This is a genomic window from Bacteroides sp. 1001136B_160425_E2 (assembly GCF_015559655.1).
In the GTDB taxonomy this organism is placed as follows: Bacteria; Bacteroidota; Bacteroidia; order Bacteroidales; family Bacteroidaceae; genus Bacteroides; species Bacteroides luhongzhouii.
This window is the reverse complement of sequence record NZ_JADMQH010000006.1, coordinates 124,071-181,741: the sequence shown is the minus strand read 5'-3', so window position 1 is coordinate 181,741 and position 57,671 is coordinate 124,071. Positions and strand designations below refer to the sequence as shown.

General features: G+C 40.6%; 34 protein-coding genes and 3 pseudogenes (1 of these 37 only partly in view). 8 read left to right on the top strand and 29 right to left on the bottom strand.

All coding sequences use genetic code 11. The features are described from left to right. Both I2I04_RS07835 and I2I04_RS07830 read right to left on the bottom strand, forming a co-directional pair. A protein-coding gene (locus I2I04_RS07835; RefSeq protein ID WP_195654736.1) for a sialate O-acetylesterase crosses the window boundary here: on the bottom strand, positions 1 to 167 show its 5' end (the start). Its footprint begins 1,267 nt before the window's first position; the window shows 167 of its 1,434 coding nt (coding positions 1-167); its start codon is at positions 165 to 167; its stop codon lies beyond the left edge, outside the window. Positions 168 to 274: 107 nt separating this feature from the next. Next, the gene (locus tag I2I04_RS07830) at positions 275 to 3,574 is read right to left on the bottom strand and encodes a glycosyl hydrolase (RefSeq protein ID WP_195654735.1); all 3,300 of its coding nucleotides are present in this window, start codon (positions 3,572 to 3,574) and stop codon (positions 275 to 277) included. A 462-nt stretch (positions 3,575 to 4,036) separates the two neighbouring features. Between I2I04_RS07830 and I2I04_RS07825 the strand changes: the two genes are divergently transcribed. From I2I04_RS07825 to I2I04_RS07800, 6 genes are all read left to right on the top strand, one after another. Next, on the top strand, positions 4,037 to 4,507 hold the full coding sequence (locus I2I04_RS07825) for an HU family DNA-binding protein (protein ID WP_195654734.1): 471 nt from the start codon (positions 4,037 to 4,039) through the stop codon (positions 4,505 to 4,507). Between the two features lie 707 nt (positions 4,508 to 5,214). Then, complete coding sequence (locus I2I04_RS07820) at positions 5,215 to 5,541, top strand: hypothetical protein (protein ID WP_195471388.1); 327 nt, start codon at positions 5,215 to 5,217, stop codon at positions 5,539 to 5,541. A gap of 29 nt (positions 5,542 to 5,570) precedes the next feature. Beyond that, positions 5,571 to 5,837, top strand: a complete 267-nt coding sequence (locus I2I04_RS07815; protein WP_195654733.1) for a hypothetical protein — start codon at positions 5,571 to 5,573, stop codon at positions 5,835 to 5,837. Then, positions 5,827 to 6,174 (top strand): hypothetical protein, encoded by a 348-nt coding sequence (locus tag I2I04_RS07810; RefSeq protein WP_157446487.1) that lies wholly within the window; start codon positions 5,827 to 5,829, stop codon positions 6,172 to 6,174. The genes I2I04_RS07815 and I2I04_RS07810 overlap by 11 nt, the downstream gene beginning before the upstream one ends. A gap of 194 nt (positions 6,175 to 6,368) precedes the next feature. Further along, a complete protein-coding gene (locus I2I04_RS07805; protein ID WP_143260279.1) occupies positions 6,369 to 7,589 on the top strand; it encodes an AAA family ATPase in 1,221 nt (406 codons plus the stop codon). A gap of 3 nt (positions 7,590 to 7,592) precedes the next feature. Then, on the top strand, positions 7,593 to 8,228 hold the full coding sequence (locus I2I04_RS07800; protein WP_055235022.1) for an RloB family protein: 636 nt from the start codon (positions 7,593 to 7,595) through the stop codon (positions 8,226 to 8,228). Between the two features lie 76 nt (positions 8,229 to 8,304). Here I2I04_RS07800 and I2I04_RS07795 read toward each other — a convergent pair. The 6 genes and pseudogenes from I2I04_RS07795 to I2I04_RS07770 form a co-directional block, all read right to left on the bottom strand. Further along, a pseudogene (locus I2I04_RS07795) lies at positions 8,305 to 8,973 on the bottom strand (TlpA family protein disulfide reductase); the annotation flags it as partial. A gap of 128 nt (positions 8,974 to 9,101) precedes the next feature. Continuing rightward, positions 9,102 to 11,753: a magnesium-translocating P-type ATPase gene (gene mgtA, locus I2I04_RS07790; RefSeq protein ID WP_195654732.1), complete on the bottom strand. Its 2,652-nt coding sequence runs from the start codon at positions 11,751 to 11,753 to the stop codon at positions 9,102 to 9,104. A gap of 119 nt (positions 11,754 to 11,872) precedes the next feature. Continuing rightward, a complete protein-coding gene (locus tag I2I04_RS07785; protein WP_143260163.1) occupies positions 11,873 to 13,240 on the bottom strand; it encodes an ATP-binding protein in 1,368 nt (455 codons plus the stop codon). Then, a complete protein-coding gene (locus I2I04_RS07780) occupies positions 13,237 to 13,923 on the bottom strand; it encodes a response regulator transcription factor (RefSeq protein WP_120079976.1) in 687 nt (228 codons plus the stop codon). Before I2I04_RS07780 ends, I2I04_RS07785 begins: the two co-directional genes overlap by 4 nt. Before the next feature lie 145 nt (positions 13,924 to 14,068). Then, the gene (locus I2I04_RS07775) at positions 14,069 to 16,918 is read right to left on the bottom strand and encodes a glycoside hydrolase family 2 protein (RefSeq protein WP_195654731.1); all 2,850 of its coding nucleotides are present in this window, start codon (positions 16,916 to 16,918) and stop codon (positions 14,069 to 14,071) included. Between the two features lie 36 nt (positions 16,919 to 16,954). Beyond that, a complete protein-coding gene (locus tag I2I04_RS07770; RefSeq protein ID WP_195654730.1) occupies positions 16,955 to 20,254 on the bottom strand; it encodes a glycoside hydrolase family 2 TIM barrel-domain containing protein in 3,300 nt (1,099 codons plus the stop codon). A 200-nt stretch (positions 20,255 to 20,454) separates the two neighbouring features. Here I2I04_RS07770 and I2I04_RS07765 point away from each other — a divergent pair. Beyond that, positions 20,455 to 21,136 (top strand): annotated as a pseudogene (locus I2I04_RS07765) (hypothetical protein); the annotation flags it as partial. A gap of 53 nt (positions 21,137 to 21,189) precedes the next feature. Here I2I04_RS07765 and I2I04_RS07760 read toward each other — a convergent pair. Together I2I04_RS07760 and I2I04_RS07755 are read right to left on the bottom strand one after the other, a co-directional pair. Next, positions 21,190 to 25,389 carry a malectin domain-containing carbohydrate-binding protein gene (locus tag I2I04_RS07760; protein WP_195654729.1) on the bottom strand — a complete coding sequence of 1,400 codons (4,200 nt, stop codon included), beginning with the start codon at positions 25,387 to 25,389 and terminating at the stop codon, positions 21,190 to 21,192. A gap of 98 nt (positions 25,390 to 25,487) precedes the next feature. Next, positions 25,488 to 28,187 (bottom strand): hypothetical protein, encoded by a 2,700-nt coding sequence (locus I2I04_RS07755; protein WP_195654728.1) that lies wholly within the window; start codon positions 28,185 to 28,187, stop codon positions 25,488 to 25,490. A 219-nt stretch (positions 28,188 to 28,406) separates the two neighbouring features. Here I2I04_RS07755 and I2I04_RS07750 point away from each other — a divergent pair, with 219 nt between their 5' ends. Further along, entirely contained in the window at positions 28,407 to 30,839 is a 2,433-nt protein-coding gene (locus I2I04_RS07750; protein WP_195654727.1) for an ATP-binding protein, read from the top strand. A gap of 174 nt (positions 30,840 to 31,013) precedes the next feature. Here the strand turns inward: I2I04_RS07750 and I2I04_RS07745 are convergent, their stop codons facing one another. From I2I04_RS07745 to I2I04_RS07655, 19 genes and pseudogenes are all read right to left on the bottom strand, one after another. Beyond that, positions 31,014 to 31,904 carry an endonuclease/exonuclease/phosphatase family protein gene (locus I2I04_RS07745; protein WP_195471410.1) on the bottom strand — a complete coding sequence of 297 codons (891 nt, stop codon included), beginning with the start codon at positions 31,902 to 31,904 and terminating at the stop codon, positions 31,014 to 31,016. A gap of 11 nt (positions 31,905 to 31,915) precedes the next feature. Then, the gene (locus I2I04_RS07740; RefSeq protein ID WP_195654726.1) at positions 31,916 to 34,078 is read right to left on the bottom strand and encodes a hypothetical protein; all 2,163 of its coding nucleotides are present in this window, start codon (positions 34,076 to 34,078) and stop codon (positions 31,916 to 31,918) included. Positions 34,079 to 34,095: 17 nt separating this feature from the next. Then, positions 34,096 to 34,989, bottom strand: coding sequence for an endonuclease/exonuclease/phosphatase family protein (locus I2I04_RS07735; protein WP_195654725.1), 894 nt, complete (start codon positions 34,987 to 34,989; stop codon positions 34,096 to 34,098). 29 nt (positions 34,990 to 35,018) lie between these two features. Next, positions 35,019 to 36,764 (bottom strand): RagB/SusD family nutrient uptake outer membrane protein, encoded by a 1,746-nt coding sequence (locus I2I04_RS07730; RefSeq protein WP_195654724.1) that lies wholly within the window; start codon positions 36,762 to 36,764, stop codon positions 35,019 to 35,021. A gap of 27 nt (positions 36,765 to 36,791) precedes the next feature. After that, a complete protein-coding gene (locus I2I04_RS07725) occupies positions 36,792 to 40,292 on the bottom strand; it encodes a TonB-dependent receptor (RefSeq protein ID WP_195471420.1) in 3,501 nt (1,166 codons plus the stop codon). Positions 40,293 to 40,494: 202 nt separating this feature from the next. Further along, positions 40,495 to 41,502, bottom strand: coding sequence for a FecR family protein (locus I2I04_RS07720; protein ID WP_195471423.1), 1,008 nt, complete (start codon positions 41,500 to 41,502; stop codon positions 40,495 to 40,497). Between the two features lie 7 nt (positions 41,503 to 41,509). Next, complete coding sequence (locus I2I04_RS07715; RefSeq protein ID WP_195654723.1) at positions 41,510 to 42,130, bottom strand: RNA polymerase sigma factor; 621 nt, start codon at positions 42,128 to 42,130, stop codon at positions 41,510 to 41,512. A gap of 195 nt (positions 42,131 to 42,325) precedes the next feature. After that, positions 42,326 to 44,530 carry an alpha-L-rhamnosidase C-terminal domain-containing protein gene (locus I2I04_RS07710; RefSeq protein WP_185911484.1) on the bottom strand — a complete coding sequence of 735 codons (2,205 nt, stop codon included), beginning with the start codon at positions 44,528 to 44,530 and terminating at the stop codon, positions 42,326 to 42,328. 41 nt (positions 44,531 to 44,571) lie between these two features. Beyond that, positions 44,572 to 46,431: a right-handed parallel beta-helix repeat-containing protein gene (locus tag I2I04_RS07705; RefSeq protein ID WP_229126952.1), complete on the bottom strand. Its 1,860-nt coding sequence runs from the start codon at positions 46,429 to 46,431 to the stop codon at positions 44,572 to 44,574. A 35-nt stretch (positions 46,432 to 46,466) separates the two neighbouring features. After that, on the bottom strand, positions 46,467 to 48,563 hold the full coding sequence (locus I2I04_RS07700) for a glycoside hydrolase family 127 protein (protein WP_195471434.1): 2,097 nt from the start codon (positions 48,561 to 48,563) through the stop codon (positions 46,467 to 46,469). Positions 48,564 to 48,691: 128 nt separating this feature from the next. Continuing rightward, complete coding sequence (locus I2I04_RS07695; protein ID WP_143260143.1) at positions 48,692 to 49,441, bottom strand: DUF5131 family protein; 750 nt, start codon at positions 49,439 to 49,441, stop codon at positions 48,692 to 48,694. A gap of 421 nt (positions 49,442 to 49,862) precedes the next feature. Beyond that, positions 49,863 to 50,327: pseudogene (locus tag I2I04_RS07690) on the bottom strand (AAA family ATPase); the annotation flags it as partial. Positions 50,328 to 50,477: 150 nt separating this feature from the next. Beyond that, positions 50,478 to 51,395, bottom strand: coding sequence for an N-acetylmuramoyl-L-alanine amidase (locus I2I04_RS07685; protein ID WP_195654721.1), 918 nt, complete (start codon positions 51,393 to 51,395; stop codon positions 50,478 to 50,480). Between the two features lie 28 nt (positions 51,396 to 51,423). Continuing rightward, a complete protein-coding gene (locus I2I04_RS07680; RefSeq protein WP_143260142.1) occupies positions 51,424 to 51,774 on the bottom strand; it encodes a hypothetical protein in 351 nt (116 codons plus the stop codon). Positions 51,775 to 51,859: 85 nt separating this feature from the next. After that, positions 51,860 to 52,378, bottom strand: coding sequence for an HU family DNA-binding protein (locus I2I04_RS07675; protein ID WP_143260141.1), 519 nt, complete (start codon positions 52,376 to 52,378; stop codon positions 51,860 to 51,862). Between the two features lie 312 nt (positions 52,379 to 52,690). Further along, positions 52,691 to 54,640 carry a protein-disulfide reductase DsbD family protein gene (locus I2I04_RS07670; RefSeq protein ID WP_195654720.1) on the bottom strand — a complete coding sequence of 650 codons (1,950 nt, stop codon included), beginning with the start codon at positions 54,638 to 54,640 and terminating at the stop codon, positions 52,691 to 52,693. A gap of 44 nt (positions 54,641 to 54,684) precedes the next feature. Further along, positions 54,685 to 56,457: a hypothetical protein gene (locus I2I04_RS07665; RefSeq protein WP_195654719.1), complete on the bottom strand. Its 1,773-nt coding sequence runs from the start codon at positions 56,455 to 56,457 to the stop codon at positions 54,685 to 54,687. A 24-nt stretch (positions 56,458 to 56,481) separates the two neighbouring features. Next, positions 56,482 to 57,015: a hypothetical protein gene (locus tag I2I04_RS07660; RefSeq protein WP_195654718.1), complete on the bottom strand. Its 534-nt coding sequence runs from the start codon at positions 57,013 to 57,015 to the stop codon at positions 56,482 to 56,484. A 107-nt stretch (positions 57,016 to 57,122) separates the two neighbouring features. Then, complete coding sequence (locus I2I04_RS07655; protein WP_195654717.1) at positions 57,123 to 57,656, bottom strand: hypothetical protein; 534 nt, start codon at positions 57,654 to 57,656, stop codon at positions 57,123 to 57,125. Positions 57,657 to 57,671: the final 15 nt, after the last annotated feature.

The following is a 57,671-nucleotide window of genomic DNA, read 5'->3' as shown; positions in this document are numbered from 1 at the left end:
TTTTTATGAGGAGTCGCCGTCCCCCAAAGGTTTGCATTGGTCTGTTGCTGCATCACCATGCCATCAGAAAAAATAGCCGGTAACCTTACTTCTGCGTGTGTTGACAGGCAGGCAGCAAGCAGAAAACCTGCCAACATTGTACCTGTTTTAATAATTGAACTTTTCATACTTTAGCTATATTATAATGAATTGGGCACGGATTACATGGATTGCGCTGTTACTTTATGTAATACGATTCTCATAAACCGTGTAATCCGTGCCTTAAAAATCTATTTTATTCTGTGGTAGAAAAACTCAAAGGTCCGAGCAATCCTGCCGGAAGCAACGTTTTCTCTGCCCTGCGATATTTTGCATTAGTCCAAATGCCATCAAACGGCGCTTTTCCTTCATCAGCTCCTGTCAGTGCATTCGCCCAAGTATTTGTAACCTCTATTTCAAGCTCATTAGTTCCTTTTTTCAGGACACCTGTAATATCTGCACGATAAGGAGCTGTCCAGATTGTGCCACAATCTACACCATTCACACGAACAGTTGCCAAATTATAAACTGTTCCCAGATTCAGATAAATCTGTTGGTCTTTATTCGGTTTATTTTTCCAGCGGAAAGTGGTTTTATAGGTCGCTGTCCCCGAATAGTAACGTATCTGTTCATCCGATTCTTGGCTCCAGTCGAAGAGTTCTTTTCGTGTAAGCGTTTTCTTGTTAGCTGCAAAGGTTATAGTATATTCTTTTGCTTCCAAAGCTATGTTTAAAGGCTCTTTGGCTGTATCTTTTTTCTCCTTTTGCAGTTTGGAAGAGTTCGCTCCATAGCCTTCATGTACTCCCTCCGTAGGATATACGATGAATACGGACTCATTAGGAGCCAATGTGAGAGTAACTTCCGTCCGGTTTCCGTTGATACGATAGGAAGGATGAATATTCATCTCACCTGTCACCGGGTTCCAACATTCCGGTTTCTTACCGTAAATACGCATACTTGCAGTAAACGTGCGTGTTTCGTCCTTTTGGTTGGCTACGAAATAGAGTTCGCCAAGTTCGCCACGACGATGCGTCCAGGCAATATCTTCCGGCACGATCATGTCACGTTCCAAGCCATACATGGAAAAATCTTCTTCTGTATAAGGTAAAGAAGGTACCAAAATGCCAGCTTCTTTTAGTTCATTGATTTTCTTCTGCACTTCCGATGACAATACTGGTTCGGGATTCATAGGACGCGAAAGAGGCAGTACCAGCACTTTATAACTTGCTCCACCCGGCAACGTTATTCGTCCGTTTTCTGCTTTCGCCAAACGAAGTAATGCATCTTTATTAAAACTATCGTATGTATATCCACGAAGCGGATTCACCCATTTCTCCGGATCAGCCATGTTAGCTGAATGAGTAACACCTACCGGGCGTACACGTAAAGGCTGTCCCTCATTGGCCAGACGGATGCGTTCACTTTCCACTCGTTCTGCACCGAAGATTCCCGGCAGAGAAGGAACCAATCGTTCCGGTAATATCGAACGCCTCGGCACTTCTTCACCTGTAAAGACTGCGATGTCTGTTACCGGATGCCCATATTGCAACAACGACTGGCAACGGGTAGCATATTCGGAAAAGGCTTTTGCCCCTTTATTCCACCAGGTCTGATCCCGTTGGAAAAATAGTCCGATACCATCCAATGTCATGCCGGGCTTGCGGTCCAGCCAGGGATTATGTACATATACATGGTAGAAAAGGCGGTTGATTCCTAATGCGTAATTACGATCCAACAAGGCTTTCAACATTCCGGGGTATTCATCCCACGTGCCACGCACTTCGGTGAATCCTTCAGCCTGAATTATATTCTTTCCGTAGATATGTGCTCCGCTAATAGCGTCGAGCATATCATTCGGCTTGTCATGTGTAGGACTGTTCAACCAAAATTCACCCATCGGAAGATCTACTTTTTGATAATGTAGTAGACCATCGCTTACCATCGTGGGAGCCACACATTCTGCCGAAAACTGGCAATCATATTTTCTCGCACAGTCCGCCAATACCTGATAAAACACATCTACGACGAGTTCTGATATGGTAGTACGTACGTCTCGCAGAATCTTTTCACTTTGTTCGACACTTTCCATCGGAATACCTGCCAATAGAGGTAGATAAGGCATCAAATCGTAACCACGACGTTTCTGAAATTCAATAGCGAAATGCTTATTCCAGTTTTGGCTGCCACATTCCCAACTGTCGACATGCATATATTTCAGTACGCGACGGGCTACTTCGGGATTGGTCTTTGCAAATGCCTGCGCAAACCAGTTATCGAATTGCTTCCGTACCGTTTTCGGGTTAAACTTATCACATTCCAATCCTTTTCCGCCTCCCGCTGTTGCATTGGTATGTCCGGTAGCCGTATGTCCCATGCGGAGTAATTTCCATTTTCCTTTGGGGAGAGTGGCGGTCAATGTTTTTCCATTCGAATAACCGGTATATTGCTCTGTCAGATTGATGACTTGTGAAAGTGAATAGCAATCCTGTTTCCCAACTTCCTCTTCTTTAGTCGCTTGAGCGACACGCCATACCAGTCCGGCTTTTCCTTCCCATTGGTTCAGACGGGCTTCCCGGTGCAGGCGTAATTTCTTTATTTTCAGATTGGGCTTCCATTTGGCAGCATCCATATCTTCACTTCCCGGTTCGCTTCCTTCAGGAGTCCAGTAGAAACGGAAGAAACGGGCGGTAGTCGGAGGAATACTATGAGTTGAATTCTCATCCGTATTCTGCCATCCCTGACGGGCAGGTACCAATTGCTTAACCAAACGATAATTCACTCCGTCGTCACTGACCATTACTTTCAAGCGGTGTGCCTGATAATTATTACCATTTAAAACGATTTCGATGTTCCGGCAAGTGAAAGGTTGTTCGTATTCATACTGGATATAGCAAGGATATGAAGAACGGATCACTCCTGCCGCGTCCATATTCACTGTTTGAGCAGCTTTTACATTTCCTGTCGTGGCTAGGTTGACACAGGTAATTTTTGCCTGCATCTCGTCCGCTGCGTCTTCTACCGGTAAAGCGAATAATGCAATATCTTCATAATAATTTTCATAGGCTTCCGGTTGTGGCAAGCGAATAGCCATCAACTTTCCTCCGTTTACAATCGTATCACTCCAAACCACTTTTTGCATGGATTCTTCGGGAGCAATCCAGGGACCTCCCGCCAATGCAAAACCATCACAAATGTGCATCCCCAATTTCAGCCCCAAACGATCTGCTTCTTCCATGCTGAAACGCACCATCTCCCACCATTCGGGAGTTAGCTGCTGCGCTTTGCCATCGTATTGGGCACCTTCATGAACACCTTTAATCGGCATCAGATAAGTACCTCCTAATCCGGCATGTTTCATTGCCTCCAAGTCGGCTGTAATCCCTTCTTTAGACACGGCACCATACATCCAATACCAAAAGGTCCAGGGTTTTGCTTCGTCAGAAGGGTTTAAGAATTGATCGCGAAGTGAGCGTGTTTGCTGTGCATCGGCAGGGTATACGGCTGTCCATGCCAATAAAGAAAGTGCAAATATTTGTTGTTTCAGTCGATTTTTCATTCCAATTTATATTTTACAATAAAGAAGACGAAAAAAGGTCTGTTTTGTACTCACTATTAATATAATTTCGTGACTCATTGAAATAGTCCATACACTTCCCTATTGCACACCAAATATTTGAAGAAGATGCAATATGGAAAGAATCAGTGCATTGATAGGCAGTTATTGAACCACCCTAAACGAATTCAACATAGCAGCGTCTTTTAATATATAATATTTTTATTATTATATTTGAAGTATAAAATATCGTACATGCACTTCATTAGAAAATTTTATATATAATGATATAATAATTTATTTATTACTAATTATTGATATTTATATATATAATTAACTGAAATACAGGTTTTTGAAACAATAACACTATTTCTGTTTTTAAATCAAATATAAGACATTATCTTTGCGCCGGAGTCAGATGTGTGGCTTCTTTTCAAGTACTAATATGTAATATTTATTTTTAAAATGAGTCTTAGGTATAAGAAGAAAAAAATTGTATTGTGTTTCGACAAAGAGAACAAAGTCGAAAAGTATGTAGCCGCTAATGTACTTGCGGGAAGTCTTAATTATAAGAAGTTGTGTGATGAAGTCAATCAGCGAACCGGTATTCACCGTTCTATGGTAGATGTGGTGCTAAAAGGATTGCAAGACACTATGGTCTCTTTTTTAGAAGAGGGCTTTTCGGTTAAACTGGATGAATTTGGTTCATTTCGTCCAGCAATCAATGCAGAGAGTCAGGATAAGGAGGATGATGTGAATATACATACCATCATTCGTAGAAAAATCGTATTTACTCCAGGAAGTAAGTTTAAGGCAATGCTTGGTGGAGCAAGTATTGAATTGTTCGGAGATGGAACTACAATTACCGAAAGTGGTAATAATGGTGGGGCATCGGGAGGAGATTCAGGAGGGGAAGCTCCGGACCCTGCTGCTTAATTTTTACTTTAGTCTTTTTGAATAAGGAAAGCTTGATAAGCTTTCCTTATTTTTTTGACATTTTGGACGATAATGAGCAAAATTGTCGTTGCCTGATGGCAAATTCACCGTTGGGCAATGATGAATTCACGGTTGCCCAACGGTGAATTCAACATTTATATTGATGATTAGATAATACTTTTCGACAAATCCAACCGGAGATATGCTATACATTCCCTTTTACTTCTTCCCTACCTTTTTTTACTGTTTTTCTTGGAAAAAGAAAAAATATAGTTTAGAAATAATTCTAATTACATTTTTTTGCATATATTTGTTGCGTTTCTCACGCCGATACCTCAATTCGTGAGGTTAAGGGTGGTGTGGGAAATGGATTATATTAAAGAAAGACGTTTACTTGACGTTTTGTCTTTGGCTCTTTAAAACTTCGCAACTTTTAAATGGTCAGTCAAAGAACAAAGCAACAGTAGGTGTCTACGGGATGTGTCTATACTTTGGATATGCTTTGAGAAAAGTATATGTGATTTATTATACATATCGGCGTGGGCTTCTGCGTTGCTCGTTCAACTGACTGGGCAATGCGAAGGCCTTAAAGAGCGGGACGAGTAACAGGTACAGATTCCCGCGCTTTTTTTATTATAGTCTATTGTCTTTTTTATTATTGAACCGTCTGGTTCGGGATCTGCGGGCATTTATCAGACAATACTATTATGGGAAAAATGTTTTTAGCATTTTTTATTTTATTCATGGCTATAGCCTTGAATAGTGTTAATGCGCAGGAAAAAAATAGCAAAAATATTATTCAAAGCAATCAATTAACACACATTGTACCAGATTTTTTCTTAAGTAAGAATTACAGTTATAATTTAATTGATTCTGAAATAGTAACGGATACTATAAAACAAGAGGCAGGAAAAATATCCTCAAGAAAAGCGCCATCCAAAGATGAAAATATATGGAAAAATATAGGTAGGATTTGTAGTACTATTATTGTGTTTGGATGGTTAATAATTGAAGTAATTCTGAGAAAACATTAAACTTATAACTTTTAAAATAAAAAAATAGTATGGACACTGTTGTAGCATTTTGTATCATTATATTTATTATTTATACATTGTTTTGTATTATACCTGCACAAATGGCAGAAACAAGAGGTAGAAGTGTAATGGGTTGGTTCTTTCTATCAATTCTTATAACTCCAATTTACACTTCTTTTGTCATTTTTTTCCTTGGGGAAACTGATGAAAAACGTAAAGAAAGAATTTTTCAAGAAGAAGAATGGAGAATTCTCTGTCGGAAATTATACTCAAATAAAAACAATCATGAAAACTAAATCTTTATTATTAATTTTATTGGTAGGGTTTGTGTCGTGCAAAGATTTTAAACCTTCTAAAGAAAACACTATTTTGATAGAACCAAAAGAACATGTTCTTGAAGGAACTTATGTTTCTAATGACGGACTTTATAAGTCTTTTACCTTCAAAGGAAGTTCGACGGTTGTAATCAAAGATAATATCTTTGGATTTGACTTTGCTTCAAGTTATGAAAGAGATGGAAATCTGATTCGTGTCAGAACAGATCAATCTGATTTATTGTTAGAAATAGTCACACCTGATTCTTTAGTCGGTGAAGGATTTGCAAAAGGTAGTTTCAAGAAAGTCTATAATTAGAAAAAGAAGAGACTTTTCTACTTCATAGGAATTGTACTTCCTACTGTCGCGGTGATTGGATGGCATATTTTTAAAGATAAAAGCGGGAATGTATGTTATTAGACATAAAATAATATAATTCGCCTAATGCATATCCTTATATCATAAAATAAATAGTATATTTGTGATAAAATCTCGAATAAAACAATTAAAATATGATTATTCAATTTACAATAGGAAATTTTCTATCTTTCAAAGAACAATCTACATTGTCATTAGTAGCATCAGCTTTGAAAGAAATACAGGTTCCGGCCGAAGATATAATCTTTAATGTAGGGACTGCCGGATTATCATTAATGAAGAGCGCGGTAGTCTATGGTGCTAATGCATCAGGCAAATCCAATTTTATAAAGGCATTGGAGTTCTTTAAGTGGTATGTGATAAATTCATCAAAGGATATTCAAGCAGGCGAACGTGTTAATATAGAAAGTTTCCGGTTAAACTCACTTACTGCGAACGAACCAAGTTATTTTGAAGCAATATTCTGTGATGAAGATAACCAATATCGTTATGGATTTGAAGCTGATAATTCATTGGTACATTCGGAATGGCTTTATCAAAAAGCCAATAAAAAGAGAGCTAAGGAAATTGAATTATTCTATCGGGAAAAAGATAATTTTGATATTCATACTAAGTTTGTCGTTGGTAAAGAACTTGCAGGTAAACGAATGGTAAGGGCAAATGCATTATTGCTTTCTGTTGCGGCACAATTCAATGATCCAACAGCAGTAGAGATAATGAAATGGTTGAATGATACCACTATTATTTCAGGTTCTAACGATGAAAAAATATGGAATACAGCAACTATCCAACTGGATGATATCAAAATGAAACAGAGAATTGTAGAGTTTTCCCGTTATGCTGATTTAGGTATTGAAAATATTGAAAAAATTGATAATGCTATTGTGAGTACACATACGCAATATGACGAGGAAGGGCATGAAGTCAAAACTATTACTTTCCCATTCAGGAAAAATGAATCGGAAGGTACAATAAAGTATTTTTCTCTGGCATACCCTATCATTGATGCTTTGGATAATGGAAAGCGTCTTATAATAGATGAATTTGACTCTAAAATGCATCCTCTTCTTACATGTAGAATTATTGCCTTGTTTAATTCAAAAGAAACAAATCCCCAAAATGCTCAATTAATTTTCACTACTCACGATACAAATTTGTTGAGTGCTAATATATTCCGGCGGGATCAGGTTTGGTTTACACAAAAAGACCGCTATGGTGCAACCGAACTTTATTCATTGGCAGAGTATAAAGTACGTAATGATGCTTCGTTTGAAAAAGATTATTTATCAGGAAAGTATGGAGCAATTCCAATTGTTGGAGATTTAACCCGCTTGTTTAATACCCAAGAAAATTAAACCATGACGGCTACAAAAAGGAAAAATATAAATCCGCGTATCGAAAGAAAGATAACCCGTATCAGTAGTGTACGTGAGGTGAAACAAACATTTCTGATTATTTGCGAAGGAGTTAATACTGAACCTGATTATTTCAATGCTTTTCGTTTGACTTCTGCCAATGTGAAGGCACTTGGTCAAGGTATGGGAACATTGGCATTAGTACACAAGGCTATCCATATAAAAGAGCAGGAAAAGCTAAAGGGACGAACATATAATCAGAATTGGGTGGTCTTTGATAAAGATGATTTTCCTGAAAATGATTTTAACTCTGCAATCTTATTGGCGCAACAAAATGGTTTTGAAGTGGCTTATAGTAACCAAGCTTTTGAATTTTGGTTTTTACTGCATTTTAATCTATACCAAGGGGCGTTGCATCGTTCCAGATATGAAAAAATGTTGAGCGCTTTGCTCGGATTTGCTTATACAAAAAAATCGGGTGTAAGTTCTAAAATGTTTAATACTTTGTTTTCTAAACAAGAACAAGCCATTAATCACGCTAAAACTATCATGAGACAATTTAATGGGAATAATCCGGCACAACAAGAATCTTCTACTACTGTTCATTTGTTGGTAAAAGAGTTGAATAAGTTCCTATAATATAAATCGGAAACATTTGATATTTTTTGTGTGGGTTGCTTAACCTTTTCTTGTTTGCCTTATTTCTCGCACAACATTATTTGCTGTCTTTTACAGCCTCTTCAATTCGAGATACAAATTGTGGATTGCTGGGGCGTGCCGTAGTTCCAAAATCTACAATTTGCCCTTTTCTATTAATCAACAAATAATAGGGCATTCTATCTATTTTCCATTGTTTGCGAATTTTCTGTAAGTTATCTTTTCCAAAATAATCAGATGCATAAATACATTCAATTCCCCGGTTTTTCAATGAATACTCATTCAGACATTCTTCCCATTCTTCCTTGGGTTCACTTACACATATGGAATATATGACCAGGTCTTTGGTGGAATACTTACTCCGCAATTGTTTTAAAGGTTCCATTTCTGCCAGGCATGGTGGACACCACCTAGCCCAAAAATCGAAATAGATTACTTTTCCGTGATGCTTCTCAAGTATATTATAGATGGGTTCCATGTAAGGCATAGATGTTTTTAGCTTTGAGTTTTCGTGAAACTCACCATATAATAAATTATTGGAAACTGGTTGCGGATTTTCCAGGTAAGATTTAGTCTGATTATATATCTGCATCACTTGTGCACGCAAATGTGGCATTTTTACGATTGAATCAAACTGTGTATGCCTCGTTGTTAAAGCAAGTGTATCATTTGCATTCAAAGAGCCAACTGCCATTTTGGTATATATATACTCGTTCAGTTCACTTTCTTCTGTCTGTACAGATGATTCGAATTGAGATTTTGCCCGGTCTTTTTGCCCGCATCCGGCTAATAACAAAGAGGTTATTTAAATATTTCACAATATATACATTTAATTTGTGAGATAAACAAGCAAAGCTATAACCAACGCACAAACTTCCTGATATACCAGTTCTTCACGAACTGCGTCAAAATGCAATAAGAGAGCAAAATTCCAACCAGCCAGGGGAAATAGCTCAAAGGAAGAGCTGTCAATCCGATGGAACGCCCGAAAGCGGTGAAAGGAATAAGAATACCTATTGCCATGATTAAGAAGGTCAGTCCCATCACAGGCCATGTGGCACGGCTTTGTATGAACGGTATCTTGCGGGTACGTATCATGTGGACAATCAATGTCTGTGATAACAAACCTTCCACAAACCATCCGGTTTGAAACAATGTCTGATGTTCGGGGCTGTTGCAGCTAAATACGTACCACATGACCAGATATGTTATAATATCAAAGATAGAACTGATGGGACCTACATAAATCATAAAACGACTTAGATCGGACGCATCCCATTTACGGGGTTTCTTCAGGAACTCCGGGTCCATACGGTCAAAAGGAATGGTGGTCTGCGATATGTCATACAATAAGTTCTGAATCAATAGATGTATCGGCATCATGGGCAGAAACGGCAGGAATGCACTGGCAAACATCACACTGAACATATTACCAAAATTGGAACTGGCAGTCATCTTTATGTACTTATTGATATTGCCGAATGTCTTTCTTCCTTCGAGTACTCCGTCTTCCAATACCATCAAATCTTTTTCCAACAAGATAATATCTGCGCTTTCTTTGGCTATATCCACTGCTGAATCGACTGATATACCAATGTCCGACTGACGCAATGCACCTGCATCATTGATTCCATCTCCCAAGAATCCTACCGTATTGCCTTGTTCCTGCAACAGAGAGATGATTTGCGTCTTCTGTAATGGAGTCAGTTTTGAAAATAAAGTGGTATGTTTTACCGCTTCTTTCAATGCTGTTTCGTCCATATTCTCTATTTCTATCCCGGTAAGAAAATGACTGGTATCAATACCTACCTGCCGGGCAATAGCTTTCACTACGACATCATTATCTCCCGATAGAATTTTCACTGCTACTCCATGCGCATATAATTGTTCGATAGCTTCAGCTGCAGAAGGTTTCGGAGGATCAAGAAAAGCAAGATACCCAATCAGTACCATTTCTTTTTCATCTTCGATGGCGAAATTACAATCTTTCTCGATAAAACTTTTTTGGGAGACTGCCAACACTCTCATCCCCTGCTGATTCATTTCTTCACTAATCATCTTTGCCTTGATTTTCAAAGCATCAGTCAAAGGATGAATCTGCCCGTTGAACTCGGCATAGGAACAGACATCGAGAACCTCTTCTACTGCTCCTTTAGTGATGATTTGCCGTTTCCCCTGCCTGTCTTCTATTACAACAGACATTCTTCTGCGTGTAAAGTCGAAAGGTATTTCATCCACTTTGGTGTAGTCATTCTTTAAATGTTCCAGACTCAAATCTCTTACATGAGAAAGAATCGCTTTATCCATCAGGTTCCTTAAACCGGTTTGGAAATAACTGTTAAAGTACGCATGACGAAGAATACGTTTACTGTTATCATCACTGCCATCCGCATTGATATATTTCTCCAATACAATTTTATCGCAGGTCAATGTACCGGTTTTGTCAGTGCAGAGTATGTCCATCGCTCCAAAATTCTGAATGGCATTGAGATTCTTTACGATTGTTTTCTTTTTGGACATGGCTATCGCTCCTTTGGAAAGGTTGGCAGTCACAATCATCGGTAACATTTCCGGGGTAAGACCAACCGCAACGGATATGGCGAATATGAAGGCCTCAAACCAATCCCCTTTCGTAAAGCCATTCACGAAAAATACAAATGGAACCATAACCAGCATGAAGCGAATCAATAAAAAGCTAACCTTACTTATGCCTTTATCAAAAGCTGTAGTAGCACGATGCCCCACCAGACTCCTTGCGATTGTACCCAAATATGTTTTGTTCCCTGTTTCAAAGACAATCCCTTTTGCTGCTCCACTAATCACATTGGAACCCATATAACAAATATTGTCCAACTCGGTAACGCTTCCTTTCCGATACTGTTGCCCCTGTATCTCCGGAAACTTTTCTATCGGTTCGGATTCCCCTGTCAATGAAGCCTGACTGATGAACAAGTCTTTTGAGTCGATGATCCGAATATCAGCGGGAACCATGTCTCCGGCTGCCAAATACACTATATCTCCCGGAACGAGTTCCGTTATATCGATTTCTTCTTCCTGTTCACCGGCACGTTTGGCAAGACAAGTGTTTTTTACCATTTTCATTAAAGAATCCGTAGCTTCACTTGCTCTCCATTCCTGCCAAAAACGCAGGATAGCACTGAACAGTACCATGGATGAGATGATGATGACTCCCGTCCATTCTTGTTCTCCGGGTTCAGCCATCAGTACATCCAGAAACAAGGATATAATGGCAAGTCCGGTCAGGACACCAATGAAAGGATTGATAAAGGTTTTGATAAATAGTATAAACGGATTCTTTTTCTGTTCATGTACCACTTCGTTTCTTCCATAAACGGACTGTCGTTCCTGCACTTCTCCCAGCGTTAATCCCAGCTTTGTTGTCTGCAAGTATGAATAGATTAACTTACCGGGTTGTGTGGCAACCAAAAATATTTTTTCTGAATTGAATGTGTACTGTGATGAACGCAGTTTTTTCTTCCATACCATAATCTCTAATTTTTTAAGTTACTAACTGCATTTGTTAATTCGATGCAAAAGTAAGGAGGACTTCACGAAGAAGCTGTTAGAGAATGATTAGAGTGGTATTAGAAAACGATTAGAATTTCTTAGATATGCGGGAGTCTCACCACAAAGGTAGTGCCTTCATTCTTATGGGAAGATACGGTGAGATCACCTTTGTGAAGGTGAATAATCTTCTGTGTCAAGGTCATGCCTATACCATTCCCGGAAGCTATATTTTTGTTTTCTCCACGATAAAACAGTTTGAACAGGTGTTCTTTATCCGTATCAGACATGCCTACCCCGTTATCAGACAAGCGAATGACGGCCCATTGCTCCCAATAGGCTATCAGGACTGATGAAGTCCGGTTCGAAGAATACTTGCAGTTGTTCTCCACCAAATTTACAAAGGCAGTAGTCAGCAAATAGCTGTTTCCGATAACTGTCAGTACATTATCCTCTTCGGCTTCCTGCTCGAATACTAATTCGATGTGATAATCCGGATGGGCTTTTAAGACTAGTTTTCTGGCATCCAGCAACAGTTCGTCCAGACGGACTTCTTCCATTGTTATTTGTTCCGACTGATAGTCGGCTTTTGCCAGGTTCAATAATCCGTCAATCAGATTAACAATCCGATGGGAATCTTGCAGTGCATTGCCGATAGCTGTCTGATATTGCTCAGAGGTTCGTTCTTTCAATAAAGCTAAATCCAGTTCGGCTATAAGGGCTGCCATGGGGGTACGCAATTCATGAGATACATTACTGACAAACATCTTTTGCGAGTTGAAAGACTTTTCCAGACGTTCCAGCAAAGCATTGAATGTTGTACTCAATTCTCCCAGTTCATCTTGTTTGTTTTTTACGGGTAATCTTTTATCAATATGTGATGCTGTGATTTTCTCCGCTTCTTTCACTATGTTACGTATCGGTTTTAAAGTGCTTCGCGACAGGATATAACCTACAACCACCAATACACTCAATCCTCCGATAAATAATAGAACAAGCATATTTCTTAAGGCATCCCGGTTGGCGTATCCATAACCGTCGTAGGCCGCGGCAGTAACAACATAGTCTTTGCCTTCAAACGGATATATCAGTCCTATTGCCTGATATTCATCCACGTAGAAATTGATGTTTTTCCGCTGCAAAATACGCTTTATCATCTCCGGTGTTTCCTTGATAATATCATTTTGCAGAGCATCGTGATATAATATTTTAAAATCTGTTGTATAGACAGCAACCTCTACTTCATTAATAAACTTCTGATTGTTCAGGTAAATAGACTGCATGGTTTGAGCATCTACTTGATTTTTAAGGAATAAATGTGCTTTGGTTATAGCTTCACTTTGAAGATTACGAAAGAAAGCATTGCTACGCGAATGTTCACTTACATAGTAGACAGCCATTACAAACACGAAAAATACCGCAGCTGTAAGCCCTGCATATTGTAGAGTCAACGTTGTCCTGATCTTCATAATTTATCAGTCAGTATGAAACCCATTCCGGCTTTGGTATGAATAAGTTTCGGTTCAAAATCCCGGTCTATCTTTTTGCGGAGATAGTTGATATATACATCTATAAAATTCGTTCCTGTATCAAAATGGGTATTCCATACTTTCTCCGCTATTTCAACCCTGCTCAATACTCTTTCAGCATTTTCTACCATATATAACAACAGGTTGTATTCTTTAGGAGAAAGTTTAATGGATATACCATTCCGTTCTACGTCTTTCCGTTGAAGATCAATACGTAAATCTGCATAAACAAGTTCCTGTGGTAATTCCTGTGCATTACCTGCCACACGTTTCAACAGCACTTTGATTCTAGCATTTAACTCTCTGAAATCAAAAGGTTTCACCATGTAATCGTCTGCACCGGCGTCGAAACCGTCCAGTTTATCGTTCGTCGATCCTAATGCCGTCAACATCAATATAGGAATATTGGGATTGGTTTTGCGAATTTCTTTCGCCAGTTCAAATCCGTCCATCTTAGGCAGAACGATGTCAGATATAACCAGATCGAATGTATGCGTTTGAAAAAGCCGTAACCCCATCAATCCGTCATAAGCCACCATTGTCTGATAGCCATTTTCCTCCAGTCCGTTCATCAGCAAACTTGCAACCCGGGGTTCATCTTCTATAATTAGTATTGTGTACATAGGAAAGAATTCATTAATCTGAATGTATAAAACGAAACAAAAATAATGATTATTCCCCACTTATAGCCTTTTTCCTTGAAAAATCGGTGAGAAGGCTAAATAAAAAAGGTATCCAACGCAATGTGGATACCTTTATATGATTCATTTACATAAATCGGAAAATGACTCGTCCGGTTTGTGGACCATTTACCCATTTCGGTTGTGAAGAGGGACCACACAAGTCGGTGGAGTTTACTTTATTACGTACCGGAGGAATTACGTTCAGGACAGAGATTCCGCTTTCGGGAAGGGTATAAAGCAAACGGTCGCGGCCATCACGAGGCTGATATACTCCGATATACGCGTCGGGAGTTTCGTTTGTCAGACTGATAGTACCTTCTTTCGTTTGGATATTCATCCAGGAAACATCACCAAAGTATCCTTTGAATTCGGGATATGTGAAAGTCTCGCCTGGAATAGGATCGTTATAGTCGTTCTCCCATACATCGTATTGTGTACCGTGAATACGGTTTTGCCATACACGGTAAGGTCCGGCACCCAGCCAGCGTTTGCTGATTACCTGATCTTCAGGATAGTCGAAACGAATACCCATCAAGTCTACGACACCGGAGAAATTGTAGGTATAATCCAAAGCCAATTTCCCACTCGGGTTAATTGTCCATTGGGCTTTATCCAGATTGCCCAGTTTATAATTGGCGGTAACAACCAGATCACCTCCGTCTTCTTTCACATCCAGTTTCGTAAATACGGCAGCATCAGGGAATTCACTGTATGTACGGTCTTTTTCTTTTGCTTTCTCATCATCATGGTTATAGAACTGATCCAATGAGCGGTCTGCACGACGGGCTCCAATGAAACGGGGACCATTGGCGAAGTTAATCTTACGGTTATCTACAGATACCCCTTTCAGTTGTCCGTCTTTCTTTGAGAAAATGAATGTACGCTTATTCGCTTTCACAGTAAGATCATTTTCTGTCTCTGTATAAGTAGGACGACTGGACAAGGGAGAAAGCTGTTCAGTCTGCTGATTCAGTTTGTTGACCGGGAAAGTCCAGCGCCAAAGTTCATGACCGTATAGATCGATTGCTGTCAGGAAAAGGGCGTCTGCATTGGGGAGAATATTTGTTTTTATATCCAAAATGCCTGCCGAGTGAGCAGCCACGTCACTGCCTTGCACTTCACCCTCTTTCAACACTTGAGCAGCAGCATTGGAAGCATCTGTTGCCAGCGGGAATTTTACTTGCTTCCAAAGGAAACGGCAAGTATTCAGATTCAGATAATCATAACGGTTTTCTACAGAGAATTTGCCATCAAATTGCTTGTCGATAGAAGTATTCATTATCTGTACCGGACTCCATAACTGCTTGATAGTGTAGTAGCTACCCTCCTTTTCATGATGTGGTCCTACAATACCGTCTGCTCCAAAATTTCCTTGGTTATCAATGAATCCGTCCATATCTACACGCTTCACACCTTCGTCTGCCAATACCCAAAGGAAGCCACCGATACAACGGGGATGCTTGCGCATCATTTCCCAATAATCATATAATCCGGCACCATGGCCGCCATCGTACAAACCATGTAAGAATTCTGTAGGCATAAAGATTTCCGGTAAGCGCATGTAGTTCTGGCTTTCTCCGTAAGAGCGGTAATGCATTGTTTCAAAACCGGAGAAATTACCTTGTGGGTGAATAACCGGACGTTTCTGCGGATCGTATTTATGAAACTCTCCATCCAGTTCGGTATTCCATCCTTTTTCATTACCATTACTCCACCAAATAATAGACGGGTGATTCACGTCACGTTCTATCATACCTTCAATCAGACGTACTCCGGTGGGAGTATCATACTTGCCATGCCAGCCTCCCAATTCATCCATCACATAAAGTCCAAGAGAATCACAGGCTTCCAAAAATTCCGGGTCAGCCGGATAGTGGCTCAAACGGACAGAATTCATATTCATGCTTTTCATCAAAAGAACGTCTTCGATATTCTTCTTTTTACTCAACGTACGTCCACTTTCAGGACGGAAACTATGGCGATTGACACCACGTACATTGATACGTACTCCGTTTATATAAAGTCCGTCGCTTTCGCGTACTTCAATCGTACGGAAACCAAAATTTTCTGTTTCACTATGCAAAACCTTACCGGTCTTATCCAATAGAGAGAATTGCGCTTTATAAAGATTCGGAGTTTCCGCTGTCCATAATGCGGGGTTAGATACATTCAGTTGCAGGGAAGTCCAGTCGCCTCCTGCTTTTACGGGTACGGTGGTTTCCGTTATCTTTTTCCCTTTTTTATCTAAAATCTGTGTACGGATGCTCATTCCGTCATTAGAGATATTTGTGTAGCAGTTGGCACGGAAAGTTCCATCCATCTTTGCGTCAATGGCAATGTGCCGCAGGTTTACGGCTGGTTTCACCTCCAGGAATACCGGACGGAAGATACCGCCAAAATTCCAATAATCAGCACGACGTTCGGCAAGGTTCACACTGGCATTTTCACTTTCTTTGGCAACAGTGACTTCCAGTAAATTTTTCTTGCCATATTTCAGGAAATCCGTGACGTTGTATGAAAAACGATAGAAGGCTCCCTGATGTTTGGAACCAACTTTGCGTCCGTTCACTTTTACTTCCGTATCTGTCATTGAAGCTTCGAATACAAGATTGACCTGTTTGCCGCGAAACTTTTCCGGAACTTCAAATTCGTACTTATACATACCTTTTTCATCGGCAACGCCTTCAGGAAATGGCTTTCCATAGAAAGTGATCCCATACTGATAAGTGCCGAAGCCTTGCAATTCCCAACAGGAAGGTACACCGATTTTCATCCATTTGCCGGAATTGCGTCCGTCGGTACAAAAGAAGTCCCATTCAACCATATCGTCGCATCCGTGACCGGAGAGGTATTGCCTTTCCGTTTGTGGAAGGTTTTGAGCAGCTAGGGTAGTTGCCAACGCTAAGGTCGATAATAAAGTGGTTACTTTTTTCATTGTTACTTTTATAATTGTGTTAGTTATTTATTGCTATCATTGTTTACTACTGATGCGGAGATGCAGAGTCTGTTCTTTTTTCTCTATGGCATATTTCTTCAATACACCCGGTCCGCAACTACTGTTTCCTAATCCAAGTACAGCAGCATCCATATTAAGAATGACTTCCGCACGTGGTTTTAAATTACAATCGTGAGTTTCTTCATAGATGTCCTGTACAGTGTAATGCAGGGCAGATGCAGAAAATGCGTTTTCTACTGCGTCAACACGAATACCTTTATTCTGTTTGTCGGTCAGGGTAAGATAATGCACTTCCTCTTTGTTTCCACTGTCCTGCGGACGTGGATAATGTACGTATTGTTCTGCAACGCTTCCTTTCCAAAGCCCCATCATAGCAGATGTTTTGCGGTCAGGATAGTTATCCTGCGGTCCTCTGCCATACCAGGTAAATGTATTATAAGCAGGCGCCAGGCAGAATGCGATTCCTAAACGGGGAATTTCAGGAAGAACTCCTTGTGGCAAGAAAGTAGTTTTCAGATCAATCGTTCCATCTGAAAAGACCGTATAGACAGAAGTCGTCACCACTTTTCCTTCTTTATATAAATTACTTGTTTGAATCCGGACAATGACCGCCCCGTCTGCACGTTCTTCATAGTGGAAAGATTCCAAATTTATCTGCGGATGATCCATTCCATGCAATTTCCAGTCTTTAGCCAACCAGTTTCCGAAGCTCTTGTCATTATCTGTCGGAGCACGGAAAACCTGAGTGACGGGCTGAACCGGAAAATCATCGGAGTGAGCCAATATTTCTTTGTCCTTATATATAAGGGAAGTCATACTTCCGTTCACTTTCTTTTCCCACTGAACAGAAAAACCGCGCCCACTAATCGATAAAGATTTATCATCCTCTTTCACCTGAAGCGCTCCTTTATTAATCAGATCAGCAGAGGCTAAATCTCCCTTCTGCAAGCAGAATTGTTCCCAGGTCACTTCATGTCCTGCCTTTGCCCAAAGAGCATCCGATTTCAAAACAATGCTTACTTTCAGTTGGCAATCGGAAAGAGTTTTTATCCGGTCTTTCTTTGTCTTGTTACTCAAAGAACTGCTACTTTTCAATGAACGGAAAGTAGGCAAATCGATTGTTTTACTTTCTCCTGGAGCTATTTCCGGCAATGTAATTTCTCCCTGTTCCTTCTGTTTTCCATCTATGGATACAGTCCATAGACAACGATAGGAAGACAAGTCGATGTGATGATTCCGGTTCGTCACTTTCAGCTTTCCTTTTTCCATTTTCAGCTCAACCGGTGCATATACTTTTTTTACCTCCCAATATTTAGGCGTAGTTTCACGGTCACTCATCAGTAATCCATTAAAGCAGAAAGCTTTTAAATTCGGCTTATCGCCAAAGTCACCGCCGTAAGCCACCATGGTACGGCCATCGGGTAATGTCTTGTAGATTCCCTGATCTACCCAATCCCATATAAAGCCACCCAGCATACGGGGATTGCTATATATTTCATCCCAATATTCCTTGAAATTTCCTAATGCATTCCCCATGGAATGCGCATATTCACTCGTCATTACCGGCCGGTCGTCATTGGTACGCTCCGCAATCTCCAGCAACCGTTCCCAGCGTGCATTTTCAGCACGTTCCTTGTCTTCTCCCTCTGCAATGCCGGGATTTAAGTATTCCTGTTTCACCCGGGTATAAAAGCGGCTGATAACATCGACCGTCTTCGGGTCAGGATTTGCGTCCACTCCCTGCGCCCCCTCATAGTGTACAGGGCGAGTGGGATCGAAATCATGCAGCCATGCCGAAATAGCAGCGAAGTTCGGTCCATAACCGCTTTCGTTTCCCATACTCCACATTACAATACATGGATAATTCTTATCACGTTCCGCCATACGGACCGCACGGTCCATAAATGCCGCATGCCAGTCGGGGGTACTTGCGAGTGTTCCACGTAATCCGTGTTCTTCTATATCCGCTTCGTCCATCACGTACAATCCCAAGCTGTCACATAGCTCGTACCAACGGCTGACATTGGGGTAATGGCTGGTGCGTACCGCATTTATATTTGCCTGCTTCATTAAAAGAATATCCTGAAGCATTCGTTCTTCACTCATGACACGTGCCGTCCGTGGATCATGCTCGTGGCGGTTCACTCCACGAAAACGAACCGGATTACCATTCACTAACAGTTGTCCTTTTTTGATTTCTACAGAGCGGAAGCCTACGGCCTGTTCTATCTGTTCTACGACTTTTCCTTCTTCATTTTGGAGAGTTAAGTGTAATTTATAAAGATAGGGTGTTTCTGCCGTCCATCTTTCCGGCGATTTTATAATGGCTGACAAACGTCCCATTTTACGCGGACCACGCTGCGGATACCATTCATTCATCCGGCTTGCTTTATGTTCCAAATCAAGAATATCTTCCACATCGCCTTTCAATGTGGCAACTTCTTTGCCTGAAGCATTCTTCAGTATTCCCTGTAAGATATACCCTTTTCCGGTCATCCCTCTATATACACTGAATTGTGGATCAATCTGCAAAATAAAGTCTTTATAATCACTAGCAGATGCAGGAAGAGTGCGTACTGCATAATCACGGACATGAATATCCGGTGTATGTATCAGATGAATACTACGATGAATACCACCAAAACGCCAGAAGTCCTGATCTTCCAGATAAGAACCGTCACTATACCGGTAGACTTCCAGTGAAATCTGATTTTCTCCGGATTTCAGATACTTCGTGACATTAAATTCACTCGGTTCCATACTGCCTTGGCTATACCCTACCCGCTCACCGTTGAGCCAAACATAAAACGCACTCATCACACCTTCAAAGCGTAGAAAAGTCTGTCCGTTTGCTTCCCATCCGGCTGGCAAAACAAAGGTACGACGATATTGCCCTACCGGGTTTCGTTCTTTATACGTGGTATAGTCAGTTTTCGGTTCTCCCATCACTCGTGGGGGATCTATTTTGAACGGATAACCTGCTGAAACATAGATAGGCGTGCCATATCCGTTCACTTCCCAGTTGGCGGGAACAGGAAAATCCGTCCAATCTTTATCATCAAAATTGATCTGATAAAAATTCAATACTCTTTCATTGGGAACGGGAGTCCAACGAAATTTCCAGGTTCCGTCTAAAGAGATTGAGCAGTCTCCTTTCTGTACAGAGAAAGGGGTAAAAGCGGCTCTTGCCGGTTCACGGTTGATCTGAAGGACATGATGATTCTCCCAATCATGCATTGTTTGTGCCGGTATAGGACTTACAAACAATACGCCAAGCAGTAAAGTATATATTTTCATTCGTTCTTTTTTCTTCATATTAAGTAGACGGACGAAGGGGCATTTTGTACCCCTTTCTTTTACATAAATATTAAAGAACAATAGAAGGAATAACACTCTATGAAGAAAAGCTTTACCTTGTGGCATATAATTACTTCTAATATTATTATGATGAAAAAACTACTATTTAGCAGCCTTTTTTTATTAAGTAGCCTTGTTTCACAAGCACAACACGAGTATACAATTCAAGGTTTACCAATAAGGGAGAAATACTGGCTTTGTATGACAGACTAAACGAAGAGCAGAAAGCTTCCATTGAAGGACAAGAAATCAGGGTTAATCTCTTTCCTCCTAAAACGGTGAAGGAAGGAGATGATATGGCAGATGCCGATCTTTTTGATTTAGATGGAAAAATTCATCATTTGGCTGATTTCAAAGGGAAATATATGTTACTTGATTTCTGGAGTAGCAGTTGTGGTCCCTGTATCATGGCTTTGCCCGAAATTAAAGATGCGTAGATATTTGGATGTGCCCAAACGCGAGATGAGTATTACCCAAAACACGAATAGAAAAGTTGTTAATTATCCAAGTTTTGAATCGACCAATACTGATATTCTTGAAGTGAAGCAGATTGAATTGACTGATACAGCCACTATCGTTCACTTCTATGCATATCATATACCCCACTACTGGATACAAGTAAGTGCAAATGCCAAATTAGTAGACGAGCAAGGTGTATCATATACATTACAAAAAGCTGACGGCATTACCCCCGGTGAGCATTTCTTTCTACCTGAAAGTGGAGAAGCCGAATTTTCCCTAACTTTCAAGCCATTACCTCTCAATACAAAATTATTCAATTTCACGGAAGGAACAGCCAAAAACGACTGGCAAATAAATGGGATAAAACTTTTTAAATAAATAAAAACGGGACACTTGGAAGTATGTATAACTCTTCAATGTCCCGTTTTTATTTATTGAATATCCAATGCGTCAAAAGCAATTCCGTCCATATTTTCTGCAGAAAGTAATACTTTATAATGTCCGGCATTGATAAAGGTTCCGGTAGTGGTGCTCATCATCTTCCATTTATCCGGTGTCTCCGGGAAGTTCAATACATCCTCTTTCAATATTACTCCCTTTGAATCAATGAATTTCATCAAAACAGGTATTGGTTTTCCGGTAGTGTTCATATATTTAAAACGAAGCGCGTACACTTGTGCCAATCCGGTAGAAACATTCCATTCAATGCTGTTGCCTTTTCCTTTACCAAAAAACACTCCCATCTGTTTGCGATGTTCTTTCTTTTGGAATTTGCCTTTCAGCACAGCTGTTTCCGCTTCGTATGATATACTGATACGGGCATTCTTGTCTTCCGGAAGCAACTCTTTCGGAGTCTTTTCCATCACTTCTTTATCCGCCTTTTCCCAACTCCAGCCGGACGCAGGGAATATCGTCGGTTTCAGTTTCTGATCTGTGCTGGCAATAGCAATGCCCGAAATCAAGGCTTGTCCTGCTTTCACTTCCGGAAAATGAATTTTCAACATTCCACCCTTCACTGTGGCATATACTATTTTCTTACAAACTCCGTCATGACCGCTTTCAGCCCAAATGTCCAAGTCGTCTAATACAACAGAATCATTCACAGCAACATCGAATATACGCAGCCCTTCACAGTCGGTAGAAGCACTTCCGCCCGTACCATGCCAAGGTTCTGTGAAATACAGTTCAATACGATATGTTCCGTCTGCCACAGGGAAACGATATTCCAACTGATGACGTCCGAAGCGGAAATGTTGGAATACCGTCCAGTCACGGGTGCCACGAATCGGATCATTGGTGGTACGTTGACTGGCAAGATAAGGATTCAGATCCTTAAAATTCTCCGCCCATGAGCGGGAATAATTCGTATTGTCCTGCAACCACAACTGTCCGAAACTATCTGTATAATCATCCCCTCCACAGTTGAGACGATACAGATAATTATATCCTGCCTCTCCTTTCAATATCTTTTTATCATCCTGATAAAGAAGTTCGAAGTTAGGGGCTTGTTCCAAACCATTGAATACTATCAGGTCTTCTGCTACCGGCTTACCTTTGTAATACCCTACAGCACGAAGTATGTTATAACGAATATCCCGGTTTTCCCACATAAAATGAGTGCCTGTTCCGTTGTTCTTTTTACGTCCGAGGAAGGTTGTCTTTTCATTTGTCAGATCGTTGTATAGCAATACAGAATCACAATTGCTGTAAGCCTCGATGGTGGCACGGCGACGTCCTTTTTCAAAACGGTCGGTCCATGTATGTGATACCAGGTAAACCATCGGGTCTTTCGCAGCCGGAACATAGTTGGCACGATACATATAATATACGTCCAACGGTTCTTCCCACGGAGTAACCAATCCTTTATAATTGAACGGACCTACTTTATCTATTTTGCGATACGCTTCATCCGGCTGGCGACGTCCGGGATTATCATGACTGCTGTATATCCACTGGAATTGTCCGCAAACACTATCTTTAGCCTGTTCTGCCAAACGGATTTTAGTTTCCATCAGCTGACACATACGGTCTTCACTCCACACTCCGTTCACCTGGAAATCTCCCGGTTCCGTATGCAGGTCGATACTTCTCCACGCTCCATATTCCCCATTCAATAATTGGTTCGCTTGAGAGAGCTCACGACCATATTTTGTCACATCTCCTCCATACGTACCACTCCAATTTTGAATCACATTCCAGTCTGTACCTTCACCGCCATTACAGGTTGTTATGACACGCATTGTCTTGGCAGTCGGGTCCATCTCCCGGATAAGATCACTGCACTCCTGTGCGAACTCACGAGGCAAAGTGCTTTCATTCTGCAATCCCCACATCACCACTGACGGAGAATTACGACGTTCTTTCACCCATTGACGAAGCAATTTTTTAAAGTTCTCACGAAACTCCGGAGTGTCATACCACACGTGGGCAGAAAACTGTGTCCAAAACAAGATTCCCTCTTCATCCCAATACTTCTGATAATCGAGATGATGGGGCTGATGGGCATCCCGGAATGCATTGAAACCGGCTGCGCGTATCTGTTTTACCCTTGCAGCGACCTGTTCATTGCTGAACGCATGACTTTGTCCGAACTGATGTTCATACTCGCATACTCCATTGATAAATACCGGCTTTCCATTCAGGTAAAAACGTCCGTCTCCATCGTTTCGTTTTACCGGCCAGCTAATGGTACGAATACCGAAGGGTGTCGAAATTTCATCTGTCGTCTTCGTATCACGCTTAATCATGCTGGCTAATTTATAGAGATATGGATTTTCCGTATTCCACAAGACAGGATTCTCAACAGGAGCCTGTTGGCGGATAACTTTCATTTCTCCCGGAGCTAAAGTAACTTTCTCAACCAAACGGAAAACTTGTTTTCCATCAGCATTGCTTAGTTTATTGACCAACTCTACCGTTTCTGTTGTTTTACTATAATTCTTAACCTCTGTTTCAACAAATACGTTAGCGGCCTTTTCATCATTCCAAATATGTACACCAAAAGGTTCTATGCGAATCTCATCTGTTACTTCCAATACCACAGGACGGAAGATACCTAACGGCTGGGACCCCTCACTGAATCCCCATTCCGACGAACATCCTCCACATACCCAAGGCATATCGGCAATCATTTCAGGATGCTCTGCTTTCACTTCCAGGCGATTTACTCCCTGTTTTAATTCATCTGTGACATCCAAAGTCAACGTAGTGCGCCCTATGGGATGACGACCGAAGTCCTTTCCATTCACTGTAATGGTGGCATATGTACCCACTCCATCAAAACGAAGGAAATACCGTTTCCCGGATTTTACATCCGCTGTGAAATCTTTCACATACATAGCCGTTCCATGCATGTTTCCATGTGTCAACTGGCGGTATCCATAATAATCGTCCCAATTATGAGGAATATTCACCGTTTTTGCAGGCATCATAAAATGACCTTTCAAATGAGTTGCCTCTGTAATCCAGGTTTTCCAACCCTCATTCAATGTCGTGATCTGCCGGCGATTCTTACTCTCCGGAGTCGGGAAACGGACAGCCGAACGTCCCATCGGCTTACTGGTAGCTATGGCAATGCCACGTTGCTCTGCGTTGTTTACCGCACAATAGAAATGATAAACCACTCCATCATGTTTTACCACATAGCTCTTATGAGCAAACAGTTCATCGTAGTTCTTGGAAGGGATAATCAAGTCGGCTCCTTTCCAATCGGTCCAGTTCACCAAATCATAACTGGCAGCAAATGTATTGAATGCTTTATATTTGCGCGAAGGTTCAAAAGCCGAGAAGTAGAACATCACATATACATCTCCCATCTTTTGGATATGCGCATCTCCTGTAATGGTTCCATCAGCTTCATGCGCAAAGACCGGATTTCCGGAGTAGCGTTTCCATGTCTTCATATCTTTGGAAAGCGCAATGCCGACACGTTCGCCTTTTAAATCCGTTTCCGGATGACGGCCGCCCGCGTTGTAATACATCACAAACGGAGCTCCCAATGTTTTATCTTTATCCCAATAAACAGTACTCTTATATTGAGTCAGTTTTTCCCACCATTGGGCATCTTTATCATGGATGCTCAAAATCGGTTTGTCCAGAGATTCCCATTCATGTGCCGTAGAAATATCTTCTTTCGTCCATGCCAGTCCGACATAAAGCGGGGCTTTTACAGCTTCGTAGCCCGTTCCTTCACCACCGATATAAGTCATCCAATGGCGACCTTTATAAGTCTGAAGCTCATAGCTTCCACCCCATTCCATATCCGGTAATGCAGGAAATCCGCCACGCTGATTGCAGTCCCATTTTCCGTCCCGATAAGAAAGAACCCGTCCCAAAGTGCGCCATTCGAGTAGATTGTCACTTTCTGCTATCCACGTTTCGTAACCACGACCATCGGTTCCACCTTTACCGTTGTAAACCACATAAGTCATCAGCCACTTGTTCCCCTGGCGAAAAACGGTAGGACAATCAATCTTATGATAATTGTCTGCCGGGACAACTGCAAGCCCGTATTTGTATGGTGTCTTTACTTCCTCGTAAATCTGCTCCATTCGTTGCTGCGGAACTTCCCGTTGCGCATATAGAGAGAAAGTGGTAGTTATACTAAAAACTGCCAACAATAACTTCTTCATGATACTTTTCATCTATAATCATTAAATTAATGATCCGGTGTATCACTGTCTGTCTTAAGAAATGAAACAAACAGTTACACACCGGATTTCTAATGAGATTAGTAAAACAACCAATCCATTGTCTCTTCATCCCCGGCAAGCCCGGCATTACGAACTTTCGTTTCCGCAGCCGTGAATCCTAGCACTTGCAGATAACCTTTGGGTAACATCAACGTATGCTTTCCAGCCGGAAAACTATATGCATGCACATTTGCCAAAGGCATTCCATTGATACGGACAGCATTCGTCAACACGGGTTCCGCCTGACCGTAATCATTGGCTGACGCATCGATTTCCAGTTTCGGAGCTTTTGCATATTTTTTCTGGTCGTCTTTGAAATAAGCGACTAACAATTTCACCGGAGCATCCGTTTCGAAAGTGATGCTTGTACCTTTCTCTCTCTGCTCATTTCCATTAAAGCGGAATGCCTTCATTCCTTTCAATTCCGGAGCTACTGCTTCTATCTTGCCTGGAACATCCACAAATAAAGAAGTCCCCTCATCCACTTTCACTGTCGGATAATTAGAGATCAGTTTCACGTTTGCAGGAGTCCAGGCAGCAATCTCGACAGTTTCAGTCACTGCATTTCCATTCTGTTTTTCTTTCAACAAAGCGAGGTTGGCTTTGAAATTCTCCAATTCCTTTTCATAGTGTACCAACAATTCTTTCCAAGTCTTATTTTTTCCATCATCTCCACCGATAGGAATACGACGTTGGGCAGTCTGCATACTGTTGGCGTACAAGTAATGTTCGTCCGTCAGCTCCACCAATTTGCGATAGTGTTCCAGGCTTTGTTCCATCAAAGGAATAGCTTCTTCAAGATTCTTAATCTCTTTTCCCCATTGATAATCCAATACCAGTTTGGCAGCTTTCACTTTCAGGTTGAACGCATACGCAAACTCACGATAGCAATGCATATCATTCTGCAAACGTGCAAATTCATCCTTATTTGAAGAGACGGAACCTGCTGCTTTATCAATAGCCGCTACCGCTTTATCTCCATGTTCTATTGCTTGAGCAACAATATCCAAAGGCATTTCACCTACATGAGGTTGCTTTTTCCATTCTTTCTCTACATACTCTATCAGCTTCTCCCCTTCCGGTCCGCAGCTTTCATAGAATCCCGGATAGATCGTATATTTGTATGGATTGACAAGCTGGCTCATAAACATACCCAGTAATAACGTTTGGCGATTTCCTTCTGTGATACCGAAACGACGTAACAACTTCGGAGCAATCTCTCCGCTTTCTTCGTATGCTACACGGATATTGCTTGCATTTTCGTCAGAGGTTCCATAGAATTTGCCTAACTGATGGTTCCAGTAACCCATTTCGTCTGTACGGTCGCGATGGCAGTTCCACGCATAGCGTCCCCAAGTCTGATACCAGATCCAATCACGATCCAACTGGAATTCACGTTCATTGTTTGGTAATTTGTCAGCCGTATAAGGCCAGTCCCAATATGAAGCCTGTGGATAAAGGTGCAACGCATTGGCACCATGTATATTGTGCATGGCAGTTACCGCCTTCTGAACGAAATCCGGAGAACCCCAGCGGAACGGTTCCAAATTTGCCAGGATATGTACGTTACTGATATGAATGGAACCCAACGAACTCAAATCCGTATGAATTTTCGACCAAGGACCACGAGGTTCGTATGTAGTCAACGATTCACCATTATACTTATGCATCGTATAAAGATTCTTATAGAGTGGCAAGGCAGCGTCCATCACCAGTTTGCAGTCCGTGTCGTGCGCACGCAACAAAAGAGGCGGTTCATCCGTACGTCCCAATGCCTGTAATCCGTCTTTCACTCCGGGAATAATTGTTTTTGTAAACCATTCCACATCGTCCTCCACTGTACACATCGCTTCACCCAGACAAACAAGTAATCCTACATTGGGATACTTCTCAATGAAAGCGGCAATACTCTTACGTGTATAATCGGCAATCAGAGGAGTTATAGGACGGTTACGGTCCTGAGTTTTCAAACCGTAATGTTCTGCAAACGGTTTGGAAAGAATGATATTATAAAACATCTGTATTACAAAGATACCGCGCTTGTCTGCTTCTTCTGTGAGGAAAGAGAACATTTCTTCATTCATTTTGAATGTTTCTTCATCTACTTCCAGTGCAAACGGATAATCTTCCAGTTTCACCAATGACGCAAACGGATGGCCATTCCAAAGGTACAGTGAATTCATGCGGTTGGCAACCAGCATATCCAAGTATTTAATCCACTGTTCTTTATCATAAAACCAAGGGAAACTTTCCGGCGTATACGGATATTCGTACACACCATGTCCCGGCAGGTAGGTCATCTTCTGTAATCCTACACATGCACCACGCAATACCATTTCAGGACCGTCTTTCAGTTCCTCCGGGAAGTTCAATTTACCATCCGAATCATTCACACGGTCGATCAGTTCACGGCATCCGTAAATGACACCACTTCCATCCTTGCCGGACACTCTGGTCAGATTGCCCGTCGTCGAAATATGAAAACCTTCTTTCTTGAGTGTCGTGTCATTTACTTCCGTCAACAGAATCGTTTTGATTTCAGTATCGGAGAATGTAGTGTCTCCCTGTTGCATTATTACCTGATAACCGGCTTTATCCAAGGTAGTCTGTAACTGCTCCGCACCAAACAGAACACGATTTGACGCATCCGGCGGAGTCATAATCTTCACGGTTTGCCTGCCACACGCTGCTAAAAAAAGTGTGCATGCCGCAAACATGAATAATCTGGTATTTTTCATTCTTCTGATATATATTATAGATTATATAATTCACTTCTTCACTAAGAGAAAGACGAAATAATCCCCTGTTTGTACTCATTCGTCTCTTTTTCCACTTTTCAGCACCAAATTTCCACTTTCATCCTGCTGTGATATGCAAACGCCTCATTATTTAAAAGTTATGCTTATCTTTGTCGGCTAGCGTCTTATAATATAAAACAGAAAACAAGAGCAAACAATATGAAAGAACAAACAAATTATGACTATGAAAAATACGTTCAGATAGCACAGATGGCCAAAATGGGATGGTGGGAGTCAGATTTGAAGAATAAAGAATATATCTGCTCTGACTTTATTGTTGACTTACTCGGCCTTGAAAGTAACCATATCAGTTTCACCGAATTCCATCAAAGAATACGTGAAGACCACCGATCGCGTCTTAAAAACGAATACATGTCTCTCTCTAATCTGGAGACATACGAACAAATGTTCCCAGTTCGGGCAAAAGACGGGGAAATCTGGGTGTATTCTAGAATTAAGATTCAGAAACCCGATAAAGAGGGATATAAAAATATGATCGGTTACCTTCAATGTATAGATAGGCCTATTGAGCGTTCAAATGATAACATTAATTTTCTTCAGGTAAACAGTCTGCTCTATCAACAAAACAGCATTTCTTATTCATTGCTTGCTTTCTTACAATGCGATGATATACCACAAGTCATTAACCGGATATTAGGAGACATACTCAAACAATTCAAAGGAGACCGTACTTATATCGTCGAAATAGATAGAAAGAAACAGGTACAGAATTGTATGTATGAAGCAACGGCTGAAGGAGTGTCCGAAGAACGGGATAATCTACAAAATATACTTTGGGATGACTCTTTCTGGTGGAACCGCCAGATCACGGACAGAAAATCTATCATCTTGAATACATTGGATGAAATGCCTTCAGAGGCGCAGGAATACCGTAATCTTTTAGAAGCCCAGAATATTAAATCACTGATGGCTGTTCCCCTCATAGCGAAAGATGAAGTGTGGGGATATATGGGTGTTGACATGGTCAGCGTATGCCGTAGTTGGAGTAATGTCGATCTTCAGTGGTTTTCTTCTTTGGCTAACATCATCAGTATTTGCATTGAATTACGAAAATCCGAGTTACAGGCCAAAGAAGATCGTCTTGCTTTGGACAACAGTGAAAAGATCATGAGAAACATCTACAAGAATCTTCCGGCAGGTGTCGAACTTTATGACGAAGATGGTTATTTGGTAGACATTAATGATAAAGAACTTGAAATATTCGGTTTATCAGATAAAAGCAAAGCTTTGGGAATCAACATGTTCGACAATCCGAATATTCCTTTAGAGATAAAAGAAAAGTTGAAAGCAAAGGAAAATGTAGATTTTTCCATCAATTATGATTTCTCAAAAATAAACCGGTATATAGACACTCATAAGAAAGGGATTATCAATCTTACTACAAAAGTGACCTCTCTCTATGATTCTCAAAATCAGTTTATCAACCATTTATTTATCAATATAGATACGACGGAAACAGCCAATGCATATACCAAGATACAGGAGTTTGAGAATCTGTTTCTTCTAATCGGTGATTACGCCAAGGTAGGATTTGCTCATTTCAATGTATTGACAAGAGACGGGTATGCCCAAGATACATGGTACAGAAATTTGGGAGAGAAAGAAGGTATTCCCATGCCACAGGTTATCGGAGTATATGCACATGTGGTTCCTGAAGATCAAGCTGTTCTGAAAAACTTTGTACGCGAAGTGAAAGAGGGAAAAGCAACCAGTTTGCGTAAAGAAGTTCGTGTATGCAGGGAGAATGGTAAATATACATGGACCAGCATTAATGTTATGGTCAGAGATTATCGTCCGCAAGACGGCATTATTGAGATGTTGTGTATCAATTATGACATCACGCCATTGAAAGAGACTGAACAGAAATTGATTATTGCCCGTGATAAAGCGGAAGAACTGGATCGTCTGAAGTCGGCTTTCCTGGCTAACATGAGTCATGAGATCCGTACTCCTCTCAATGCTATTGTCGGCTTTTCCAGTCTTCTGGCAGAAACGGATAGCAGAAGCGAACGGCAGGAATACATTAAGATTGTGCAAGAGAATAATGAACTTCTTTTGCAACTGATCTCGGACATTCTCGATCTTTCGAAAATCGAAGCGGGAACATTCAATTTTGTATACACCAATGTAGATGTTAATGAGACTTGTTCTGAAATTATCAAATCAATGGGCATGAAAGTAGGTAAAGGTGTTGAACTGATTTTGGAGGAACCATTCCCTGAATGTTATATCTATACGGATAAAAACAGATTCACTCAAGTGATCAGTAACTTTATAAATAACGCATTAAAGTTCACCCGGCAAGGTAGTATCACCCTGGGATATGAACAAGTATCCCATCAGAAAATAAAATTCTATGTGCGCGACACCGGAATGGGAATACCGGAAGAAAAGCAAAAGAGCGTATTTGAACGTTTTGTGAAGCTGAATACTTTTGTTCAGGGTACAGGACTCGGACTTTCTATCTGCAAAAGCATTGTTTCCCAAATGGGAGGAGAAATTGGCGTGGATTCGACCGAAGGAGTAGGCTCCTGCTTCTGGTTTACACATCCGTACCACGCTGCTGATTAGACTGACTATAAAAGGAATTGTCCGAATGTTTGGTTTCTCAATATTGATATGATCAAAACAGTGTAAAGGCCGAAACAACATCAATGCGATATATACAAATATATCTATACACTTATAATAATGAACGACCTTTACAACTTGTTTTTTATAACTATTCAAAGTTTATTCCTTTTCTCATTTCAGTAGCGCTTCCACCATTACAGGAAAATGATCTGAAGAGTACTTATTATACTTTATATCATCATCAATGGTGTGATAAGAAAGTATTTTTATTTTTGGAGTCACAAAAATAAAATCTATGCGCTTAGCTGTTTTTCCTGTTTTGTCATAGGCATAAAAACTACCTGACGGTCCTTTGGGAGGTGTCAGAGTACATTCATATGAATCTAGCAATAAATTATCTCTCAGGAGAAGTTGTATCGGTTCTTCGTCCGGAGTAGCATTAAAATCACCGGTGCAAAAGGTCGGTTTACCTTTAGCGATCTTCTTTACCTGTTCCAACAACATGAACGAAGATTGTCGCCTTGCTTCTGTTGCTTCATGATCCGTATGTGAATTAAATACATAGAATTTCTTCCCAGACCGGAGATCTTTAAAATATCCCCAAGTACAAATCCGACGACAACGTGCTCCCCAACCATAAGAAGGTATATCCGGAGTTTCCGAATACCAGAAATCACCATGTTTCAACACCTTAAAGCGATCTTTTTTATAATAAATAGCACAATGTTCTCCTTTATTATCCCCGTCACGATCACGACCGATATAAGAATATTCGTTCAGAATCATCATATCCTTTAATTGAGAGGTACGTCCTTCCTGTATGGCAAACATATCGAATTTATTCCGTCGTACAACATCCACCAATGCGTTCAGACGGACTTCCCAAGCCTTATCCCCCTTGTCTCCTTTGGTACGGATGTTATAAGATGCAAGGCGAATAATATCTTCTGGCTTCGTTTTGTCCAAGTTGGAAGATTTTGCCGGAAGACATCCGGCAAAAAGTAAAATCAAAAGTAGAAAATAATATTTCTTATTTATAGAATACTTCATATTACAAATCATTAAATATCAATTTATTTACTCCATTTAAATACCGGATAGCCGTTGCTTCCTTCTTTCCAAAGAGAAGAATCCCAGCTTATGACAGTATTTTTCAGTTCGTTAGCAGATTTAGCTACTCCCTGGAAACTACTACCGGACGGTGATGTCTCATCTGAAACGGTAAATGTAGTTTCTCCTGCTTTCAGAATTATACCATCATAAGCATAGCAGTTTTCATAAATAGCATTGGCAGTACCTCCGACTATACGTCCTACTTTTGTTTTATCGGTACTGGTCAACATCGTATTCCAGGCAACACAATTCTTAACTGTTAGTTTACCATTATCTATTTTGCCCACTATGCTTCCTACATTTCCTCCACCTATGGTACTGATCTCACCACTAGTATAGCAATTCTCAATACCGCTTCCACTGGCATTGCCATTCACCCTTCCGATGATTCCACCAGCTTTGCCTGTATTGTTAGTAATCTGATCGATAACAGTAGCACTGGAATAGCAATTTTTGATATATCCCGAACCACCAAGTACACCGCCAATTCCACCTGCTGCTCCCGACCCCTTCAGTACTCCAGTAGTATAGCAATTAGTTATCTTACCCGTATAATTCTCTGCACCGGCAGCCAATCCTACATAACCAGCTATGATGCCAATACCAGTATTCGGAGATGAAATATTTGCATCCACAAATCCCACATTTCTACATTCTCCACACAATACCCCGAAGAAACTTCTATACGTGCCTGACTCACAAGTAAGGTTTTTAATTACATGATTGCGTCCGTCAAAATCAATCCATTTATGATAACCATTAGCATCATTCAGAGGCGTCCACTTGATCCCTTGCATATCAATATCTGCACTCAAGACAAAATAAGTCGTTTGTTTTTCAATGAGGGCTTTGCTCATATTCTGAATATGGGTAGCATTAGCAATCACATAAGGATTATTTTGAGTTCCATTCCCATTGGCAAAATCTCCTTCCGGTTCGTTGTCATGTCCTCCATAACTAGCGTAATCTCCTCTATCCAATTGCCACTCTAAAATAGGGAATCCCATATCTATATTCCCAACATCATGCCATGGAGTCCCCCAATTGGCAATACTATTCTGTAAAGTCAGAGCACTCTCGCCCATTCCATCATATTTTCCAGTAGAAACGGAGCCTGCATTATCCTCCGGAGCAAATCCTGTACAAATCATATCCTCCCATGCATAACATTCAGATGCGACAGGATCCGCCTGATGTCCACTTTCACCTTGAGACAAAACTCCACTGATACGTCCTGATCTGGCAGCTGGTCCTGTTATTTTCCAGTTCCAGGCAACACAGGAAGTAATTTTAGCTCCTTCGGAAGGAAGTGCAGCAATACCTCCCACTGAATTGGCTCCAATTAATACACCTGTAGAATAGCAATACGACACTTCGCTGTTTTCATACATAGAACCTACAATACCTCCACATTCATCTCCTGTAGATATAACTTCTGCTGTGGAATAACAGTTTTTGATGTAACAAATCTGTCCTCCATACGGTCTACCCATACGGGAAGCTATTCCACCGGCATACTTTCCTTTCACTTTTCCAGAGACATAACAATTTTCCACTTGCCCTGTCTTCTCTACAGCGTTTGGGGCCTTCACTCCGATATAACCGCCGATAACCCCTGCACCACTATTAGCTGCTGCTTCTATATGAGCATTATAAAAACCGACATTCTTACAAGTTCCGGCCAAAATACCAAAGAAACTGGCATACGCTTTGTCCGTACAGGTGAAATTCTTTACAATATGGTTATTTCCATCAAAATAGATATAATAGTCACCGTTTGGGTTCAATGGGTCCCAATTAGATACAGACTTCATATCAATATCAGCTCCCAATTGGAAATAAATCATCTTTCCTTTCACCAAAGCTTCACTCATATTCTGAATCTGTATCACATCCATGATGAGATAGGGCTTGTTCACTGTTCCATAACCTTTTTCAAAAAGCCCACCTGCTCCGTCACCCTCGTCTCCGTCATCTATATCTGTGTTCCTATCCGGCGGAATACGGCTATATGAATCCATCGGATTAAAATCAGAGCATGAGAAAGATAAAACAGCCATCCATAAAATGGTCCAATATCCCATTACCGAATATGTATTTATATGATAAAATTTATTTTTCATAATCTTCATTTTTTATTTTAGATTTCTACTACGATCACCATAGGATAATGATCGGATAAAGAACTAACAATAGTGCGGGCAGAAAGCACCGTAGCATGCTTCACAAAAATAAAATCAATTCTGGTCTTTTTAGAAGGAAATGTAAAGAGAGCTCCATGCTGAACGGCCGCTTCCCGATATGCATCTTTTAATATACCACTTTGACAAATCGTAGTAGCTATTTCGGGAGCATCAGGAGTAGCATTAAAGTCGCCGGTACAAAATGCGGGAGTATTGTCTTTCACCTTATCAGAAACTGCATCTACCAGCATTTGACATGCGTGTTTTCTAGCATTATCAGCCAAAGGCATATGAGTTTCAAAAAGATAAAATTCTTTTTGAGTCTTGTTATCCTTGAATTTTCCCCATACACAGAAACGTTTGAAATTTGTTTCATCCCATCCATTGGAAGGAATTTCCGGAGTTTCGGAAAACCAGAAACGTCCGGCATCCAGTAATGTGTAGCGGCTCTTCTTATATAAAATGCCACTCATCTCTCCTGCTTTGTTATCGTCATTTCCAGTGTCACGACCATAAGCGAGAATCTGATAATCACTCGCAAGTTGAGTTCCTAAGTAGGAACGTTGTTCCCAACTGGCTTCTTCGAATCCACAAATCTCAAAATCGTAGTCTTTAATTAATTGTGCCACACGTTCCCGTCGGTTAGTCCATCCTGTACCAGTCTCCACCTGTAAGTTATAAGTTGCTACACGCATGGACGTTTCAGTCACGGGGTCTTCGTCTTCCTCTTCATCTCCTGTATCCCACGTAAAATCAGGATAATACAATGAATTGTCTTTATTATCTTCACAACTACCAGCAAAAACAGAGAATATGAAGGAAATCAATGTATATATTACTATCTTTTTCATAAATCTATCATTTATATCTTTTATACTTGTTACTCATTCCATCCCGGATTCTGGGTTACGACACCGTTAGATAGTGTTATTTCCTGTCTTGGTACCGGATATAGATAATCACGGTTCTCATTCCAGGTACGGTCGATCCAGCTATAGCACAATAAATTGCCATAATTACCTTCTGACAAAGAGGTACCGCTTCCATCGGAAGCCAATTTTACATACGTCACACTTCCAACATTGGGTTGCGAAGATGTGGTGTAGAAACAGACATCATTTGTTCCGTCTCCATCAATATCGTACGCTTTGTTGATAGCTGTAGCAGGAAGATAAAACCCTTTAAAGGATTGGGCCATACATTGTCCCTCTTTCCAGCGCATCAAATCATAATAACGGAAGCCTTCCATGACTAGCTCTATCGCACGTTCCCGGCGGATTTCCAGAATCACCCCTTTATTATCTCCTGTGACATTCACATAACCGGTTTCCGGAGCACACATATAAGAGTCCGGAGCAAGGTTTGCTGCGTTCATATTCAATTTTCCCGTAACTCCTGCACGTGTCCGCAATTTGTTTACCGTATTGTCGATATCAGTTTGCGTCAGTGTGCCTAATTCTGCCTTTGCTTCGGCATAGTTCAAATAGACTTCTGCCAATCTGAACAGAGGAAGGTCATTGCTTGAATCACCTGTATAGCTCATATTATCATTTGCATATTTCAGCAGGTGGTATCCGGTCATCGTAACATTCATGTTTATATTTGAAGTGCGGATTGTTTGCGCTAAACGCGGATCACGATTGACTATTTCATCCTTGAACTCCATTGTTGCATAATTGGGTTGGTCGGTGAAACGGTTGCCATTCTTCATTAAATAATAATTGACCAGTTTTTTCGAAAGTCCGGGACGACCTAATGTCGGAGAATTCTCAAATGCCTGTACTTTATGAACCAGACTCAAATCATTATTATAATCCCTTGCCAATATTATTTCAGCATCAATTGCATTCTCGGATTTAAATAGATTACGATAGGACTGTGAGCCGGATTGATATAATGAATATCCTCCGGAAGCAGTCATGATTTCATTAGAGGCACTTACACAGTCATTCAAGTATTTCTCATAATCACCCAATCCATGATATTTACGATAAGTACCTTCAAATAATCCTACACGTGACTTTAATGCTTGGGCAGTCCACCAGGTTACGCGATAAAGTTCTTTTGTCCGGTTGGTTTCTTTAAAAACCTCTATGGCAAAATTAAGATCTTCCATTATCTTTCCCATCACAAATTCGCGTGAATCCCTGGCTTTGTATAAATCAGCATCATCCGAGCCAAGTACTTTATCGTACCAAGGTACATCCCCAAAACGTTTCACCTTTTCAAAATAGAAATAAGCACGGAAGAAGCGTGCCAGGGCTTCATATTTGTCTCGCACTTTCTGGTCTTTACAGTTTCCCAGATTATCCAATAAGAAATTAATTGATCGCAGTGCACTCCAACTCCATCCTCCACCCGTTTCCGGAATGACACGTTGTCCGCTCACTTCATCGTCCAAGGGTGATACAATCAGCATATCAGCATTATCCTTGTAAATATCGCCATCACCCGGGAAGTTATTCGAATAGAATTGATTACTGTACAACTGTAATTGCTCTTCATTCGTAAAATAATCCTTAGTTGTCAAGCGATCTTTTGGATTTATATCCAGTATGTTTTCACAAGAAGCGAATAACAACGACAGACCAACAGTCGCCCACAATGTATATTTCATTATTTTCATACTATATTTTCTTTATATTCGTTATTATCAGAATGTTATATCTACACCAAAAGAGTACGTCTTTGCCCAGGGATAAATATTTGCATCACTTTTACTCGTTTTCCAGCTGTTACTTGCCGATGCTTGTTCCGGATCAATATAATCGGAATGTAGCTTAGTGAATGTCAGCAAGTTCTCACCACTAAAGTAAACACGTATTTTCTCGAAACCTATTTTAGAAAGCCATTTATCCGGCAATGTGTAACCAATAGAAAGATTCTTCAATCGGCAATAAGCCAGGTTCTGCAAATATTTAGTATTGACCACAGCTAATTCACGATTACTACCGAGAGCCACATATCCTCTGGGACGTGGGAAATAAGCATCTGTATTTTCTTCACTCCATACCTGACTCATAAAGTCGGAAGGAATAAAACTAGCGTATGGTCGGGAATAAGGTCCCCAAAACATGGACGTTTCAGCACCAGGATACCAGTTTTGTTTGCCAATGCCCTGAAAAAGAACTGAAAAATCAATTCCATACCAATCCGCGGAGATTCCGAAATTATAATTGTAGCGCGGCAATGAGTTACCGATCACTTTCATGTCTTTCCGGTCATTAGCCGATGTTGTCTGTTCGATCTTGTTGTTACCATCCAAATCGACAAATTTAAGGTCACCGGCATGAAGTCCATTATCCAAAGCGCTTGCATTAATCATTTGGTTAACGAACGATTGGTCCACTTTATAATTCCTTGCTTCTTCATCCGTTTTAAAATATCCATCCACTACGTATCCCCATATTTCGCCTAACTGCTGTCCTTCGTAGGGATCAGTCAGCGTCCGGTTGGGATTATCATATTTCGTTACTTTGGAGGTATTATCTCCGATACCAGCCATTATCCGGTAGTTGAAAGGCTTGCTTGCCAAGGTAAAACTATCTCCCCAAGTAATAGATGCTTCCCACCCTTTCGTACGCAAGTCTGCCACATTCATTCTGGGAGAAGAGGCACCATATACGCCAGGTAAAGTCTTTCCTGCCATCAACATATCTTTGGTATCACGAATATATGCATCAAAAGATACATTCAAGCGGTTATTAAGAAACCCCAGGTCTAAACCTATATTTTTTGTGATTACAGTTTCCCAGGTCAAATCGGTAGAGTTCGGAGCTGACTCATAGGCATAATCGCCTTTTGTTGTATCTCCGAAAGCATAGTTCAATACCGCTCCGGTATTAATCAGTTGCAGATAGTCATAATAACCTACTGTTTTCTGATTTCCCAATGATCCGTAAGACAGTCTTAGTTTCAGATTGCTTACATAGTTTTTGGCTTGTGTAAAGAAGGCTTCTTCACTGACACGCCATCCGGCAGAGAATGACGGGAAGAAACCGAAACGATGTCCTCGACGAAAACGGGAACTACCGTCATAACGTCCGCTGGCTTCCAATAAGTAGCGGTCTTTATATCCATAATTCAAACGATAGAAGAAACCGAGAATCGCATATTCCTCTTGTCCTCCGGTTATGGATATATCATCACCTTTTGCCAGGTTAAAATCATCGAGAGATTCAGAGAGTAACCCGTTACGTTTCATTCCCAGTTTCTTAAAATACTTATAATCATAATTACCTCCCACAATAACCTTTACCGAATGTGCATTCGCAAAGATATTATCATACGTTCCATATAAGTTGAAAGTTTGGCGGATCTGGTTATTTTGTACTTCCGACAAATAATTGCCTCTGGTACGTCCGTTATCCATTGTAATTGTTTCTCCCGGATTTCTGGAGTATAATACATCTACGGAACGATTCAAATTCTGCTGACTGTAATGTGCCCAGCTATAGTTTGCACGGACTTCGAAATGTTTGATCGGTTTCAATACGGCCTCGAACGTAGTTACAAACTCATATTCACGATCCCGGTTATGGTGTCCGCCATTCAATAATACGGCGCTAACACCATCAGCTACTTCTCCTGTATCTGTCAGACCCGTTCTGTAAACCAGGGTTCCATCCGGATGCATCGGCACAATACTTGCCAAAGCATGCCGCCCGGCTCTGCTGAAAACATCATTAACTCCCGATAGTCCCGGATAGGTATATTCAGAATGGTAATAAGAAGTATTGTTACTTAATTCAAACCAAGAAGTGATGTTAGCTATGACTTTCGAACGGAATGTATATTTCTTAAAACGGTCCGGATCTATTCTGATAATTCCTTTCTGATTATAGTAGTTACCCGACAGCATATACTTCACCTTTTCAGTACCTCCCGAAACTGTTAAGTTATGCTCCCAAGTGGGACGAGTATTATCAAACAAACAATTATACCAGTCAAAGTTGCCGTAATATTTATATTCTCCATTTTTTTCTACCACCCATGGACGGGAAGGATCTTCCACTTTATCATTACGGCGAATCCATAATTCATGATAATCCTCCTGGGTATAATGTGTATAAGGAACCCCTTGATATGTCTTATAGAACATATCATTGATACCGGCCGAATAATAACCACGCGTTTCAAAATCCGTAGAGGTCGTCGTTTCCCCAAAACTGAAACGTCCGTTGTAGCTGACATTGGTTTTGCCTACCTTTCCATTCTTGGTTGTAACCAAAATAACTCCATAAGCAGCACGGGCACCATATACGGCAGCAGCCGAAGCATCCTTTAAAACACTGATGGATTCTACATCATTGGGGTTTACCTTATTTATATCTCCCTCAATTCCATCAATGATAGTCAGAGGTGCTGCATCCGCACTAATTGAGTTGACACCACGAATATTGAAACTTCCTCCTTGTCCGGGACGTCCCGAACTAAAGTTTACGTTCATATTCGGTACGGAACCTTGCAGGAGTTGTGACAAGTTGGCAGCCGAACGAGTCGTTAGCTCGTCACCCGAAACTACGGCAACGGCACCGGTCAGATTTACTTTCTTTTGTGTACCATATCCCACTACCACCACTTCTTCCAGTGTCTTACTATCTTCGCGAAGTACTACCTGGGATAGATTTCTACTGGTAGCAGCATAATTGACCGTAATATATCCGATGTATGAGATTGTAACCGTACTATTTTCGGGAACATTGGCCAAAGTATAACGTCCGTCTACATTCGTTATTGTACCCAAAGAGCTGCCTTGCACCATCACACTGGCACCAATAATCGGCTCTCCTTTCTCGTCGATTACCCGACCGGATATATTTCTTTTATTCGCATTATTGGTCTGTTGTTCAGCATCCGTAGCTTTCTCCTTCAGATAAATTTTTGTTTTTCCGATCTCATAATTTACGTTAGTACCGATAAACAAATCATTCAGAACTTTGGATAGTTCCTGATTCTTTGCTTCTACCGTTACTATTCGATCCGGATTGACGATCGTACGGCTATAAGCTACCGTAAGACCTGTTTGCTGTGTAATAGCAGAGAATACTTTCTCCAGCTTTACTTGTTTAAGATTCATTGTCACCTTTTGGGCAGAAGCGGACACGCTTATGATTATCCCCAGCAACAATACGAGCAGAACTTTGTGTTTCATACTACTTGCTTTGATTAAAGTTAAACTTAGATTTAAAATCTCATTTATGCTTAGTAGACACACAAGTCAAAAAAGCGGGTGAGAGAAAAAAGAGTTTTTTTGCATAAGCCTAATTTATTTCATAACATTCTTATTCTAAAACAGTAAAGGCTGCGTATATACACAGCCTGTCCTCATTCTATTATCCTATTCCAGTATATTCTTACTTGTCTCCGTCCTGTTTCATTCGGACTGTCACTTCTTTCCGGACTTCATCATATTCAAATTTTACCGGTGCAATCTTTTCCAAATCCTGAAGCACCTTCTCCAGTATCGTGTTATCCGAGGTCAACGTATATACATATTTCGATGCCTGCTCATCCTCTATCTTAAAGTTTACATTATACCAGCGGTTCAGAACCTTAATCACTTCTGCCAGAGGAGTATCTTTAAAAGAAATCACATTGTCTTTCCACATTGAAACTTGCTTTGAATGATCGTTCTTGATTATCCGACACTGGTCACTTTCTTTATTATATATCAGTTTTTCACCCGGCAGTAACGGGTATTCTTTTGTAGAGGATAGAGTCAGATTTACATGTCCTTCATCTAGACAGATCACAATATCTTTATTTTCCGGGTAGGCTTGTACATCGAAAGAAGTACCCAGTACATGAACGGAAGGTCCGTTCAGATTAACAATAAACGGACGTTTTTTATTCTTGGCTACCACGAAATAGGCTTCTCCCACCAGAAAAACTTCCCGCTTACTCAATCCGAACTTTTTAGGATACTTCAACCAGGAATCCGAATTGATATAAACTCGTGTCCCGTCTTGAAACATCATCTGTATCCGCTCCCCTTTGGCAACACGAATTTCCTCATATTCCGTAGTGCCGAATAAATCCACCCGGGAATTGATCTGTAAATAAAGACCTATCAGGAAAATAACGGGAACCAAGATTGCAGCCACACGGAAGCAGATACGTTTGATCTGTTTACGTGATATGTTCTTTTGGATCTGATAGTACATCTTTTCTGAAGGTATAGTATGGTCCACATATATTTCTGCCGTTTCGGCTTTTAAATGTTCTGCCTCCCGAGTCATCACAGCATCCAGGTAAGTGTTCCCTTCTTCTGTGGCAAACCATTCCGCCACAAATTTTGCATCCTCCGGTGTAGCAACTCCGGCAAGCACTTCTTCTATTTGTTTATCAGTGGGTCGATTCATTCTCTTTTTATCTTAAATAGTGGACACTCAAATATGTCATTAGTGTGACAAAAGTAACAATTATTAGCATTTTACTTAAATGAATACGTAGCATTTTCAATGCTTCCGTATAATGCGTTTTGACTGTATTAACAGACAGATTCATCCGTTCGGCTATTTCTTGATTCGTTAGTTCCTCTTTCACTTTCATCAAACAAATACTGCGCTTCTGTGGCGGAAGCATATCTACCGCTTTATAAAAAGAGGCCATCAATTCTTTCTTTTCCAGATTTCCTATCAGATTATCTTCGTAGACAGGTGCCGATTGTGCTATCTCATAGTTCTTACTGATTGCACTATTCTCATTACGAATCAAATTTAAGACATGATTTTTCGTCATAGTGAACAGATAGTTCTTAAGGCTGATTCCTACATGTAGTTCTGACCTAAATTCCCATAAACGGGCAAAAACATGTTGCACTACATCTTCTGCCATGTCTGCATTCATTAAATAACGGTAGGCTAATACGTATAACAGCTTATGATACCTGTCATAAGCCTGTGTAAAGGCTCCTTTATCTCCTTTCTCTATGAAGGAAAAGAGCTTCTCGTCATCAGTATTAGTATATTGAGCTGATCGATCTGACATTCCTTTGACTTTGTTTAATTGTTTTTCCAAAAGAACAAAAGACGTATTACAATTAGGTGTCTTTCATAAAACAAAAATAGTAAAATTTAGAAAATGTGGTGCATATTCCAATAAAAAAGTCCCCGATTAACAATCCCCCATTAAAAAGAGGAACCGTTAATCAAGGACTAACTCCACTAACTAATTAACAATGTATTATAAATGATAGGTAACAATTCTTTCTTCGGGTGAATCGATCCAGAGGCGCCATACTCCTACCGACACTTTTTCCGGTGTTCCGATATTTGCTTTAGGTGGACGACGGCTTTTGATGGTTAGATAGCCTTTCCCCTCTGTTGCTTTCACTTTCATCGTTTTGCTGTTCATATAGACATGGATAGTGCCATTCGGAGTAGGAACAGTGCCTTCCATCCATTTCAATCCTCCCAACACAGGAGCAATAGCAAACTCTTTATATCCTTCTTTTACAGGTTTCACCCCCAAATAATATTTGCCCAACAGGTAGATAGGACTCGCTCCCCAAGCATGGCACAAACTCTTTCCATAAGGACGGCCATACATGGCAAGATGTTGCGTTCCGGTTTCTTCCGGGTTATATTTCTCCCAGAAGGAGGTAGCACCTTCCTTCAACATTCCTCCCCAATAGGCTTTCATTTCTTTCATTACAGCATCCTGTTCGCCAAGAGCACAAAGGGCTTCCAGTTCGTAAAAACGCATATAGGGAGTTGTTATTTTCAGAATACTGTCATTCAGCAGAACAGACTGTTTGATGGCTTGTTGCTTATCTTCATTCAAATATTGAAAGAAGACAGAAAACATATTCGCATAACGGGTGACTGCATCACTTTGCTGACCGTTGACGCAGTTATGTACAAATGCCTGTTTCTGATTATTCCAGAAGGCAGGTTCTAACTTTGCCTTCAACGCAGCAGCCAGCTTCTCGTATTTCTGTTTGCCATTGGCATCTCCGACCAGTTCCGCACACAAAGCCATCGTTTCCAGACTTCTGCAAAATAAGATTTGTTCAAAAGAGAGTTCGCCTTTCTTATCCAGATAGCCGTCTGCCCAGTCCACAAATACCCAGTCGCCGGTCATACCTTCTACCATGCCATTCTTATTGGTACGTCCCAACACGTAATCCATCATTGTTTGCATACGCGGATACAGTTGGTTGACAAAATGGCGGTCACCACTATACATATAATAGTCATATACGCTAAGGAACCAGTAGAAAGTATAGTCCATGATTGTATTACTGTGGCTGGTCACAGGGTCCTTGCCACGAAGCAACCAGATTGTACGTTTGACGGATTCGTTATCAAAGAAAAGATAGTAGTTCATCAAATAACTTTGGATGGCATCGCCACTCCATACCCAACGGTCACGTTTGATACCGTCAATGAAGAATTCGCGGGTAGTGAGATGCATGGTGTATGCGCCAACTTCCCAAATACGATTCAATTCCTCATCATTACAACGGAAACTTCCGCGGTATTCTTCAGGAAGATATTCATATTGCATGGAGACTTCTCCAATCTGTACTCCCGGCTCATGAGTTACATAAACATAGCGGAAGGCTTTACTGTTCTCCAATGTATATTCGTTTTCAGAATTACTCAAGGGAGAAGTACTGCGGATGGCAAGGTCGGTCACTTGTCCCGGTTCGAGCAAGAGTTTGTCCAATGTTTCACAATATGCTTTATCTTTTGCTTCTTCCGGGCTTTCACCATAATAAATTTCTATTTTTCCTTTTCCGGAAAGATTCTTCAATGTGATGAATCCGAATGTTTCTTTTCCAAAATCATAAAGGAAACCTCCTTCAGACTGTTCTGTCTTCGTAACGGGTTGCTGCGGTTTACGCGTCAGACTGAATCGGGAAGGACGTTGGGTAGCTCCGTCAAAGTTCCAGCATCCGGCATCCATATAGATAGTGGCAGATGTGTCACTGGCTTTTCCGCTCTCGTCAATCCATTCTTTATCTTCGTAAGTCACACGCCAGGAAGAATCTGAATTCACCGTTTTTCCCTTCACATAAATAGTGGGAGGAGTAGCCTGATTCCAGACTTTAATGTTCAGGCTATGTTTTCCTGCCGGAAGCAACATGGTTTCCGGCATACCGAACTGGAGCTTTCCATCCAGTTTGACGTTGTACTTTCCTTCGGCAGCAATAAAGATTTCTTCCGGCTCGGAAAGATTCAGTTGCTTGCTGAATTCTACGACAACATAATGACTGTCCGTTTTCCAAAAAGGAGGAAAAAATGCACCTCGTTCCGTACGACGGTTATTCATCTGATTTCCCAGCCAGATTTCATAATCTCCCGGATACCATATCCAAGTTTGGGCAAATGTGCTGCTTGCCAAAGACAAGGCACTAAGCAATATCATATATTTCTTTTTCATTTTTCTTTCTATTACTAACAAACTAAATGACTTGTCAATACCTACTGAATATTTAGTAAATCCTTATATCCTGCTTCCAGTCCCGCACGTTCACAAATAACACTATCCACCTTCGGGCCATTGTTCTCCCATACATTTCCCGGACCATTGGCATTTTGCAGATACTTCTCTCCTTCTGTCCAATTATCACGTACAGTAATAAAGGAAGAACCTTCATCCGTATAAAGATAGAACCAGTGGTTAGGGTCGTGTACATACCCCGGCTTATAAATACTATGCACGCAATTCTCCGTTACATAACTTTTCGGCTGTGAACCGAGTGTGTAAATACCTGCCACGTCATACATGTGTTTCGCATAATGATGAATCAGATTGGCATGTACTCTGTTATTACGCATACAATTCACAGTTTGCGTCCATCCCCAACCAAGACTGATGCCACTATAAGGAACTTCACAGATTTCATTATGCTCGATATTGACGTCCCCCACATATCCCGCAGCAATGGCAAGGCATCCCCAATCTTCATTGCCTATTTCCGTGAAATAGCAATTATTGATTTGTTGCTGTGTGCATACCTCCCGACGATCAGCAGGATCGTATGGCAAATGCGTTTCATGAGCAGCCGGAGAAAAACTGCCGACCAACAGACCATTTCCGGCAATATCGCGGAAGAGACAGCCACGAACAACACCGCCTTGCACCGCTTCTTCATAATCCAATCCGGTTGAACCTAAATGTTCGAACCGGCAACGCTCGAAATCAATCTGTCTTGCAGCAACCACACGAACTGCAGCTGCGGGACGTCCCAACCATCCTTGGTTATCCAACGGATGATTCAAGTAGTTCCGTTGCATTTTCGGATCAATCTGGTAACCATCTGTCAGATACATACCTGCCTGAAGAGGTACATGTCCTTTTTCTGATGGGCGCATCCACGTAGTATAGGAAAAAGTAATTTTCTCAAAACGAATATGACACACCGGACGATCCAAAGTTCCTTCCACCTGTACTAATGTCTCAACAGCAGGCACTATCACTTCCGCCTCCTGCATCTTCTCTCCTTCCCGTGGATAATAATATACTTTACGGGCGTCCATATCATGATACCATTCTCCGGGTACATCCTGCAATTCACGGGCATTTGTCAGATAGAAAGCAGAATTATGTCCGTCCGTCGTCACCATCGGACGCGGCCAGGGATGCTCAAACTGAATCCGGCTTTCCGGTTGATGAAAACGTATTGCCGCGCTATCTCCCTGCACTTCGACTGAACGAATCCGAAGATTAGCAACACACCACATCTGATGTAATACCATCTCGGCATATTTAGCTTTCAAATTTCCTTTATTATCAATAAGTCTGTGAATGGAAACTGCAGGTACATAAAGAATTTCATTCTTCTCATCCACACTGCAAATGCGATTCATCTTTTCGAAATCTTCCACATCACGGGCACGAACAGCCTTTTTCCCATTCACCCACAACTGGCGGAAATCCAATGGACGTCCATTAAATGCCGGGACATCTGCTACCCAAACTTTCCCTTGCTTCTTCCAACCATTTATGCTGATTCCCCCACTCAATATCACCTTTTCATCGCCTACCGAACAAATGATTGTGGGCGATTCCTTGGTTCCGCTATCTTCCGGACGGATAAAAACCGGTTCATAGAGGGCATACGTTCCACCTTCCATATAGATCGTGATTCCACCTTGAATACGGTCATCCTTTGTCCTGCGCCATTCTCGTGCCTGTCGTAAGGCAGAAGTCAGCGTGGCTTTAGGAGATTGACGAGTTCCGTTGTTGAAGTCACTGCCCTTGGGAGAAATCCATATCTCACCGGCCAATAGCCAGTGACTGCACAAGATACATATAGCCGTTACAAATAACTTTTTCATGACTTTTTTCATTTCTGTATACTAAACAATCCGGCCTATCTGGCAAGAGGCATCCATACAGTCATTTCTCCTTTTCCTCTGTTTCCCCAAGCATAATAAGGAATCAGGCGGATATTTACTGTCTTTTCAGCCTGAGCAACCGGCCGGTAAAGTACTCCTTCCCACGAAGTTGCAGATGCCAGACGTGCCATTCCTTCAAGTGCAACAATCGGACTGCCTTCAATTGTAATTTTCTTCGGAGTTAGTTTTATATCAGCGGGAATCAATACATTATCAATCTTTTCCCCGTTCGCAATATCCATACTTTCTAAACAGTAAACCAATGGGCCGCGCTTCACGACCACCTGATTACGAATCTCCTCTGCTAACGGATGAGCTTCGAGCAAACGGACAGGCATATCCATCACCAGTTCCACTACATCCCCCTTCTTCCATGTACGATTTACTTCCGCATACGAATTTGCCTTTGCATTGGCTTGCAGCGGCTGTCCATTCACCGTGAGCGTAGCCTTTTCGCACCATTCAGGAATACGTAAGAAGAGCGAGAAAGTACCTGCCTTACGAGGAACTTTATCCAACGTTACACGTACATTTCCCTCCCAAGGATAATCCGTCTCTTGTGTTAACGCCAGTTCTCCTTTGTCTTTCCAAATCGTAGTCAGCGTATTTGCACCATACAAGTTACAGTAAATGCCTTCCGGACTCAATGTGTAGGCGTAATTCTGTGCCTGACACAATGTACGCAATGTATTCGGCGGGCAGCAGAAACAACTGATATATTCCGTCCGTTCTTTCGGCCAACGAAGTGTATAAGGAAGATCGGCACTGATACGAAGCGGATTGGTATAGAAATACTTCTTTCCGTCCAGACTGATACCGCTCAATACACTATTATAAAGGCAGGTTTCTACCAGTTCGGCATACTTCGCATCTCCTGTCACTTCCAGCATACGCCAGTTGAAAAGCATATTTCCGATATTGGCACATGTTTCATTGTGCGCTGTATTATTCGGCAACTGATAAGGACGTCCGTAGCTCTGATGTACCTTCTGAATACTATCCGGCTCATAGCAAGTTCCGTCCGGTGATGTTCCATCATAAAGAGCACCGCAAGCTCCGGTCACGTACATCTTCCGGGTGACAATATCATTCCAGATACTAGTCAGATTTTTCATCAATTGTTGTTCGCCTGTCTCGGCATATACATCCGCTACTCCTGCATACAGATAATTTGCACGTACGGCATGCCCCATTGCACGATACTGGTCGCGGAAAGGAATACGATCCTGATTATCATCCGTTCCGTTTTCCACCATACCGCGAATATCAATCAGATTCTTTGAAAGTTCCAGATAACGGGGATTTCCCGTGGCACGATACATTTCGACCACTCCCATATAATGTGAAGGGCAAATGGCATTGCGAGCCAATTCGGCAGAAGCCGTTTCATAAAAATGACAGAGGAAATCTGTCGCTTTCACAGCAGCATCAAAAAGAGTGGTCTTTCCGGTGGCACGACGATGCACAATACCTGCCATCATCAGGTGTCCCAAGTTATATGTCTCAAAGTTCAGCCGATTGGCAAAAGCTCCTTTTTCATTCTCGTCACCTACTTTCGTTCCTATGACCGTTTGCTTGTTTGGGTCAGCCAATGTATGGGAATCAATGCCCTTGTTTAGTTCTTCAATAATTACCGGAGTATGTATATAACCGTCTGTACGCTGGGCTTTTACGACACAAGTAATAAAGTTGTCCATTAATTTATCCAGTTCCGGATCTTTGTTGACTGCATAGACAGAAGCCACTCCTTCCATCCATTTATACATATCTCCGTCGTGAAACGGAGGTCCCCAATGTTCACCCTTGCACACACCGGCAGCAATCTCAAAATTACGGAACCCATGGGATATTTCCGGTGTGTTCCAAGTGTTCCACATACTTTGCAGGGAAGTCCGGCTAAACACATTAAAACGATCTCCCCAAAATCCGTTCGTCCAATGTACGGCGTCGATTCCGGTATTTGTCATTTTTGCATAGCGACTCTGGCTCATATCCGTCAATCCGTTGCTTTGCGCAAATACGCCCGTAACGGATGCAGATGCTAAAAGAAATAACAGCTTTATCTGTTTCATTAATATGGATAATTTAAAGTTTACACAACATCTTTAAGAAAAGACGTGATTATCCGCATTTTGTACTCAATAAAACAAAAAAGCGAAGATTGTTAAACAATCCCCGCTTTCAGTAAAAAATACCTGAACTAACCTTTTATTTCTTGTTTATCAGGCGTATAATTCAACCCAGCCTTCCTCGCCTGCGAATGTTGGAACTGCCGGGCAATCTTGTATTCATGTCCCTCTTTCAGCAAATAACTCCCAGTCTGCTTAAACCAAAAACCGACATTCGCATCGATACATTGCTGCCGGATATCCAATACCCACTCGTAATCACATATCCGGGCTTCCTTTCCCGACTCTCCTCCGGCAACCACCTGTTCCACCCAATCCCCTAATTCACCTCTGAAATCAATCCGACTAAGAAGCGGCTCGCAGATAATGATTTTATGTTTAATAGGAATTTCTTTATAAATAGGTAAACGATAATCCACTCTATCCTGATTCTCCATCGTGCAGCAAATTGTTACGTTCTCATACCCATCGCCCCAATCCGGAGGCAGGCACTGTTGCAACCTGTCTATCCGCTTAGTGATAAAGAGGAAACGAAGATCCTGCCGTATCCGCATCATCTCCCATGCTTCGGCACGCCATTCATCAGCATCTTCAATAAGGAAATCGGAAGTAAAACAGGTATATACCAAATTCCCCGAAGGTATCTTATATGTACCATTCTTTTTCTGTTGCAAAGGTAAATCAAACTTTTCCGTCTTTATCACCACCGAACTGTCTTTTCCATATTTACCATCTGTCCGGTATACATAACAATGTCGGCAGCCCTCACTTAATTTGTGACAGCCGTGCCAAAGATTCCACATTGAAGCTTTTTCACCCATCTTCTTTTTTCTTCAAATATATATTTAATCTGTTACATTACTATAAAAAGAGTGCACCTTATTCTTTATCAGAAAAAAGGTGCACCAAAACACAAACAAAACAAACAATAGAGCGACCTTCACAGGCAGCCGATCCACGAGGGATCTTTATCTTAATCTGCCCATCTTGACGAGGGCAAGAAAGCATTCTCTCTGCAAAGGTCCGTATAATCACGAATATGGCAAATTGTATTCATGTCTAAGATATGAATATTATTGAACAATCACTCCATTAAACCCGATATACCTCTACAAAGATAGTATTATTCTATATATTCCTGTGCTAATATTCAAAAAAACATTTGAATGACCCTTGGGAATATAAGCCAGATTTATAACGGACTTCATCATTAGGAAAAGCCAGGCGATATAATTGAAACTCCTTATCATATTCATCAACGAGCACTACTACACCACGCCCAGACTGTTCACTGGCACGACGAAGTGTACCAGCAAAACGCCCCGAAAGAGTTTCCTCATCTTCTCCTTTACCATACTTCAGTTCCCATTGTGTCAACTGTCGACTAAGAATCTCGACCAAGGCTTGGGGAGAATCATATTTTTCCGCATTCAAATCCAAATGCAATACCGGATACTTCTTCCACTCCTTTTCCATGTCAGCTATGGCTAACCCATCAAACAATTCCTTCTTACCTTCAAAATAAGCTTCAAAAGTAGAAAGAAGAAGACTCTTGCCAAAGCGGCGGGGACGACTCAAGAAATAAGGCTTTCCTGTGTTAGCTATCCGCCACACAAAAGCAGTTTTATCTACATAAAGATAATTTTCTTCACGAATTTCAGTAAAAGTCTGTATCCCAATAGGAAGTTTACGCAATATCCCGTTCATAATTACTCTTCTGTCTTTAATTATTCAAAGATACGCATTTCTATGGGAATACACATACAAACTACACAAAAAAACTGCACCTTCACAGGTGCAGCAGATACATAAGTTCATCTTTCATTAGAGCTGATTTCATATACAGCAAACAGTATATTATGTTTTCTTCAATCTATAAATCCCATACCCGATAAATAAACCCAATAAAATAATTCCATATAAATATTTACCTCCTATTCTGCTAGTGTGTTTTTCAAAATCTGTCTCATGAGACTTCATTTTAAAACTTATACCCAACGAATTTACCGATTGTGAATTTACCTTTTGGAGAAGCTGTTTCTGATTAGTATTTTTCCTATCAACCACCGTTCTCACCATCATCCCTACCCTTAAACCCAATGTGTCCACAGGAAACATGATTATCGACTGCTCCATATATTCCTCCATTGTTTCCGAATCCCTTTCCGAAACAAAAGCCTGTTCCTCAACACTTTTCTCCGAACAAAATTCAAAGTTCGAGTCTATTTTGACCTCCTCCCTCCTATTTACTAACTCTCTTTTACTCCTGCATCCCGACAACACCCCCGGAAGAACAAGAATCAGCAATAAAACAAACAGCAGCTCCCTCCCACTCTTCATAAACTCCCTCACATCAAAACAAGGACACGCTTTCACATATTCATAAGGTTCGATCACCCCGTCTCCATTCAAATCCGGCGAAGTATCCCGGTGTCCCAATACCTGAAGAATAGTATATTCCCGTTGCAAATCCATTATTACTTGATAAAGCACCCGTTTTTGAGCATTTGTCCGGGTATCCGCCGGATGTCCATTCTCATCCAATCCCCCGATATAACAGAGCCCGATACTTCGCTCATTCCAACCTTTGCAATGTGCTCCAGGCAAATTAATTTCCCTTCCTTTCTCCAGTCTTCCGTCCAGACGGATAACATAATGATAACCAATACCATTGAACCCACGTTCCCGGTGCCAACGGTCAATATCTGCGGCGGTAAAGTCCTGTCCGGCTTTTGTTGCCGAGCAATGCACTATAATAGAATCTATCTTTCTCATGATACTTTATTTTTATCAACTAACCTTATTAATATTCCGAAGGAGGAATGCGCTTCACACACCCTCTGATCTCACACTTTTTCACCTCTGACTCTTTCTGTGCCAACTCCACCTCATGACATTTATGTATCCAGTCGATCTTCTCTTCCTGCTCCTTGCGAAGCTCGATATAAAGCCCGTCTATTTTCTCGTCCCGCTGTGTCAGGCGATCTTCCAGCCAATCCACCTTTTTACGACGATTTTCTTCTTCCAGACTGCTTACGTCTGCCTCCTCTTTCCGTGCATCCGTTTTTCGGCAAGAGATATATCTCACCATCCATTTCACCGCTTCCAAACCACCCATAGCAGTAATGAAAGCAAGGATTGTAGTTATTTGCATATTGATCTATTTATGTAGTTATAAAGAAAGAATGAGGCCGAAGCCCCATTCCATACAAAGTCGCTAATTCCCGACTTCCCGTTTATCAAGCTGCCGGATCGGGTGCTTCACCATTGCCTCCCGCACCTCCGTCAGGATCCGGTGCTTCACCTCCTTCACCTGAGCCACCATCAATGATACTCGAATCATTGATATGATCCAAATCCTTAAACTTCAATCCATCCGAACGTGTCGAAGTTCCTGTAAAGAGACGAATATCCGAATTCGCACGAAAACAAACCCGCAGACCACTGATGTCGGATACAGTAAAGTCTTCTGCCTTTTCCGTTCCTTTGCTTTGAGCTGAAAGGAAAAAGTAACCCAATCCCTTAATGTTCACTGAACGGCCCGAAAGTAATGTCTTACGTAGAAGTGTACGAAAATCTTTCAATACACTAATTGTTTCACCCTCACTTACACCGGAAGTAGAAGAGATTTCTTTTGCAAACTCATCCAGTGTAGCGCTCGTATCATATTGATAAGAAATCACCGGATACACTTTCTTTCCTGCCTCTTTGTTTGTCGGGTCACACAGACGTTGAATTCTTTTAAATCTAATTGCCATAATACTTTTCTTTTTTTAAATGAATACTGTTTAATAATTACTTCGCTAACGTTAACAATGCAAAGATGCGACATATTCAACGGACATGAAACGACAAGCGATTATCGGCACTACAGAGCCTACAAACAATATTTATAGCAAATAATCAACCCAATACCTGGAAAAAAGCGACAAGCAGAGGGACAAGGGAGCATAAAAAAGACCGGCAAACAAAGTCACGCTTTGTATGCCGGCCCCACTACCTAAAAACAAATTCCTTTTCTAATCCTATCGATCACGAGTCCAGGTTAAAAAGAGAATCAATGACTAAATTCATTTTACGTAATGTTCCAATCCTTTCTGTAAAAACTCAATATAAGAAGTAATATCTTCATTATATGCATACGACTTATTCAACGGATAACCTTCATTATCCAGCAATACATAAAAAGGCTGTGCATTTGCTCCAAACTTCACACGTTGCAGATAGCTCCATTTATCCCCTACCGTGCGTAAGGTACGTTCTGTTCCATTTTCCGTTACTTTGAGCGGCTCATTCAATGGAGTCTTATCATCTACATACAAAGAGATAAGCACATATTTATCATTGATGATACCGCCCACTTTACTATCTGTCCACACAGCCGCCTCCATCTTACGACAATTCACACAACCATATCCGGTAAAATCGACCATCACAGGCATTCCTTGTTGCCGTGCATATTCCATGCCGATATCATAATCCTTGAATTTGGGATGGACCTCGTTCGAATATAAATTAAAATCCTGCGTCGTCACAGGTGGAGCAAATGCACTGACAGCTTTCAAAGGTGCACCCCAAAGTCCGGGAATCATATATACGGCAAATGCCAAAGAGACAAGCGCAAGAAAGAAACGAGTAACACCCACTTTGTTTTCATCGCCGTCATGCGGAAACTTAATTTTCCCCAGCAGATACATTCCCATTAGTCCGAAAATCACAATCCATAATGCAAGAAAAGTTTCCCGGTCCAGAATTCCCCAGCCGTAAGCCAAATCTGCAACCGACAAGAATTTCAAGGCAAAAGCCAGTTCCAGAAAGCCCAATGTCACTTTAATTACATTCATCCACCCTCCTGACTTAGGCATTGATTTCAACCATGAAGGAAAAAGAGCAAACAGTGTGAATGGTAAAGCCAGAGCGATGGCAAAGCCTAACATTCCAATAGCAGGAGCAATCACGCTACCTGTCGTAGAAACCTGTACAAGCAGAAAGCCGATAATCGGCCCTGTACAAGAGAAAGACACTAGAGATAACGTAAACGCCATCAAAAAAATACTTAATAGGCCACTCGTCGCTTCCGCTTTGCTGTCCACTGCGTTGCTCCATTTAGAAGGTAAAGTAAGTTCAAATGCCCCAAAGAAAGAAGCTGCAAAAACAACCAACATCAGGAAGAAAAGAATATTGAATACGGCGTTTGTTGATAAAGCGTTCAATGCACTGGCACCGAATATTAAAGTAATTGCTAATCCCAGTGTTACATAAATCACCACAATTGAAGCACCATAAGTCCATGCATCCCGAATCCCTTTCTTCTTATCCTTGTTTCTTTTCAGGAAAAAACTCACAGTCATAGGAATAATCGGCCATACGCAGGGAGTGAACAAAGCCAATAATCCGCCAAGAAATCCAGTGACAAAGACATACAACCAAGATTTATCCTCTTGAGAATGTTCCTCACCTAACACCTGCAATTCATTGATTACCGGTTTCCAAAGATCACTTTCCGATTGCTTCTCTACCACATTAACCGAAGCCTCTTCTTTCCCTTTTGCAACTATTAAATCTGCTTCTGCTTTTTTCCCATATTTAAAAGGAATTTGAGTCGGAGGTAAACAGCTCTCATCGTTACAAGCTCCAAACTCCAGAAACCCATCCATAAAGTAATCATTTCCTGTAAATTTCACTTTTTGGATAAACTGTACCGTATCTTCAAAATAGCGCACATTCATCTCGAACATCTTATCATAGATGCTGATTTCTTTTCCAACAGGTTGCAATTTACCCATTGTTTCTACATGACTACTCGCATTGATGTTGAAAGTAGCGGAAATAGGCCCATCATCCCCTAGCCCGGTCGAATACACATGCCATCCTTTCTCTATCGAAGCAGTAAACACGATTTCCGCTTCCGTTTCAGATGTCATTTTCAACTCATTTTTGAACTTTACAGGCTCTTTGATTTGTGCTTGTATATTCCCGATTGTGTACCAACTCAATAATAAAAATAAAATAATTCTCATTTTTCTAAGTTCTAAATTGTAATCTATTAATTTCTTTTTCACCCTTATTTTTTCAAATAGCAAGCATCTTTAGGATATATGACTTCACATTTGAGAGGATAAAGAATAGAATGATGATCCACGTAATTTATTGAGTCCGGATGATACATACTATAGACAGTTAACCCCAATTGGGCAGACTCTCCCGCACGAAAGATACGAGGTGCAGAGTCCTCGATATAACTACGATCGATACGGCGAAACTTTAAGAAGTTCTGAATATATGTAGTTTTAATATCACAAGCCACACGGTGCTCAAATGTCGGTGCTTGCCCCATGCTTATATCATATCTATAACGTTCTAACCTATTTTCACCTGTTGGCCGACTTGGTTTAGTTGGAGGCAAACTAACATTTCCTTCATTCACTTTTCCCTCTTCTGTAGAAGTCACATTATAATCAGGACGATAATATTTGGAAAAATAAAAATACCTCGCCGGAATATTTCTATTATTGGAGACTCTTGCTGTAACTTTATAATCTCCATAGTCATTAAATTTAATTCGCACATGTCCATTGTTTACTTGTACTATTGAAACACTTTGTGCTGTATTATTATCAAACACACTTTCTTCTACGGTAATTTTAAAAGTAGGTGTAAATCCATCCTCCTGATACGCCACTTTGAAATCATAATACTCTCCAAGTTCAATACTACCTGGAACTGTAAAGGTTGGTTTATCATATGCGGCATTAAACTTCTTTGTATATTTATGCTCGGTACCATCTATATAGTCAGTCACTACAAAAGTAACAATACATTCTCCAGCTTCCGTGAAGCATATGTCGAATGAGTTTTCACTTGTTTTTTTAAATTCATAAGATCCTGGATTGCTAACAGGTTCTGCCGTAATTGTATATTTGGGATTATAACACCACTCATACGTATATGAAGTTGTAACAGTATATTTCACTCCTATTTTTAGTTTCATTGTACCCTTGTTGTCTTCAGGAGTCGGGTTATAATCAATTTGAGTTTTAGCCGGATTCAATTGATATAATTCAGGAATAAGAACTTTATCTTCAAAAGAAAATCCATTCCAGAGATTTTTATTTGTTGCTAATCCCGATTCAGGTTGCATAATAGAAGTATCATATTCACTAGAATGTTCTAATCCAACCAAATGCCCTATAGCATGCATCAAAGCATACTTCTTTTGGTCTTTAGTCAATTCTGACCAGTATTTATATTTAGTATTTATGTATATTTTATTTCCAACGTTACCATTTATAACTCCAGCAACACGTATAAATTCCGATGAACTCATAGAATTTGCATTATCTTGGAAGAAAACATCTATTAATGGGCGGTTTTTAGGTAAAAACGTATCAAAATAAGTACTAAAATGTAGGCAGCATTTGCTCAATTTATTCCATTCCGCTACAGCCTCTTTAAAAATAGTTTCATTACTATATTGGTTATCATAAAGTATCAGATGCATTCGATAACATTCAGGATTTATCCGTCTTTTATAATTCAAACGTGCTTCAGGTTGTTCACGTAATTCTTGTAATCTTGATTTCTTAAAAATAAGTTCTGACTCAACCAAATAAAAAGAATCACAATCTACTATTGCTATGGTATCATACCCATGAGCTGCTAATATTGCTTTATCAGCCTCAAGAATAGAAGAATAACTTTCTAGTCCTCTAGTTTTTATTTTCTCTGAAGTTGTTTTATCTTTAATTACCAACTCCTCCAGATTGCTACTGCATGAAAAGCAAAAAGAAGCCACCAAACAATAGAACAAGAAACTCATCATATTTTTATCATTCATAGTATTCTTTTTTTTTAAAGTTAATTAATTATTTACCAGTGAAATAGAACGAAACCACTTATACTCTCCCTCCATTGCTCCTTCTCTCCACACCTTCAATTGATATGGCTTGGTTACAAAATATTTGTTTAAAGTAGGATTGTAAATTCTTACAGCAAAATTATATGTTCCTTCACCACCATATAGTACTACAACAGTCGTATACCAATCAGAATTAAATATTTCCTTCATAGACCCATCGGCAGGTACAGGTCTATATATCCAATGTCCATATTCATAGTATTGATAGACACCTCTCGGTATGACTATCGGATATTCAGAATCATAATTGACTATTGATATGTATGTATTAGATAAAGGACATTTATCACTCTCCCCAATACATAACAATTCGCTTGAAGGTACTGTTTTTTCGTAATGAGAGGGTGAATACCAACTAGTCACCACATTATCCACCACTTCATATTCTGATTTACTTTCAGAATCATCATCCGAACAACTACTCAACCAAAATATTCCTAAGAATATTATTAGCTTATATAAAATATTTGTATTCATACTATTAATTCTTTGGGTTAATTCATCCTTCTATTAAAGAAATAACAATATTCCATTTCTCTTTATCAGCCTCAAGAATAAGAAGTGTAACCATTCTTTAAAGTTAATTATTTATTTACCAACGAGATAGTTCGATACCACTTATACTCTCCTTCTATTCCTTCTCTCCACACCTTCAATTGATATGGTCTGGTTATGTAATATTTATTTAATATTGGATTATAAATTCTCACAGCAAAATCATATATTCCCTCACCACCGTACATTACTATAACATTTGTGTAATAATCAGCATTGAGTACCTCTTTCATATAATTATTAGATGGTACGGATTTATAAATCAAAAATCCATATTCATTTTCAGATAATGTACCTCTAGGTATCACTACTGTATATTCAGAAGCATAATTTACTATTGATATATATGTATTAGACAAAGGACATTCATCACTCTCTCCAATGCATAACATTTCAGTGAAAGGAATTGTGTTTTCACAATGTTCAGAAAGTGCATCCCAGCTAGTTACTACATTATCCACCACTTCATATTCTAATTTACTTTCAGAATCATCATCCGAACAACTACTCAACCAAAATATTCCTAAGAATATTATTAGCTTATATAAAATATTTGTATTCATACTATTAATTCTTTA

Excerpts from the sequence above, each read along its gene's own strand:
- I2I04_RS07830 (WP_195654735.1), bottom strand. The coding sequence starts at position 3,574 with ATGAAAAATCGACTGAAACAACAAATATTTGCACTTTCTTTATTGGCA.
- I2I04_RS07825 (WP_195654734.1), top strand. The coding sequence starts at position 4,037 with ATGAGTCTTAGGTATAAGAAGAAAAAAATTGTATTGTGTTTCGACAAA.
- I2I04_RS07820 (WP_195471388.1), top strand. The coding sequence starts at position 5,215 with ATGGGAAAAATGTTTTTAGCATTTTTTATTTTATTCATGGCTATAGCC.
- I2I04_RS07815 (WP_195654733.1), top strand. The coding sequence starts at position 5,571 with ATGGACACTGTTGTAGCATTTTGTATCATTATATTTATTATTTATACA.
- I2I04_RS07810 (WP_157446487.1), top strand. The coding sequence starts at position 5,827 with ATGAAAACTAAATCTTTATTATTAATTTTATTGGTAGGGTTTGTGTCG.
- I2I04_RS07805 (WP_143260279.1), top strand. The coding sequence starts at position 6,369 with ATGATTATTCAATTTACAATAGGAAATTTTCTATCTTTCAAAGAACAA.
- I2I04_RS07800 (WP_055235022.1), top strand. The coding sequence starts at position 7,593 with ATGACGGCTACAAAAAGGAAAAATATAAATCCGCGTATCGAAAGAAAG.
- mgtA (WP_195654732.1), bottom strand. The coding sequence starts at position 11,753 with ATGGTATGGAAGAAAAAACTGCGTTCATCACAGTACACATTCAATTCA.
- I2I04_RS07785 (WP_143260163.1), bottom strand. The coding sequence starts at position 13,240 with ATGAAGATCAGGACAACGTTGACTCTACAATATGCAGGGCTTACAGCT.
- I2I04_RS07780 (WP_120079976.1), bottom strand. The coding sequence starts at position 13,923 with ATGTACACAATACTAATTATAGAAGATGAACCCCGGGTTGCAAGTTTG.
- I2I04_RS07775 (WP_195654731.1), bottom strand. The coding sequence starts at position 16,918 with ATGAAAAAAGTAACCACTTTATTATCGACCTTAGCGTTGGCAACTACC.
- I2I04_RS07770 (WP_195654730.1), bottom strand. The coding sequence starts at position 20,254 with ATGAAGAAAAAAGAACGAATGAAAATATATACTTTACTGCTTGGCGTA.
- I2I04_RS07760 (WP_195654729.1), bottom strand. The coding sequence starts at position 25,389 with ATGAAGAAGTTATTGTTGGCAGTTTTTAGTATAACTACCACTTTCTCT.
- I2I04_RS07755 (WP_195654728.1), bottom strand. The coding sequence starts at position 28,187 with ATGAAAAATACCAGATTATTCATGTTTGCGGCATGCACACTTTTTTTA.
- I2I04_RS07750 (WP_195654727.1), top strand. The coding sequence starts at position 28,407 with ATGAAAGAACAAACAAATTATGACTATGAAAAATACGTTCAGATAGCA.
- I2I04_RS07745 (WP_195471410.1), bottom strand. The coding sequence starts at position 31,904 with ATGATTTGTAATATGAAGTATTCTATAAATAAGAAATATTATTTTCTA.
- I2I04_RS07740 (WP_195654726.1), bottom strand. The coding sequence starts at position 34,078 with ATGAAAAATAAATTTTATCATATAAATACATATTCGGTAATGGGATAT.
- I2I04_RS07735 (WP_195654725.1), bottom strand. The coding sequence starts at position 34,989 with ATGAAAAAGATAGTAATATATACATTGATTTCCTTCATATTCTCTGTT.
- I2I04_RS07730 (WP_195654724.1), bottom strand. The coding sequence starts at position 36,764 with ATGAAAATAATGAAATATACATTGTGGGCGACTGTTGGTCTGTCGTTG.
- I2I04_RS07725 (WP_195471420.1), bottom strand. The coding sequence starts at position 40,292 with ATGAAACACAAAGTTCTGCTCGTATTGTTGCTGGGGATAATCATAAGC.
- I2I04_RS07720 (WP_195471423.1), bottom strand. The coding sequence starts at position 41,502 with ATGAATCGACCCACTGATAAACAAATAGAAGAAGTGCTTGCCGGAGTT.
- I2I04_RS07715 (WP_195654723.1), bottom strand. The coding sequence starts at position 42,130 with ATGTCAGATCGATCAGCTCAATATACTAATACTGATGACGAGAAGCTC.
- I2I04_RS07710 (WP_185911484.1), bottom strand. The coding sequence starts at position 44,530 with ATGAAAAAGAAATATATGATATTGCTTAGTGCCTTGTCTTTGGCAAGC.
- I2I04_RS07705 (WP_229126952.1), bottom strand. The coding sequence starts at position 46,431 with ATGAAAAAGTTATTTGTAACGGCTATATGTATCTTGTGCAGTCACTGG.
- I2I04_RS07700 (WP_195471434.1), bottom strand. The coding sequence starts at position 48,563 with ATGAAACAGATAAAGCTGTTATTTCTTTTAGCATCTGCATCCGTTACG.
- I2I04_RS07695 (WP_143260143.1), bottom strand. The coding sequence starts at position 49,441 with ATGGGTGAAAAAGCTTCAATGTGGAATCTTTGGCACGGCTGTCACAAA.
- I2I04_RS07685 (WP_195654721.1), bottom strand. The coding sequence starts at position 51,395 with ATGAGAAAGATAGATTCTATTATAGTGCATTGCTCGGCAACAAAAGCC.
- I2I04_RS07680 (WP_143260142.1), bottom strand. The coding sequence starts at position 51,774 with ATGCAAATAACTACAATCCTTGCTTTCATTACTGCTATGGGTGGTTTG.
- I2I04_RS07675 (WP_143260141.1), bottom strand. The coding sequence starts at position 52,378 with ATGGCAATTAGATTTAAAAGAATTCAACGTCTGTGTGACCCGACAAAC.
- I2I04_RS07670 (WP_195654720.1), bottom strand. The coding sequence starts at position 54,640 with ATGAGAATTATTTTATTTTTATTATTGAGTTGGTACACAATCGGGAAT.
- I2I04_RS07665 (WP_195654719.1), bottom strand. The coding sequence starts at position 56,457 with ATGAATGATAAAAATATGATGAGTTTCTTGTTCTATTGTTTGGTGGCT.
- I2I04_RS07660 (WP_195654718.1), bottom strand. The coding sequence starts at position 57,015 with ATGAATACAAATATTTTATATAAGCTAATAATATTCTTAGGAATATTT.
- I2I04_RS07655 (WP_195654717.1), bottom strand. The coding sequence starts at position 57,656 with ATGAATACAAATATTTTATATAAGCTAATAATATTCTTAGGAATATTT.